This is a genomic window from Mesorhizobium sp. Ca11 (assembly GCF_020165275.1).
Lineage (GTDB): Bacteria > Pseudomonadota > Alphaproteobacteria > Rhizobiales > Rhizobiaceae > Mesorhizobium.
In genome coordinates this window covers 503767-559316 of the sequence record NZ_JAIUHU010000001.1, presented here as the reverse complement: position 1 = coordinate 559316, position 55550 = coordinate 503767, and the positions used below count along the sequence as shown (strand labels likewise).

At 64.8% G+C, this 55550-nt stretch carries 53 protein-coding genes, 1 tRNA gene and 1 riboswitch (1 of these 55 running past the window's edge); of the genes, 29 read left to right on the top strand and 25 right to left on the bottom strand.

Going from position 1 to position 55550, the window contains the following annotated elements:
• Window positions 1–17: 17 nt before the first annotated feature.
• From LB538_RS02710 to LB538_RS02680, 7 genes are all read left to right on the top strand, one after another.
• On the top strand, window positions 18–614 hold the full coding sequence (locus LB538_RS02710; protein WP_224522801.1) for a LysE family translocator: 597 nt from the start codon (window positions 18–20) through the stop codon (window positions 612–614).
• A gap of 213 nt (window positions 615–827) precedes the next feature.
• The gene (locus tag LB538_RS02705; RefSeq protein ID WP_224522800.1) at window positions 828–2132 is read left to right on the top strand and encodes an efflux RND transporter periplasmic adaptor subunit; all 1305 of its coding nucleotides are present in this window, start codon (window positions 828–830) and stop codon (window positions 2130–2132) included.
• A complete protein-coding gene (locus LB538_RS02700; protein ID WP_224522799.1) occupies window positions 2129–5281 on the top strand; it encodes an efflux RND transporter permease subunit in 3153 nt (1050 codons plus the stop codon). Before LB538_RS02705 ends, LB538_RS02700 begins: the two co-directional genes overlap by 4 nt.
• A 64-nt stretch (window positions 5282–5345) precedes the next feature.
• Window positions 5346–5963 (top strand): nitrile hydratase subunit alpha, encoded by a 618-nt coding sequence (gene nthA / locus LB538_RS02695; protein ID WP_224522798.1) that lies wholly within the window; start codon window positions 5346–5348, stop codon window positions 5961–5963.
• A complete protein-coding gene (gene nthB / locus LB538_RS02690; RefSeq protein WP_224522797.1) occupies window positions 5960–6619 on the top strand; it encodes a nitrile hydratase subunit beta in 660 nt (219 codons plus the stop codon). The genes nthA and nthB overlap by 4 nt, the downstream gene beginning before the upstream one ends.
• Complete coding sequence (locus tag LB538_RS02685) at window positions 6606–6956, top strand: nitrile hydratase accessory protein (RefSeq protein ID WP_224522796.1); 351 nt, start codon at window positions 6606–6608, stop codon at window positions 6954–6956. Before nthB ends, LB538_RS02685 begins: the two co-directional genes overlap by 14 nt.
• Window positions 6957–7086: 130 nt before the next feature.
• Complete coding sequence (locus LB538_RS02680; RefSeq protein WP_095764795.1) at window positions 7087–8214, top strand: ATP-dependent RecD-like DNA helicase; 1128 nt, start codon at window positions 7087–7089, stop codon at window positions 8212–8214.
• A 230-nt stretch (window positions 8215–8444) separates the two neighbouring features.
• Here the strand turns inward: LB538_RS02680 and LB538_RS02675 are convergent, their stop codons facing one another.
• Entirely contained in the window at window positions 8445–8843 is a 399-nt protein-coding gene (locus LB538_RS02675; protein ID WP_140626916.1) for an STAS/SEC14 domain-containing protein, read from the bottom strand.
• A gap of 109 nt (window positions 8844–8952) precedes the next feature.
• Between LB538_RS02675 and LB538_RS02670 the strand changes: the two genes are divergently transcribed.
• The 3 genes from LB538_RS02670 (at window position 8953) to LB538_RS02660 (ending at window position 13757) form a co-directional block, all read left to right on the top strand.
• Window positions 8953–9693 (top strand): pyridoxine 5'-phosphate synthase, encoded by a 741-nt coding sequence (locus LB538_RS02670; protein ID WP_224522795.1) that lies wholly within the window; start codon window positions 8953–8955, stop codon window positions 9691–9693.
• 86 nt (window positions 9694–9779) lie between these two features.
• Window positions 9780–11693 carry a potassium transporter Kup gene (locus tag LB538_RS02665; RefSeq protein ID WP_224522794.1) on the top strand — a complete coding sequence of 638 codons (1914 nt, stop codon included), beginning with the start codon at window positions 9780–9782 and terminating at the stop codon, window positions 11691–11693.
• 147 nt (window positions 11694–11840) lie between these two features.
• Window positions 11841–13757, top strand: a complete 1917-nt coding sequence (locus tag LB538_RS02660; protein ID WP_140839874.1) for a potassium transporter Kup — start codon at window positions 11841–11843, stop codon at window positions 13755–13757.
• Between the two features lie 146 nt (window positions 13758–13903).
• On the opposite strand, the gene LB538_RS02655 is transcribed toward LB538_RS02660, so the two are convergent.
• The gene (locus tag LB538_RS02655) at window positions 13904–14797 is read right to left on the bottom strand and encodes an SDR family oxidoreductase (RefSeq protein ID WP_224522793.1); all 894 of its coding nucleotides are present in this window, start codon (window positions 14795–14797) and stop codon (window positions 13904–13906) included.
• 270 nt (window positions 14798–15067) lie between these two features.
• On the opposite strand from LB538_RS02655, the gene LB538_RS02650 reads away from it, so the two are divergent.
• Both LB538_RS02650 and LB538_RS02645 read left to right on the top strand, forming a co-directional pair.
• Entirely contained in the window at window positions 15068–15478 is a 411-nt protein-coding gene (locus LB538_RS02650; RefSeq protein WP_095764800.1) for a winged helix-turn-helix transcriptional regulator, read from the top strand.
• Window positions 15479–15561: 83 nt separating this feature from the next.
• Entirely contained in the window at window positions 15562–16791 is a 1230-nt protein-coding gene (locus LB538_RS02645) for an FAD-dependent oxidoreductase (protein ID WP_224522792.1), read from the top strand.
• Here the strand turns inward: LB538_RS02645 and LB538_RS02640 are convergent.
• Both LB538_RS02640 and LB538_RS02635 read right to left on the bottom strand, forming a co-directional pair.
• The gene (locus LB538_RS02640; protein WP_224522791.1) at window positions 16745–17464 is read right to left on the bottom strand and encodes a glutathione S-transferase family protein; all 720 of its coding nucleotides are present in this window, start codon (window positions 17462–17464) and stop codon (window positions 16745–16747) included. The two genes, LB538_RS02645 and LB538_RS02640, sit on opposite strands and share 47 nt — an antisense overlap.
• Before the next feature lies 1 nt (window position 17465).
• Complete coding sequence (locus LB538_RS02635; protein ID WP_224522790.1) at window positions 17466–17771, bottom strand: Rieske (2Fe-2S) protein; 306 nt, start codon at window positions 17769–17771, stop codon at window positions 17466–17468.
• Between the two features lie 96 nt (window positions 17772–17867).
• Between LB538_RS02635 and LB538_RS02630 the strand changes: the two genes are divergently transcribed.
• The 3 genes from LB538_RS02630 (at window position 17868) to ilvC (ending at window position 20152) form a co-directional block, all read left to right on the top strand.
• Window positions 17868–18323, top strand: a complete 456-nt coding sequence (locus LB538_RS02630; RefSeq protein WP_224522789.1) for a MarR family winged helix-turn-helix transcriptional regulator — start codon at window positions 17868–17870, stop codon at window positions 18321–18323.
• 133 nt (window positions 18324–18456) lie between these two features.
• Entirely contained in the window at window positions 18457–19107 is a 651-nt protein-coding gene (locus LB538_RS02625) for a TetR/AcrR family transcriptional regulator (protein WP_263482313.1), read from the top strand.
• 25 nt (window positions 19108–19132) lie between these two features.
• Complete coding sequence (gene ilvC / locus LB538_RS02620) at window positions 19133–20152, top strand: ketol-acid reductoisomerase (protein WP_224522787.1); 1020 nt, start codon at window positions 19133–19135, stop codon at window positions 20150–20152.
• Window positions 20153–20336: 184 nt separating this feature from the next.
• Here ilvC and LB538_RS02615 read toward each other — a convergent pair whose 3' ends face one another.
• Complete coding sequence (locus LB538_RS02615) at window positions 20337–20621, bottom strand: PilZ domain-containing protein (RefSeq protein WP_095764807.1); 285 nt, start codon at window positions 20619–20621, stop codon at window positions 20337–20339.
• A 170-nt stretch (window positions 20622–20791) separates the two neighbouring features.
• Entirely contained in the window at window positions 20792–21379 is a 588-nt protein-coding gene (locus tag LB538_RS02610; RefSeq protein ID WP_224522786.1) for a BA14K family protein, read from the bottom strand.
• Between the two features lie 167 nt (window positions 21380–21546).
• Between LB538_RS02610 and LB538_RS02605 the strand changes: the two genes are divergently transcribed.
• Window positions 21547–22659, top strand: a complete 1113-nt coding sequence (locus LB538_RS02605) for an endonuclease/exonuclease/phosphatase family protein (protein WP_224522785.1) — start codon at window positions 21547–21549, stop codon at window positions 22657–22659.
• 5 nt (window positions 22660–22664) lie between these two features.
• The gene (locus LB538_RS02600) at window positions 22665–23381 is read left to right on the top strand and encodes a hypothetical protein (protein WP_224522893.1); all 717 of its coding nucleotides are present in this window, start codon (window positions 22665–22667) and stop codon (window positions 23379–23381) included.
• Window positions 23382–23452: 71 nt separating this feature from the next.
• On the opposite strand, the gene LB538_RS02595 is transcribed toward LB538_RS02600, so the two are convergent.
• From LB538_RS02595 to LB538_RS02585, 3 genes are read right to left on the bottom strand one after another with little or no spacing between them, the layout of a single operon-like run.
• Window positions 23453–24670: an ABC transporter permease gene (locus LB538_RS02595; protein WP_224522784.1), complete on the bottom strand. Its 1218-nt coding sequence runs from the start codon at window positions 24668–24670 to the stop codon at window positions 23453–23455.
• Window positions 24667–25371, bottom strand: coding sequence for an ABC transporter ATP-binding protein (locus LB538_RS02590; RefSeq protein WP_224522783.1), 705 nt, complete (start codon window positions 25369–25371; stop codon window positions 24667–24669). Before LB538_RS02590 ends, LB538_RS02595 begins: the two co-directional genes overlap by 4 nt.
• A 4-nt stretch (window positions 25372–25375) precedes the next feature.
• On the bottom strand, window positions 25376–26662 hold the full coding sequence (locus LB538_RS02585; RefSeq protein ID WP_224522782.1) for an efflux RND transporter periplasmic adaptor subunit: 1287 nt from the start codon (window positions 26660–26662) through the stop codon (window positions 25376–25378).
• A 132-nt stretch (window positions 26663–26794) separates the two neighbouring features.
• Between LB538_RS02585 and LB538_RS02580 the strand changes: the two genes are divergently transcribed.
• Window positions 26795–27697, top strand: coding sequence for a PhzF family phenazine biosynthesis protein (locus LB538_RS02580; RefSeq protein WP_224522781.1), 903 nt, complete (start codon window positions 26795–26797; stop codon window positions 27695–27697).
• Window positions 27698–27802: 105 nt separating this feature from the next.
• Window positions 27803–27878, top strand: a tRNA-Lys gene (locus LB538_RS02575).
• Between the two features lie 176 nt (window positions 27879–28054).
• On the opposite strand, the gene LB538_RS02570 is transcribed toward LB538_RS02575, so the two are convergent.
• The 8 genes from LB538_RS02570 to cbiE form a co-directional block, all read right to left on the bottom strand.
• Window positions 28055–28480, bottom strand: coding sequence for a hypothetical protein (locus tag LB538_RS02570; RefSeq protein WP_224522780.1), 426 nt, complete (start codon window positions 28478–28480; stop codon window positions 28055–28057).
• Between the two features lie 136 nt (window positions 28481–28616).
• Window positions 28617–29627, bottom strand: coding sequence for a nicotinate-nucleotide--dimethylbenzimidazole phosphoribosyltransferase (gene cobT / locus LB538_RS02565; RefSeq protein WP_224522779.1), 1011 nt, complete (start codon window positions 29625–29627; stop codon window positions 28617–28619).
• A 24-nt stretch (window positions 29628–29651) separates the two neighbouring features.
• Window positions 29652–30419 (bottom strand): adenosylcobinamide-GDP ribazoletransferase, encoded by a 768-nt coding sequence (gene cobS, locus LB538_RS02560; protein WP_224522778.1) that lies wholly within the window; start codon window positions 30417–30419, stop codon window positions 29652–29654.
• Window positions 30416–31732 (bottom strand): cobyrinate a,c-diamide synthase, encoded by a 1317-nt coding sequence (locus tag LB538_RS02555; RefSeq protein ID WP_224522777.1) that lies wholly within the window; start codon window positions 31730–31732, stop codon window positions 30416–30418. Before LB538_RS02555 ends, cobS begins: the two co-directional genes overlap by 4 nt.
• Window positions 31729–32544, bottom strand: coding sequence for a uroporphyrinogen-III C-methyltransferase (gene cobA, locus LB538_RS02550; protein ID WP_224551481.1), 816 nt, complete (start codon window positions 32542–32544; stop codon window positions 31729–31731). Before cobA ends, LB538_RS02555 begins: the two co-directional genes overlap by 4 nt.
• Complete coding sequence (cobM, locus tag LB538_RS02545) at window positions 32541–33305, bottom strand: precorrin-4 C(11)-methyltransferase (protein WP_224522775.1); 765 nt, start codon at window positions 33303–33305, stop codon at window positions 32541–32543. The genes cobA and cobM overlap by 4 nt, the downstream gene beginning before the upstream one ends.
• Window positions 33302–33688 (bottom strand): cobalamin biosynthesis protein, encoded by a 387-nt coding sequence (locus tag LB538_RS02540; RefSeq protein ID WP_224522774.1) that lies wholly within the window; start codon window positions 33686–33688, stop codon window positions 33302–33304. Before LB538_RS02540 ends, cobM begins: the two co-directional genes overlap by 4 nt.
• Window positions 33685–34926, bottom strand: a complete 1242-nt coding sequence (cbiE, locus tag LB538_RS02535) for a precorrin-6y C5,15-methyltransferase (decarboxylating) subunit CbiE (protein ID WP_224522773.1) — start codon at window positions 34924–34926, stop codon at window positions 33685–33687. The genes LB538_RS02540 and cbiE overlap by 4 nt, the downstream gene beginning before the upstream one ends.
• Before the next feature lies 1 nt (window position 34927).
• Between cbiE and LB538_RS02530 the strand changes: the two genes are divergently transcribed.
• Window positions 34928–35695, top strand: coding sequence for a cobalt-precorrin-6A reductase (locus LB538_RS02530; protein WP_224522772.1), 768 nt, complete (start codon window positions 34928–34930; stop codon window positions 35693–35695).
• Here LB538_RS02530 and LB538_RS02525 read toward each other — a convergent pair.
• The 8 genes from LB538_RS02525 to LB538_RS02490 all read right to left on the bottom strand — a co-directional run bounded on the left by LB538_RS02525 (window position 35659) and on the right by LB538_RS02490 (window position 46244).
• Window positions 35659–36423 carry a precorrin-3B C(17)-methyltransferase gene (locus tag LB538_RS02525; protein WP_224522771.1) on the bottom strand — a complete coding sequence of 255 codons (765 nt, stop codon included), beginning with the start codon at window positions 36421–36423 and terminating at the stop codon, window positions 35659–35661. The genes LB538_RS02530 and LB538_RS02525 overlap by 37 nt on opposite strands.
• Window positions 36420–37157 (bottom strand): precorrin-2 C(20)-methyltransferase, encoded by a 738-nt coding sequence (locus LB538_RS02520; RefSeq protein WP_263482300.1) that lies wholly within the window; start codon window positions 37155–37157, stop codon window positions 36420–36422. Before LB538_RS02520 ends, LB538_RS02525 begins: the two co-directional genes overlap by 4 nt.
• Before the next feature lie 8 nt (window positions 37158–37165).
• A complete protein-coding gene (locus LB538_RS02515) occupies window positions 37166–37798 on the bottom strand; it encodes a precorrin-8X methylmutase (protein WP_224522769.1) in 633 nt (210 codons plus the stop codon).
• Window positions 37799–39274 carry a precorrin-3B synthase gene (gene cobG / locus LB538_RS02510; protein WP_224522768.1) on the bottom strand — a complete coding sequence of 492 codons (1476 nt, stop codon included), beginning with the start codon at window positions 39272–39274 and terminating at the stop codon, window positions 37799–37801.
• The gene (locus tag LB538_RS02505; protein ID WP_224522767.1) at window positions 39271–42810 is read right to left on the bottom strand and encodes a cobaltochelatase subunit CobN; all 3540 of its coding nucleotides are present in this window, start codon (window positions 42808–42810) and stop codon (window positions 39271–39273) included. The genes cobG and LB538_RS02505 overlap by 4 nt, the downstream gene beginning before the upstream one ends.
• 16 nt (window positions 42811–42826) lie before the next feature.
• Window positions 42827–43864, bottom strand: coding sequence for a cobalamin biosynthesis protein CobW (gene cobW / locus LB538_RS02500; protein WP_140839926.1), 1038 nt, complete (start codon window positions 43862–43864; stop codon window positions 42827–42829).
• Window positions 43861–44292 (bottom strand): DUF1636 family protein, encoded by a 432-nt coding sequence (locus tag LB538_RS02495; RefSeq protein WP_224522892.1) that lies wholly within the window; start codon window positions 44290–44292, stop codon window positions 43861–43863. The genes cobW and LB538_RS02495 overlap by 4 nt, the downstream gene beginning before the upstream one ends.
• Before the next feature lie 39 nt (window positions 44293–44331).
• Window positions 44332–44535: riboswitch (cobalamin riboswitch) on the bottom strand.
• Window positions 44536–45044: 509 nt separating this feature from the next.
• The gene (locus LB538_RS02490; RefSeq protein WP_224522766.1) at window positions 45045–46244 is read right to left on the bottom strand and encodes a winged helix-turn-helix domain-containing protein; all 1200 of its coding nucleotides are present in this window, start codon (window positions 46242–46244) and stop codon (window positions 45045–45047) included.
• A gap of 334 nt (window positions 46245–46578) precedes the next feature.
• Here LB538_RS02490 and LB538_RS02485 point away from each other — a divergent pair, with 334 nt between their 5' ends.
• From LB538_RS02485 to nuoH, 9 genes are all read left to right on the top strand, one after another.
• On the top strand, window positions 46579–46944 hold the full coding sequence (locus tag LB538_RS02485; RefSeq protein ID WP_042643187.1) for an NADH-quinone oxidoreductase subunit A: 366 nt from the start codon (window positions 46579–46581) through the stop codon (window positions 46942–46944).
• The gene (locus tag LB538_RS02480; protein WP_224522765.1) at window positions 46935–47516 is read left to right on the top strand and encodes a NuoB/complex I 20 kDa subunit family protein; all 582 of its coding nucleotides are present in this window, start codon (window positions 46935–46937) and stop codon (window positions 47514–47516) included. The genes LB538_RS02485 and LB538_RS02480 overlap by 10 nt, the downstream gene beginning before the upstream one ends.
• Before the next feature lie 4 nt (window positions 47517–47520).
• Entirely contained in the window at window positions 47521–48123 is a 603-nt protein-coding gene (locus tag LB538_RS02475) for an NADH-quinone oxidoreductase subunit C (protein ID WP_095764859.1), read from the top strand.
• Between the two features lie 8 nt (window positions 48124–48131).
• The gene (locus LB538_RS02470) at window positions 48132–49322 is read left to right on the top strand and encodes an NADH-quinone oxidoreductase subunit D (RefSeq protein ID WP_224522764.1); all 1191 of its coding nucleotides are present in this window, start codon (window positions 48132–48134) and stop codon (window positions 49320–49322) included.
• On the top strand, window positions 49323–50645 hold the full coding sequence (locus LB538_RS02465) for an NADH-quinone oxidoreductase subunit E (RefSeq protein ID WP_224522763.1): 1323 nt from the start codon (window positions 49323–49325) through the stop codon (window positions 50643–50645).
• A gap of 10 nt (window positions 50646–50655) precedes the next feature.
• Complete coding sequence (nuoF, locus tag LB538_RS02460) at window positions 50656–51960, top strand: NADH-quinone oxidoreductase subunit NuoF (protein WP_095764862.1); 1305 nt, start codon at window positions 50656–50658, stop codon at window positions 51958–51960.
• A 75-nt stretch (window positions 51961–52035) separates the two neighbouring features.
• A complete protein-coding gene (locus LB538_RS02455; protein WP_095764863.1) occupies window positions 52036–52719 on the top strand; it encodes an NADH-ubiquinone dehydrogenase in 684 nt (227 codons plus the stop codon).
• A 74-nt stretch (window positions 52720–52793) separates the two neighbouring features.
• On the top strand, window positions 52794–54875 hold the full coding sequence (gene nuoG, locus LB538_RS02450; protein ID WP_224522762.1) for an NADH-quinone oxidoreductase subunit NuoG: 2082 nt from the start codon (window positions 52794–52796) through the stop codon (window positions 54873–54875).
• Window positions 54876–54877: 2 nt separating this feature from the next.
• Window positions 54878–55550, top strand: the 5' portion of a protein-coding gene (gene nuoH, locus LB538_RS02445; RefSeq protein WP_095764865.1) for an NADH-quinone oxidoreductase subunit NuoH. It continues 371 nt past the right edge of the window; the window shows 673 of its 1044 coding nt (coding positions 1–673); its start codon is at window positions 54878–54880; the stop codon falls past the right edge of the window.

The following is a 55550-nucleotide window of genomic DNA, read 5'->3' as shown; positions in this document are numbered from 1 at the left end:
ATATCTGGGAGGATAACATGTCGCTCGACACATTCCTTGCCCTGTTGGTCTATGCCTTCGTGACTTCGATCACGCCGGGGCCGAACAACCTCATGCTGCTGGCTTCCGGCGTCAATTTCGGTATCGCCAGGACGGTTCCGCACATGCTGGGCATCAGCATCGGCTTTCTGGTCCTGTTGCTGGCCATCGGCTTCGGGCTCGGCGCGGTGCTGACGGCGGTGCCGGCGCTGCATACGGCGCTGAAGATCGCCGGCGCCGCCTACCTGCTCTACCTCGCCTGGAAGATCGCCATGTCGCGCTCGATAAGCGACGGAAAGGGAGCGCAGGGGCGGCCGATGCGCTTCATCGACGCCGCCGCATTCCAGTGGGTCAACCCCAAGGCATGGGTGATGGCGATCACCGCGATGGCCGTCTACACCAATGCCGATCACCCGTTCGTCTCGGTGGCGCTCATCTCGATCGCCTTCACCATCGTCAACCTGCCCAGCGTTTCGGTATGGGCCGGCTTCGGCACGGCGCTGCGCGGCTTCCTGTCGGATCCGGTGCGGCTGAAATGGTTCAACATCGCCATGGGCGTGCTCTTGGCGGCGACGCTGTGGCCGATGCTCCGCTGAGGCATTTTACGCAGACGGGAGAATCCGCGGCGGCATATTAGCCGGCTGCTTAGCTATTGTGCAGTGCACATTAAATCTTCGTAATGCCCCGTTTTGGCCCTTTTCGGCCAAAGCCTTGTCCTATCTACTCCACGAAAATCGCGGCACGAGGTCGTGAAGCGAGCTAGAATGGACCACCGGGATCGGCGTGTCGGGTAGAAGGCTTATTTGTCGATGCGCGGAAAAATCGCCTTTGCAGTTGTTGCGGTCGCCGGTCTGGCGGGCGCCGGGCTCTATCTTTCGCCCACGACGTCGGCCAAGGTCCAGCAGCTGATTTCGGGCAAGCAGGCCAGCGTGGCCGCCACGGACAAGACGGCGAGCGGCGATAAAGCGGCCGGTGCCCCGGACAATGCGAAAAGCGACAATGCGAAAGGCGGTGGTCCGCGTTCGGCCTCGATCGTCTCCGCCACCGCGACGACAGCCGATTTTCCGATCCGCCGCTATGCCATCGGCTTCGTCTCGTCACCGGAGGTGGTCAATATCAATGCCCGTGTTTCCAGCCAGATCGTCTCGATCGCGGTCAAGGACGGGCAGATGGTCAAGGCCGGTGATCTGCTCATTTCGCTCGATGACCGCGCGCTGAAGGCGCAGCTCGCCAAGGATCAGGCGCAGCTCGCCAAGGACCAGGCGATGCTGGTAAGCGCCCAGGCCGATCTGCAGCGCGCCAAGGACCTCGTGGCCAAGCAGGCCGGCACGCAGCAGACCTACGATCAGGCGCTGGCGGCGCAGAAGGCCGCTGCCGCCACCATCGACGCCGACAAGGCGACCATCGATGCCGACACCGTGCAATTGAGCTATGCAACGATTACGGCGCCGATCTCGGGCCGGCTCGGCGCGATCAACGTGTCGGTCGGCGATCTCGTCACCACCAGCAACGGCAACTCGAGCAGCTCGACGCCGCTGGTCACCATCACGCAGATGGATCCGCTGCAGGTGAACTTCACGCTGCCCGAGAGCAACCTTGCCCTGTTGCACAAGGCGCTCTCCGATCCACAGCAAGGCGACGTGACGCTGACCAAGACCGGCGATCCCACGCCGATCGGCAAGGGCACACTCGATTTCGTCGATTCCAGCGTCGATACGGCCTCCGGCACCATCGCCACGCGGGCGAGCATACCGAATCCGGATCTTTCGCTGTGGCCTGGGCAGTATGTGAACGTCGTGCTCGAGGCCGGCATGATGCCGCAGATGACCTCCGTTCCGACGGTCGCAGTGCAGCCCAGCCAGAAGGGGCCGTTCGTCTATGTCGTCAAGCCGGACAACACCGTCGAGATGCGGCCGGTGCAGGTGGCGCTGACGGAAGGCCAAAACAGCGCCATCAGCGATGGGCTCAAGAGCGGCGAGAAGGTCGTCGTCGAAGGCCAGACACGGTTGAAAAACGGCGCGGCGGTGCATGAAGGCAAAGCCGCCGCGGGATCCGGTGAACAGGCATCGCCCAAGGTCGCGGAGGCCGACAAGGCCGGCGGGGCGAGCCAATGATCTCCGAATTCTGCATCCGCAAGCCTGTCGCCACCCTTCTGATGTCGTTCGCCCTCATTCTGGGCGGTATTTTTGCCTACAAGTTCCTGCCGGTGGCGGCGCTGCCCAGCGCCGAATTTCCGGTGGTCAACGTTTCGGCCAGCCTGCCCGGCGCGTCGCCGGAGACGATGGCGACATCGGTGGCGACGCCGCTGATCAAGCAATTCGCGACGATCGCCGGCATCGATTCGATCTCGACCACCAATTCGCTTGGCCAGACCTCGATCGCCATCCAGTTCGTGCTCAACCGCGACATCGATGCCGCGGCCGCGGACGTCCAGGCGGCGATCGCGCGAACGCAAAGATCGCTGCCGCCGGAAATGACCTCGCCGCCAAGCTATCGCAAGGTCAATCCGGCCGACGCGCCGATCCTCCTGATGTCGCTGGTCAGCGACACGGTCCCGCTGACCGACCTCGACGCCTTCGCGGAAAACGTCATGTCACCGTCGCTGTCGACCATAGACGGCGTGGCCCAGGTCTCGATCTTCGGCCAGCAGAAATACGCCGTGCGCATCCAGATCGATCCGACCGCGCTGGCCGCGCGCGGCATCTCGATCGATCAGCTGCAGGCCGCCATCACCTCGGCCAACAGCAACACTCCGCTCGGCGTGCTGCAGAACAACAAGCAGCAGCTGACGATTACCGCCAACACGCAGCTTACCGACGCCGCAGGCTTCTCCAACCTCATCATCGCCACCAAGAACGGCCGCCCGGTGCGGCTGGGCGACGTGACGCGCGTCGTCGATTCCGTGCAGACTACGACGACGGCGAGCTGGTATGACGGCACGCGCGCGATCATCATGGCCGTGCAGCGCCAGCCCGACGCCAATACCGTCGACGTCGTCGACAAGGTCAAGGCGATGCTGCCGTCCTTCCAGGACCAGATGCCAGGCGCCGCCCAGATCAAGCTGCTCAATGACCGCTCGACATCGATCCGCCAGGCCGTCGACGACGTCCAGTTCACGCTGCTCTTGACCATCGCGCTGGTGGTGCTGGTGATCTTCGTATTCCTGCGCCGGGTGACGGCGACGATCATCCCGGCGGTGGCGGTGCCGATCTCGCTGATCGCCACGCTTGGCGCTATGTTCCTGTTCGGCTTCTCGATCGACAACATCTCGCTGATGGGATTGACTTTGGCCGTCGGTCTTGTCGTCGACGACGCCATCGTCATGCTGGAAAACATCTTCCGCCATATGGAAGAGGACGGGCTGTCCGCCTTCGACGCTTCGTTGAAGGGGGCGCGCGAAATCGGCTTTACCATCATCTCGATCTCGATCTCGCTGGTGGCGGTGTTCATTCCGGTGCTTCTGATGGGCGGGGTCATCGGCCGCATCTTCAACGAATTCGCCGTCGTGGTGACCGTCGCCATCCTGGCCTCGATGTTCGTGTCGCTGACGCTGACGCCGATGCTCTGCTCGCGTCTGTTGTCGGTGACCAAGGCCGATCGCGAAAAGCACGCCCCCGGTCATAAGCCGGACCTCATCACGCGCGGCTATGACCGGATCTTGGGCTTCTGCCTGCGAAACACTTTCCTGGTGTTCCTCGTCTTCATCGCGACCGCCGCGGCGTCGGTGTGGGTGATCCAGGTCTCCCCGAAGGGCTTCTTTCCGCAGGAGGATATCGGCCAGATATCGGTGACCACGATCGCGCGCCAGGACATCTCGTTCGACGCCATGGCGAAGCTGCAAGGGCAGGTGGCCAGCGTGTTTTCGAAGTCGCCCTATGTCGACCATGTGGCTTGGTCGGCGGGCAGCGGCAACAACGCGCTCAACCAGGGCCAGCTCTTCGTCCAGCTCAAGGGCAAGGATCAGCGGCCCAACATCGAGAAGGTGCTTTCGGATCTCAGACGCCAGCTGGCCGGCGTGGCGGGCATCGAGACCTATATGCAGCCCGTGCAGAACCTGCGGCTCGGCTCGCGGTCGTCGGCCAGCGCCTATCAGCTCGTGGTGCAGGGGCTCGACACCGGCCAGACCGACATCTGGGCGCAGAAGCTGAACGACGCGATGGCCGCGGACCATACGAAATTCACCGACGTCACCAGCGACCTGCAAAACAACGCATTGCAGGCCTCGCTGGTAATCGACCGCGACAAGGCCGCCCAACTCGGCATCGACACCGACACGCTGCGTTCCGCCCTCTATGGCGGCTTCGGCACCGACCAGGTTTCGACGATCTTCGGTTCGGCCGACAGCTATGAGGTCATCACCGAGCTTGATCCCAAGATCGAATGGTCGCCCGAGCGGATGCTCGCCATCCAGATGCGGACGGCGAGCGGCAGCCTGGTGCCTCTCGGCGCCTTCGCCCATGTCGACCGCACGGCCGGCGCGCTGACGATCAATCAGCTCGGTCAGCTTCCGGCGGTGACGATCTCCTACAACCTGCCGCAAGGCGTATCGCTCGGCGACACGGTGGCCCGCATCGACCAGCTCAAAGACCAGATCGGCATGCCGAAGGAGATCTCGACGAGCTTTGCCGGCACGGCCAAGACCTTCCAGGATTCGCTGGCCAACCAGGGGCTGCTGATCGGCGGCGCGATCCTGACGATCTATATCGTGCTCGGCATGCTCTATGAGAGCTTCATCCACCCGCTCACCATCCTCACCGGCCTGCCGTCGGCGGTGCTGGGCGCCGTGGTGGCGCTGCGCTTCGCCGGCATGGATCTGTCGGTGATCGCGGTGATCGGCATCCTGATGCTGATCGGCATCGTCAAGAAGAACGGCATCATGATGGTCGACGTCGCGCTGGAGCTCAGGCGGCAGGGCATGTCGGCGAGGGATTCCATCCACAAAGCCTGCCTGATGCGCTTCCGGCCGATCATGATGACGACGCTTGCGGCGTTGATGGGCACGTTCCCGATCGCGCTCGGCACCGGCGCCAGCGCCGAATTGCGCCAGCCGCTCGGCGTTGCCGTGGTCGGCGGCCTGCTCGCCTCGCAGGCGCTGACGCTGTTCGTCACGCCGGTGATCTACGTCTATTTCGAGAATTTCTCGGGCTGGCTGCTCAGCTTCTCGTCGAAGAAGAGCCGGCCGGCGCTGCATGTGGTGGAAAGCGGCGAGCAAGCCTCGCTGTTCGACGGCGAACCCGAGCCGCAGAAGACGGCAGCCGAGTAGATCGCTCCGACTGGCCCAAGCCGTGGCGCTTGCAGCCGGCCGCAGCCGATCCTAGTCTGTGACCATGTCCCATGATCATGACCACGACAACGAGCTCGATCCGTTCGCGGCGCGCGTGCGCGCGCTGGAGACGATCCTGACCCAAAAGGGCCTGATCGACCCTGCGGCCATCGACGTCATCGTCGACACCTATGAGACGAAGATCGGCCCGCGCAACGGCGCGCGGGTGGTGGCGAAGGCCTGGAACGATCCTGACTATGCCGAATGGCTCAAGCGCGACGCGACCGCGGCGATCGCGTCGCTGGGCTACACCGGCCGGCAGGGCGAGCACATGCAGGCCGTGTTCAACACCGAGGAGACGCACAACCTCGTCGTTTGCACGCTCTGCTCCTGCTATCCGTGGTCGGTGCTCGGCCTGCCGCCGGTCTGGTACAAGGCACCGCCTTACCGCTCTCGGGCGGTCATCGATCCGCGAGGCGTGCTGGAGGAGTTCGGATTGATACTGCCGGCGGAGAAGAAAATCCGCGTCTGGGATTCGACGGCAGAGCTTCGCTACCTGGTGGTGCCGATGCGTCCCAAGGGGACCGAGGGCTGGAGCGAAGAGCAGCTCGCCGGACTGGTCAGCCGCGATGCGATGATCGGCACCGCGCTTGCCAAAGAGCCGGAAGGGGAACCGGCATGAACGGGCCGCAGGATCTCGGCGGTCAAATGGGTTTCGGGCCGGTCGCGCCCGAGAAGGACGAGCCCTATTTCCACGCGGCGTGGGAGCGGCGGGCGCTGGGCGTGACGCTCACCGCCGGCGGCATGGGGGCCTGGAATATCGACGAGAGCCGGCATGCGCGGGAATCGCTGCATCCCGCCGACTATTACTCATCGAGCTACTACCAGATCTGGATCAAGGCGCTGGAAACGCTCCTGAAACGCCACGGGTTCATCACCGAGCGCGACCTTGCCGCCGGCAAGGCCGTGGATGCGGCCACGGTGCCGAAAAGAGTGCTGAAGGCGGCGGATGTACCCGCAGTGCTCGCCAAGGGCGGGCCTTGCAACCGGCCGGTCGCTACGCCGGCGCGTTTCCGCGCGGGCGATCGCGTGCGGACGAAGAATTTCAACCCGACCGGCCATACGCGCCTGCCGCGTTATGCGCGCGGCAAGAACGGCAGGATCGAGGCGGTGCGCGACGGCTTCGTCTTCCCCGACAGCAATGCGCATGGCAAGGGCGAGAACCCGCAATGGGTCTACACCGTGGTGTTCGACGGGGCCGAGATCTGGGGCGAGGGCGCCGATCCGACGCTCAGCGTCTCGATCGACGCCTGGGAGAGCTATCTTGAGCCGGCATGAAGGTGCGTTGCCGGCCGGTTTCGACGAGCCGGTCTTTGCCGAGCCGTGGCAGGCGGAAGCTTTCGCCCTGACGGTTGCGCTGCACGACAAGGGCCTGTTCTCGTGGGGCGAATGGGCGGAGGCCCTGTCAGCCGAGGTGAAACAGCCTGGCGCGGCGAGCGACGGGCACGATTACTACGAGCACTGGCTGACGGCGCTGGAGAAGCTTTTGTCCAGGAAGGGTGTCGCCCGCAAGGGCGAGGTCGATGAACTCGCTGCCGCCTGGGAACGCGCCGCGCATGCGACGCCACACGGCAAGCCGATCCTGCTGGAGAACGATCCGGGCGCAGGCCGATAAGTCGTTTGTTCTCTTTACGTTCCGATTGGTGGCTGGTAGCCTGAGTTGTCGAGGCTAGCGCTAGCAGCCGACCACGGTCGATACAGCGGCCAATCTTGTCTTTCGCCTGCGAATCCGGTCTGTCGCACTGATGGAATTTTCTCCCCAGCAGGATGAGGCTCTGAAAGCGGTCGGGCGCTGGCTCAAGGAGGGCCGGCCGCAGGTCTTTCGGCTGTTCGGCTATGCCGGCACCGGCAAGACGACGCTGGCGCGCTATTTCGCCGAGCATGTCGACGGCCAGGTGCAGTTCGCCGCCTTCACCGGCAAGGCGGCGCAGGTGCTGCGCTCGAAGGGGGCGACCAACGCCCGCACCATCCATTCGTTGATCTACAGGCCGAAAGGCGAGGAATCGGTCGAGGACGAGGTGACCGGCAAGACCTCGATGTCGCCGACCTTCTCGCTCAACCGGCAAAGCCCGATTTCGCGCGCCAAGCTTGTCGTCATCGACGAATGCTCGATGGTCGACGAGCAGCTCGGTCGCGACCTGCAGAGTTTCGGCACGCCGATCCTGGTGCTCGGCGACCCGGCGCAGCTGCCGCCGATCTCGGGCGGCGGCTTCTTCACCGAGCATGAGCCGGACGTTCTGTTGACCGAGATCCATCGCCAGGCGCGCGACAATCCGATCATCCGGCTGGCGCTCGACGTGCGCGAGGGCCGCGAATTCATGCATGGCGACTATGGCACGGCCCAGGTGATCGGCAGGGAAGCAGTCAACCAGGAGCTGGTTCTCAAGGCCGATCAGGTGCTGGTCGGCACCAACCGCACGCGCCGGCGCTACAATCAAAGGCTGCGCGAGCTGAAGGGGTTCAACGCCGACTTCCCGCAAGCCGGCGACAAGCTGGTCTGCCTGCGCAACGACCCGGCCAAGGGGCTGCTCAACGGTTCGCTGTGGAAGGTGATGACCTCGTCGCGCGAGACGGTGAAGCCCGGCATCAACCTTTTGGTCTCGCCGGAAGAGGACGACCCCGACCGCGGCGTCGCCAAGATCAAGCTGCTCAAGGCGGCATTCGAGGATCCGGATGCCGAAATCCCCTGGCAGCAGAAGAAGCGCTTCGACGACTTCGATTACGGCTATGCGCTGACCGTGCACAAGGCGCAGGGCTCGCAGTGGAACGACGTGGTGCTGTTCGACGAGAGCTGGGCGTTCAAGGAAACCAGGCAGCGCTGGCTCTACACCGCCATCACCCGCGCCGCCGAGCGGCTGACGGTCGTGCGCTAGGGTTGTTGGGATTCAGGTGAGGCCGGCCTGCAAATGGCGGCTTCCTGCGCTTCCGGTGCTCACATACGTCAAGCACGCTCCGCTCCGGCCTTCGCCGGCCGAAGCTCTCATAAGCGTCTCCGCTCTATGAAGGCTACGGCCGGCGTAGGCCGGTTCCCGGAAACCATCCAGTTTGGTCGCTTCGCGCCCGTCTTCGACTCCGGCTCGGCCTGACCTGAATCTCAACAACCCTAGTCCGTTGGTCTTGCGCCAAGCCATTGCCAGGCGGCTTCCTCGTCGTCGACGCCAAAGCGCCTGAATTCGAAAGGCAGCGTCTTGGGGAAAAGGCCGGCGACGAGGGGGGCCCAACTCGGCTCGCCGATGGCCGCGCAGCGCACGACATGTTGCATCGCGTCGGCCACGCCCTGCTTGAGCGTGTCTTGCTTGATATTGGCCCAGTCGACGCTTTCCTCGTCGGTCAACCTGACCAGCACGTCGATCCTGGGATGCAGCGCGTAGGCGGCCTCCAGCAGGCCGAACAGGTTTTCCGCGTCGGCCGGCGAGACATCGCCGACGACGTCGATGGCGAAAAGCGCATCGCGATTGGTCTCGATGCGGCGGATCGCCGGCACGGCTTCGAGGAAATTCACTGGCAAATCCTTATCTTAGCCTCCATCTATCCCCTGGAACACGCGAAACCCTCTATCTGTTCCCGTCAAAGGCGCTATAGATGCGCGCCGATCCACTGGACCCCAGCTCATGCCCGCCAAGCTTTCGGTCAATCTCAACGCCGTCGCCATGCTGCGCAACCGTCGCGACCTGCCATGGCCGAGCGTGACCGGACTTGGCCGCATAGCGCTTGCCGCCGGCGCGCATGGGCTGACGGTGCATCCGCGCCCTGACGAGCGGCACACCAGGTATTCCGACCTGCCGGAGATCAGGGCGCTGATCGATGATGAGTTTCCGGGCGCGGAGTTCAACATCGAGGGCTATCCGACCGAGGATTTCCTGGCGCTTGTCGAAAAGAACCAGCCCGAGCAAGTGACGCTGGTGCCGGACGACCCTGCGCAGGCGACTTCTGACCATGGCTGGAACTTCGTCGCCCAGGCGGCGTTCCTCACTCCGATCGTCAAGCGGTTGAAGAAGGGCGGGTTTCGCGTGTCTTTGTTTTCCGACGCGGATCCGGACGCGGTCAGTGCGGCTCGCGACACCGGCGCCGACCGCATCGAGCTCTATACCGGGCCATATGGAGGTTACCATTCTGATTCCGCAAAGGCGGCGAAAGAACTGGAAAGGTTGGGAAAAACCGCTGATGCGGCGTTCGCGGCCGGGCTCGGTGTCAATGCCGGCCACGATCTGACCGTCAAGAACCTGCCGCCGCTGGCCAAACGCATTCCGGCATTAGCCGAAGTATCGATCGGACATGGGTTGACAGCGGATGCGCTGGAGTATGGCATGGCCGGCACTGTCGGGCGGTTCTTGAAGGCCTGCGGATGGTAGGGCGCCTTGCGTAACTCCGGCAGTTTCGGTGCGTCCCGCGCGTTGCGGCGACCTCGAAGCGTGGCGAATCTGATGAAATGGGGTTCATGGTGCTAGCCAACGCCAGCGAGACGGAATCCCTCGAACGCTCGGGCCATGCCGAAACCGAGCGGCAGCACAGCACCAAGGTTCTCATGCTTGGCGCGCTGGGCGTCGTCTACGGCGATATCGGCACGAGCCCGATCTACGCCTTCCGCGAGGCGCTGCATGCCTCGTCAAGCTCGGTCGCCCGCCATGACGTGCTCGGCGTGCTGTCGCTGATCGTCTGGGCGCTCACCATCATCGTCACGATCAAATATGTCGCCTTCGTGCTCAGGGCCGACAACAAAGGCGAAGGCGGCACGCTGTCGCTGATGTCGCTGGCGCGCAGCGCCTATCCCCCGGGCTCGCGTTTCATCCTGGTTATCGGCCTTTGCGGCGCGGCATTGTTCTTCGGCGATTCAATCATCACGCCGGCGATCTCGGTGCTTTCGGCGGTTGAGGGCCTGAAAGTCGTCACCCCGGCGCTCGATGCCTACGTGGTCCCGATCACGCTGGTCATCCTGGCCGTGCTTTTCGCCGTACAACGCTTCGGCACGGGCAAGGTGGCGGCGGTGTTCGGACCGGTGACGGCGACATGGTTCGTGGCCATCGGAGCGGCTGGGGTCTATCATATCGTCGACGACCCATCCGTCTTCCTGGCGATCAATCCATATTACGCGATCTATTATCTCGCCACCACGCCGACGGGCGCCTTCGTCACCGTGGGTGCCGTGTTCCTGGCCGTCACCGGCGCCGAGGCGCTCTATGTCGACCTCGGCCATTTCGGCCGCAAGCCGATCGTGATGGCCTGGTTCGCAATCGTCTTCCCTTGCCTGCTCCTGAATTATTTCGGGCAGGGCGCCTTCGTGCTTTCGCATGGCGGCAAGCCCACCAACCCGTTCTTCCAGATGCTGCCCGAATGGGCGCTGATGCCGATGGTGGGCCTGGCGACCGCGGCCACCGTCATCGCCAGCCAGGCCGTCATTTCCGGCGCCTTCTCGCTGACAAGGCAGGCGGTGCAGCTCAACCTTCTGCCCCGTATCGAGGTGCAGCATACTTCCGAGATGCAGAGCGGCCAGATCTATATGCCGAGGGTGAACCTCCTGGTCGCGCTCGGCGTCATGCTTCTGGTCGTCGGTTTCGGCAGCTCGAGCGCGCTCGCCTCGGCCTACGGCATTTCGGTGACCGGCGAGATGCTGATGACGACGATCCTTTTGTTCGTCGTCATGCGCTGGCTCTGGAGATGGCAGGTTGCGGCCGCACTGGCGCTGGCATTGCTGTTCGGCGTCATCGATCTCGGCTTCTTCTCGGCCAATGTCGTCAAGATCGTCGAAGGGGGCTGGGTGTCGATCACCGTCGCCTGCCTCATGGGCCTGATCATGTGGACCTGGATCCGCGGAACGCGCTACCTGTTCGATAAGACGCGACGCAACGAGATCCCGCTCGATTTCCTGGCGGCAAATCTCCTGAAGAAGAAGCCGCAGCTCGTCTCGGGCACCGCCGTGTTCCTGACCAGCGATCCGCTGAGCGCGCCGACGGCGCTGATGCACAGTCTCAAGCACTACAAGGTGCTGCACGAAAAGAACGTCATCCTGTCGGTGGTGACGGCGCCGCAGCCTGTGGTGCCCGACAGCGAGCGCGTCAAGCTGGAGACGGTCAACGAGCTTTTCATGCGCGTGACGCTGACCTTCGGCTACATGGAGCAGCCGAACATTCCGCGTGCGCTGGCCATCTGCCGCAAGCAGGGCTGGAAGTTCGACATCATGACGACGTCCTTCTTCCTGTCGCGGCGTTCGCTTAAGGCCTCGCCCAATTCCGGCATGCCGGTCTGGCAGGACCGGCTGTTCATCGGCCTTGCGCGGACGGCAGCGGATGCGACGGAGTATTTCCAGATTCCCACCGGACGCGTGGTCGAGATCGGCACGCAGGTCGCTATCTGACGAGGCCGTTTCTATCGGATGACGATGCAGGCGCGCTCCGTGCACAGTGAAGCCGTGCGTCGGCGGCATGGGAGCCCTCACGCTAGGGCACTTGATATTGCACTGCAGCAAGCGTAGAGCACCGCGCGTTTTATCGGAGTGTGGTCCATGGCCCTTGCCAATGGTGCTGAGGCAGAACCCGTCGACCAATCGAGCCATCCAGAGATCGAACAGCACAGCGCCAAGGTGTTGATGCTGGGGGCGCTCGGCGTCGTCTATGGCGATATCGGCACGAGCCCGATCTACGCCTTCCGCGAGGCGCTGCACGCCTCGTCGGGCGGCGACGTGGCCAACCGCGCCGACATTCTCGGCGTGCTGTCGCTGATTATCTGGTCGCTCACCATCACGGTCACGGTGAAGTACATCATGTTCGTGCTGCGCGCCGACAACCGCGGCGAGGGCGGCGTGCTGTCGCTAATGGCGCTGGCGCGCGGCACTTTTCCGACACGCTCGGCGATCGTGCTCGGCATCGGCATCGTCGGCGCGTCGCTGTTCTTCGGCGATGCCGTCATCACGCCAGCCATCTCGGTGCTGTCGGCGGTCGAGGGCATGAACGTCGTCACACCCGCCTTCCAGCCCTATGTGGTGCCGCTGACATTGCTCATTCTCGCAGCCGTGTTTGCGGTGCAGCGTTTCGGCACGGGCGGTGTGGGCCTGGTGTTCGGGCCGGTCACCGCCATATGGTTCCTTGCCATCGGTGTTTCCGGGCTGAAGCACATCATCTCGGACCCGGAAATCCTGTGGGCCATAAGCCCGCACTACATCGTGGCCTTCTTCATCAATTCGCCCGACGTGTCCTTCGTCACGGTCGGCGCCGTCTTCCTGGCCGTCACCGGCGCCGAGGCGCTCTATGCCGACCTCGGCCATTTCGGCCGCAAGCCGATCGTGCTGGCCTGGCTTGCGATCGTGTTTCCCTGTCTGCTTTTGAACTATGCCGGGCAGGGCGCCTATGTGCTTGCCAAGGGGGGCACGGTCGGCCACCCTTTTTTCGAGATGAATGAGGGCTGGGCACTCATCCCCATGGTGGTCCTTGCGACCGCAGCGACCGTGATTGCCAGCCAGGCCGTCATCTCCGGCGCCTATTCGCTGACCAGACAGGCGGTGCAGCTCAACATGCTGCCGCGACTCGAAATCCTGCATACGTCGGAGAAGCAGTCCGGCCAGGTTTATATGCCGCGCGTCAACATGCTCCTGGCGCTGGTGGTGATGCTGTTGGTGGTTGGCTTCGGCGAATCCAGCAGGCTCGCCTCGGCCTATGGCATTTCCGTCACAGGCAACATGCTGGTGACGACGACGCTGCTGTTCATCGTCATGACACGCATCTGGAAGTGGAATATCTGGCCGGCGATCGGCCTGACGGCGGTGTTCGCCCTGATCGACATAGGCTTCTTCGCCTCCAACATCGTCAAGGTGTTCGAGGGGGGCTGGGCCTCTCTCGCGGTCGCCTTCGCCATCATCCTGGGCATGTGGACCTGGGTGCGCGGCAGCCGCTACCTCTTCGACAAGACGCGGCGCAACGAGATCCCGCTCGATTTCCTGGCGGGAAACCTGTTGAAGAAGAAGCCGCAGCTCGTCTCGGGCACCGCCGTGTTCCTGACCAGCGACCCGCTGAGCGCCCCCACGGCGCTGATGCACAGCCTGAAGCACTACAAGGTGCTGCACGAAAAGAACGTCATCCTGTCGGTGGTGACGGCGCCGCAGCCTGTGGTGCCCGACAGCGAGCGCGTCAAGCTGGAGACGGTCAACGAGCTTTTCATGCGCGTGACGCTGACCTTCGGCTACATGGAGCAGCCGAACATTCCGCGCGCCTTGGCCATCTGCCGCAAGCAGGGCTGGAAGTTCGACATCATGACGACGTCGTTCTTCCTGTCGCGCCGTTCGCTGAAAGCCTCGCCCAATTCCGGCATGCCGATCTGGCAGGACCGGCTGTTCATCGGCCTGGCGAAGACGGCATCGGACGCGACGGAGTATTTCCAGATTCCCACCGGACGCGTGGTGGAGATTGGCACGCAGGTCGCGATCTGAGAGGCTGGGCCATGCCTTGCCGCGGCTGGACACCGCATCTCGGAAAGGCGCGCTTGTCGCGACCGCTGAGAGCCTGATCCGGCTCGGATGCCTAAGAAATCGAAGTGAAGCGCGCCGGGGGGACGACCTCCCAGGCGCGCCAGACTTCAGCCGAGCAATGCGGCCTTGTTCGCTTCGAGGAACTGTTTCAGCGTCCGCGGCTTGCGGCCTGAGAGCTTCTCGACCGCATCGGTCACCTCGCCTATGCGGCCGGCGCGGGTGTTGGCATCGAAGGAGACGATGATGCGGGCGAAGTCCTCGGGAACGCCCGCCGCTTTCACCCCTTCGGTCAGCGCCTCGTCCGGCAACTGGATGACCTCCAGCGGCTTGCCGGTCACCTCGCTTACGAGCGCCGCGATTTCATTCGTGGTATAGGCCTGCGGGCCGGTCAGCGTGTAGATGTGGCTTTCCTTGGAGCTGGATGCGAGGCCGGCGGCGATGGCGGCCGCCATATCGTCGCGCGCGCCGTGAGCGATGCGGCCGTCGGCGGCCGAGCTGTACCACTTGCCCGACGAAATGGCATGCGGCAGCGACCTGAACAGGTTCTCCTGATACCAGCCGTTGCGGAAGATGGTGTAGGGGATGCCGCTCGCCTTGATCGCCTCTTCGGTGCCGTAATGGTCGCCAGCAAACAGCACCGGCGAGCCGGGCTCCGGATTGGGCATCGAGGTGTAGAGCAGGTGCGAGACCTTGGCCGCCTTGGCGGCGGCCACCGCTGCCTGGTGCTGCTTCAGGCGCCGGTCGCTTTTCAGGTCGAGCTCGCCGGTCGAGATGACAAGCACCCGGTCGGCGCCCGTGAACGCTGCTTCCAGCGAAGCCTTATCGTCGAAGTCGGCAACTCTCACAGCGACGCCCCGCGCAGCCAGATCGGCGAGATTTTCCGGGTTGCGTGTGGTGGCGATGATATTGGCTGGCGCGACTTTCCGTTCGCCAAGCAGATGATTGATGACGGCGCGGCCAAGATGGCCGGAAGCACCGGTTACGAGAAGGGTTTCGGTCATCGGGTTATCCCTTGAAAATGCCAATGGCGGGTCTGACTTGTGGTCTCAAAAAGAGACCAGCGCTAAAATAGGAATTGACTGCAGGCCGTAAAGAAGGCAGTTTTTCGGGAGGTAGGCACTGCCAGGGAACCGCCCCGGCCGGCCTAAAGCGCGTCGCGATCTTTCAGATTCGCTCCATGCGCTTTAGGTTTGATTTTACGCATGTCTTTATCCCGAAACCGGTTCCCACTTTCGGGAGACATGCTTCAGTTTCGATCAGCGGATGTCGCGATGGACAGCAAGATCTTCAATCTGAAAGCCAAGCTCGAGGTCTACAAGGCCATGACGAACGGCGCCAATTTCGCCGATTGTCCGGTCCGCGACGTGATCCAGGGCATCAGCGGCAAATGGAGCTCGCTGCTGGTGATGGCACTGGCCGAGAAGCCCTATCGCTTTGGCGAGCTGCGCCGGCTGGTTCCCGACATCTCGCAGCGCATGCTGACGCAGACGCTCCATGATCTGCAGCGGGACGGCTACGTGCACCGCGAGGTGTTCCCGACCAAGCCGCCGAGCGTCGAGTACAGCCTGACCGATCTTGGGCGTTCGATGTTCCTGCCTCTGCAACAGCTCGTTCAATGGGCCGAACTCAATCATGACGCGGTGCGCGACGCGCGCGCCGCCTTCGACACCGCCCAGGGCTGATCTCTCGACACAAGCGTCAAAGCGCCCGATTGATCCGGCGCGTTCCAAGCGGGATTGTCCCCGCAGGGTCGGGTTGGGGGACGATGGGCAAGTCTTACGAGATCGCGATTGCCGGCGCTGGTCCGGCCGGGCTGGCGGCAGCGCTTTACCTCAAGCGGGCAGGGCACAACGTCACCATTTTCGAGCGTTTCGACGCGCCGAAGCCGGTCGGTTCCGGCCTCATCCTGCAGCCGACCGGGCTGACAGTGCTCGCCGATCTCAGCCTGCTCGATGAGATCCTTTCACTTGGCAGCCGCATCGAGCGGCTGCACGGCACTGACGCCGGCAGCGGGCGCACGGTGCTCGAAGTCCGCTATGACGCGCGGCGCGGCCGCCGCTTCGGCCTCGCCGTGCATCGGGCGGCGCTGTTCGGCGTGCTCTACCGTGCCGCCTTGCGCGAAGCGATTGCCATCGAAACCGATGTCGAGGTCGAAACGCTGGAAGTCGGCGAGCGCGCGACGCTGGTCTGCGGCAACGGCAGGCGGCTAGGACCGTTCGACCTCATTGTCGATGCCAGCGGCGCGCGCTCGAAACTGCGGTCATATCTCGGCGATAACGCCATGCCACGGCCGCTCGCCTATGGCGCATTCTGGGCGTCGCTTGGCTGGCGGGACGGCTTTGACAGAAGCGCGCTGCTGCAGCGCTATGACAAGGCGAGCGTCATGGTCGGCGTGCTGCCGATCGGCCGGCCGGAGCCCGGCGCGCAAGAGATGGCGGCCTTCTTCTGGAGCCTCAAGCCGGCCGATGCCGAACAGATAAAGGCGAAGGGACTCGATGCCTGGAAAGCGAGGGTGGTCTCTGTGTGGCCAGAGTGCGAGGCTTTCACTAGCCAGATCGACAGTTTCGAGCAGCTCTCGCTCGCCCGCTATGGCCACCACACGATGACGCTGCCCGCCAGCCGGCGGCTTGCCGTCATCGGCGATGCCGCGCATTCGACCAGCCCGCAGCTCGGGCAAGGCGCGAACATGGCGCTGCTTGACGCCGCGGCGCTCAGCCATACGCTGGCGCACGCGAACGGCATAGATGAAGCGCTGGCGACCTATGTAAGTGCGCGCCGTTGGCATGTGCGCGTCTTCCAGGCGCTATCGCTGTCGCTGACGCCGTTCTACCAATCGGACTCCGCGGCCTTGCCCTTTGTCCGCGACCGTGTGGTCGCGGCGCTGGCGAGAGTTCCGCCAGGGCCGCAATTCCTTGCCGCGATGGTCGCCGGAACCGTGATTGACCCGTTCAGGCGGATCGGGCTTGCGGAGTTGCAATGGGCTGCAGCCGGATGATCTCGGACAGGTAAGACCCCTTTGCCCGCAGGAAGGCGTGCAGCCGCCACGGATAGTCCGGGCTGACGGCTTCCTTCACCGATTTCCGTTCGCTCAACGCCTCGCGCCAGGCTTGGACGAGCGGCTTGCCGTCCAGAATGCCGAAGTCGCCGATGCGGTCGAACGTGTCGAAATAGCGGAAGACCGGTCCGTAGACGGCGTCGACCAGCGAGAAACGATCCCCGGCGAACCACGGACCGCTTTGCCTTGCTGCGAGTTCTGCTTCCACACGCGCGAACATCCCGGACAAGCCTCTGCTTTCACGGAGGAAAGCGGCTTCATCGGCAGCGGAATAGAAGCGGCCGATGGCATTGAGGATCGCCGAGCCGAATTCGATCCAGGCGCGATGCCTGGCCCGCAGCAGCGGATCGGCAGGGTGCAACGGATTGGCCTCCGTCTCCTCGAGAAATTCGAGGATGACGGCGGATTCGAAAATGACTTCCTGCGCGTCGCCATGCCGGACGCGCAGCAGCGGCACCTTGCCGAGCGGCGAGACCGCCTTGAACCAGTCCGGCTTGTTGGCAAGGTCGACATCGACCCGTTCGAACGGCACGCCTTTCTCGGCAAGCGAGATCGCGGCGCGCTGGACGTAGGGGCAGAGGTGATGGCTGACGAGGGTGAGCCTGACGGTCATCTCATTCCCCCCAGACATAGTTCAGCGCGCCATCTTCGACGCGGGTCGACAGGAACATCAGGCGGGAACCCTTCGGCGCCGGCCCTTCGACACGCTCGCCGTTATCCATGTCGAATTTCGCGCCATGCCATTGGCAGACAAGTGAGCCGCCCTTGCATTCCAGCGGCCCGCCGAAATGCAGGCAGACATTGGCCGCGGCGCGGATGCGCTCGCCGCTGCGCCAGACATGTATCTCGCGGCCGAAGAACGGCGCGATCAGGCTGCCGGTTTGTGGGATATCGGCGATCTTGCAGATTTCATGTTTCATCGGAGAACTCCATATCGATGCGTTTGCATCTATATGAATGCATTTGCATCGATCGTCAAGCTTGATGCATTTGCATCTATCCGCTAGGCTTCGCCGATGACGAAGAAATCCCCATCGCCCGAAGCCGTCACCGCCTGGGCGCGCCTCATGCGCGTCTCGCGCCAACTGGTCGAAAAGACCGAGGACGCGCTGAAGGCCAGCGGGCTGCCGCCGCTAGGCTGGTATGACGTGCTGCACGAGCTGGCGGAAGCGGGCGAGGGAGGGCTGCGGCCGTTCGAGCTGATCGATCGCGTTCTGTTGGCACAGTACGGCGTTTCAAGGCTCCTGGCCCGGCTGGAAGCGAATCGCCTGGTCGAAAAGCTGCCGGTCTCCGATGACGGCCGGGGCCAGACCGTGCGCATCACGCCAAGCGGTCGGGACATGCGCCGCCGCATCTGGGCTGTCTATGGCGCTTCGATCGCGGACCAAATGGGCGACAGGCTTTCAGCCCAGGATCTGAAGACATTGGCTAGCCTTCTCGGACGGCTTCGCGATCCACCGACAAGCGATTAGCTGCCGAGCTTTTCGCTGTTTCCGCCGGTCATTTTTCGCCGCGGCCCCTTGCGTTGGAAGACGGAACGCGCAATAAGCCGAACCGTAACGTACGGTACGCATCCGACCGACCGGAAAAACAGGACAGAACGTGCTGCAGGCAGGCGCCGACATCGACAACAGCGAGACGCTGACGGAGCGCCAGCAGGCCGTTCTGGATGCGGCGCTTCGCCTGCTGGTCGAGGAGGGCGACAACCTGACCATGACCGCGGTGGCGCGGCGGGCAAGCTGCTCCAAGGAAACGCTCTACAAATGGTTCGGCGACCGCGACGGGCTGCTGACGGCGACAGTGCAGTGGCAGGCATCCAAAGTGCGAGTGGCGCCGGTCGATCGCGAAGGGCTCGACCTTGCTTCGCTGACCGCGAGCCTCGAACGCTTCGCATCCGACTGGCTCAAGGTAATTTCCAGCGACACCTCGATCGCGCTCAACCGTGTCGCGATCAGCCATGCCGGCTCGGGCAAGGACGATCTCGGCGGCGTCGTGCTGCAGAACGGCCGCTTTGCCTTGGCGAAGCGCCTGAAGCCTGTGCTTGAAGCCGGACGCCAGGCCGGGCTGCTCGATTTCGAGGACGCCGAGACAGCGTTCCGGACCTTTTTCGGCCTGGTCGGCCGGGACGTGCAGATTCGTCTGCTGCTCGGCGATCGGGTGGAATTGACTGGGGCGACGATCGGTGGCGATGCCCGCCGCGCGACGCAGCAGTTTCTCGCTCTTTTCGGAGCAAAAACCGGGCCGCAGGCCCTCTGATCTTCAAACGGGAAGGAAGACCACAATGCGTGTCTATTACGATCGTGACGCCGATCTGAACCTCATCAAGGGCAAGAAGGTCGCCATCATCGGCTATGGCAGCCAGGGCCGGGCTCACGCGCTCAACCTCAAGGATTCTGGCGTCAAGGAGATCGCCATCGGCCTGAAGGCCGGCTCGGCGACCGCCAAGAAGGTCGAGGCCGACGGGCTCAAGGTGATGAGCGTGGCCGACGCTGCCAAATGGGCCGACCTGATGATGATGGCGACGCCCGACGAATTGCAGGCCGACATCTACAAAAACGAGATCGCTCCGAACATCCGCGATGGCGCCGCGATCGCCTTCGCGCACGGCCTCAACGTGCATTTCGGCCTGATCGAGCCGAAGGCTTCGGTCGACGTCGTCATGATCGCGCCGAAGGGCCCGGGCCACACGGTGCGCGGCGAATACCAGAAGGGCGGCGGCGTGCCGTGCCTGGTGGCCGTCAACCAGGACGCTTCGGGCAACGCGCTCGACCTCGCGCTTTCCTACGCCTGCGGCGTCGGCGGCGGCCGTTCGGGCATCATCGAGACCAATTTCCGCGAGGAATGCGAGACCGACCTGTTCGGCGAGCAGGTGGTGCTGTGCGGCGGCCTGGTCGAGCTGATCCGCGCTGGTTTCGAGACGCTGGTGGAAGCCGGCTACGCGCCGGAAATGGCCTATTTCGAGTGCCTGCACGAGGTGAAGCTGATCGTCGACCTGATCTATGAAGGCGGCATCGCTAACATGAACTACTCGATCTCGAACACCGCCGAATGGGGCGAATATGTCTCGGGTCCGCGCATCATCACCGCCGAGACCAAGGCCGAGATGAAGCGCATCCTGAAGGACATCCAGACCGGCAAGTTTACCTCGGAATGGATGCAGGAATATCGCGCTGGCCTGTCGCGCTTCAAGGGCATCCGCCGTGGCAACGACAGCCACCAGATCGAAGAGGTGGGCTCCAAGCTCCGCGCGATGATGCCGTGGATCGCCAAGAACAAGCTGGTCGACAAGGCGAAGAACTAAGGCGATCCACGTCTTTTTGCCTGCGCGTCCTCGGGCTTCGCCCTGCGGTCGCGCGGGTGATCGCCGAGAACAAGCTGGTCGACAAGCCGAAGAACTGATCGTCGATTTCACCGTTGCATTCCATAGGCCGGCGGAGCGATCCGCCGGCCCTTTCTTTGCCAAGCAAGCTGGTCGGGTCCGGGATCTAGCCGTAGTGCCAGTGCGGCTTGGGCTCGGTGCCGGTGAACTCCACGCCGATGCGGTCCTCGCGGCGCCAACGGACCACCGCCCTATAGCCGATGCCGTCGATCGGCACATAGAGAAGGAATTCGTCCGGCACGCGCGCATCGATCGGCACTTTCAACTCTGCGCCGTTAGCATGCATGTTGCGCACCGTGCATCTGACCTCGGAATTGTTGATGCCGGTCAGGATCGCCGCGCCTTTGAGCACGCGTTGCCTGTGTTGGTTTCTGTGTTCGTTTTCGGCCATGGCGTGCACGTCTCGCACCCCGTTCGCGCGAATCGTCATATTGAGGGACAACGGCATGGATGAATAGCCGCCGCCGATGAATTTAGGGTTATCGGCCGATGGCGGACACAGGTTCGGCAAAATAAAACGGCGCCGCGAAGGGCGCCGTCTCATCCTTCCTGCCGAAGGGCTCAGATATAGGGCGAGATGCACTGCCGGCGCGGGCCGTAATTGGGCTGGAACGTGTTGTCCCAGGCCCGATAGGACCGGTAGCGGTCGTAGCACCATTGGACATGGGCCCTGGAAAGCCGCTCGGTCCGGTAGATGCGCCGTGGCTGAACGTAGCGCGGGTAGGGGTCGTAATAATATGGATCGTAGTAGTTGTTGTAGGCGAGGCTACCCAGGCCCAGGCCTAGCCCAAGCCCCAGAAGGGCGGCGTCACCATTGTCGAAACGCCGATGATGGCGATGATGCCGCCAGCGCCAGTCGCCATCCCCATCCCAGTTGCGGGAGAAATGACGAGAGCGGAAGTCGCCGCCGCGCCATCTGAAATCTCGGCCCCGCCAGTCGCCACCGCGCCGCCAGCGCCAGTCATACATCCCCTGCCGGTCGTTGCCGCCGGCCCAACTGTCGCGGATGGGTATGATGGTTGCCGCCGTGCTGGTTGCGGTCGACAGATCGGGTTGCAGGATTGGGCCGGCCACCGACGGTGCCGTCACGCCGGCAACGAAACCGAGGGCCAGGAGCCCGGATCGAAGGGAAGAGAAAAGCGGTTTCATTTCACTCTCCAAGGAGCAAAGGCCCCACGCCCAGCACACCCCGGGAAGAGGCCCATTGTTGGAACTTTCCGTCTGAACGGAAGATGAACGGAAAGGTTCCATCAACCATAACGAGTATCGCGCCTGGCTCTTGTTTTCGTCCCCGCTTGCGGGCAAAGGTCACGGCCATGTCGCTTCGGCTTGCCACCTTCAACGTCGAGAACCTGATGAGCAGGTTCGATTTCTCGGGCTATCGCAACCAGCTCAATGAAGACCGCACGCTGGCGCTGTTCGATATCCAGAGCGAGGCCGAATACCGGTTTCTCGAGCAGGCCCGTGCCATCGCCCAGTCCGACGACACGCGCCAGCTGACGGCGCTCGCCATAGCAGCCACCCGCGCCGACATCATCTGCATGCAGGAGGTCGACAACATCGAGGCGCTGAAGGCTTTCGAATATGGCTATCTGTTCAAGATGATCGGCCAGGGCTACCGGCAGAAATACACCACCGCCGGCAACGATACGCGCGGCATCGATGTCGCGGTGATGATGCGCAACGAGACCGCGCAAGGGCAGCCGATCGACTTCGTGCGCATGACCAGCCATGCCTATGTCACCTTCGAACAGTTCGGCCTGTTCACGCCGGAGCTCGCCGCGCTCGGCTTTCTCGCCAATGAGCGTGTCTTTCGCCGCGACTGCCTGGAGATCGACCTGAGGGTCGGCGGCGTGCCGTTGACGCTCTATCTGGTGCATTTCAAATCGATGGGGCCGCCGCGCAACGGGCTGGATGGCCGCCAGGCGTCGATGCCGCTGCGCATCGCGGAAGCGCAAGCGGTGCGCCGCATCGTCGAGGAGCGTTTCGGCAAGGACCATGCCGCCGACAAACGCTGGGCTATCTGCGGCGACATGAACGATTACCGGCAACGCGTGAAGATCGATGGCGACGCCATCGACGGCTACCATTTCGAGGTCATAGACGAAGCCCGGTCCTCGATCGATGTGCTCACCGCAGACGGCTTTTGCGAGAATGTTGTCGAGCGGCGTCCGGAGATGGACCGCTGGAGCTTCTACCACACGCGCGGCCCGGAGGAGCGGCACCTTTGCCAGCTCGACTATATCCTGCTGTCGAAGGCGCTGGCCGCGAAGAACGCCACCGCCGTTCCCGACATCATCCGCAATGGCCAGCCCTGGCGCACCATCTTTCCGCCCGGACAGGAGGTCGAACGTTTCCCGCGCGCGGGCTGGGACAGGCCGAAAGCGTCGGACCATTGCCCGGTGGCGATCACACTGGACATGGCGTGACGCTGTTGAGTTTCGACCTGCCACGCAACGTCATCCTTCCGGTCGATGCGGTCGATGTCCGCCTCGATCCCGGCCCGCATCCCTTCGCGCTGAGCAGTGCGGCAGCCATCGCCGAGAACTGGCGGCGGGAGATCGCCGCCAACCCGGCATTGTTCGACGGCGCCGTGGTGCTGCTTGCCGAGCTTGCCTACCGCGACGGCCGCCTCGTCGGCCGCTGCCATGCGGTCAACTATTCGACCTTCATGCTGTGGCGCAAGCGGCGCGAGAATTCCGGCGCCGAGCACGCCTACGCGCATGCCGTGCTGGTCGCCGGCGACAATGCGCTGGTCGCGATCCGTATGGGGCCGCACACGGTCAATGCCGGCCGCGTCTATTTCGCCGCCGGCTCCTTCGAGCCGATCGATTTCCGCGACGGACTGGTCGATGTCGACTTCAATATGATCCGCGAGGTGAGGGAGGAGACCGGCCTCGACCTTTCGACGGCTGAACGCGGACAGCGCTATCACGCGCTATCGACGGCAAGCGGTACGGTCATCTTCCGCCGCTACCGGGTCGCGGAGTCCGCCGACGAGTTGGCGCGCCGTATCAGCGCCTTCGTCGCTACCGAGACAGACCCGGAGATCGAAGGGCCGGTGATCATCCGCCACGCCGGCGATCTGCCCGCCGGCCTGATGCCGCACATGAAGCCGCTGGTCGAGTGGCATTTCGGCGGCGATCGTTAGCAGTACCCCCGCTCTTTCAGCGCCGCCTCACCGCAAGATCAGGGGCACAGGCGCGGAACGTTGTTTTCTGACTATTCGTGCCTCAGCGCGTCGATCGGGTCGAGCCTTGCGCCGCGCAGCGCCGGGAAGAAGCCGAACACCATGCCGATCAGCGCCGAAAAGCCGACGGCGAGCAGGACGACGGCGGGACTTGGCGCGAACGGTATCGTCAGCGCCATCGAGGCGAGGCCGGCCAGCGACAGGCCGATCAGGATGCCGATGATACCGCCAAAGAGCGACAGCACCGTCGCCTCGACCAGGAACTGGATGAGGATGTGTTTTTCATGCGCCCCGATGGCCAGCCTGATGCCGATCTCGCGCGTGCGTTCGGTGACCGAGACCAGCATGATATTCATGATGCCAATGCCGCCGACCAGCAGGCTGACGCCGGCAACGGCGCCCAGCATGCCGGTCATGGTGGTGGTGGCGCTGGTCATCGCATCGGCGATCTGGGTCATGTCGCGGATGGCGAAATCGGGATCGCGGTCGGGCGTGATGCGGCGTGTGTCGCGCAAAATGTCCTCTACGTGCGGCTGCAGCTCGGTGGTCGGGGTGCGGTCGTCGGCGGCGATATAGATGTTGTCGATGTCGCGGTTGCCGGCGATGCGCCGTTGATAGGCGTGCAGCGGCGTCAGCACGACATTGTCCTGGTCCTGGCCGAAGCCGGTATAGCCCTTGGGCTCAAGCAGGCCGATGATCTTGCAGGAGGTGCGGTTGACGCGGATGATCTCGCCCTCCGGATCGCCGGCGCCGAAGAATTGCTGGCGCACGGTTTCGCCGATCAGGCACACACCCGCGCCGGCGCGCGTTTCGGAATCGCTGAACGGGCGGCCTGACACCAGCTTCCAGTCGCGGGCATCGAGATAGGCGCTGTCGGTGCCGGTCACGCCCGAAGTCAGGCTTTCGGTGCCGAAGATGACGCGGACCTGCTTTTGCGAGGCCGGCGAAATCGCGCGGGCGCCGCTCAGATGCGCGACGAGCGCCGCGACATCCTTTTCCGCCAGCGGCCGCACCGCCTGGTCGAGCCCTCCCGGTCCGCCGGGTCCCGCCGGCCGGCCGGCGCGGACGACGAGCAGGTTGCTGCCGAGCTTGGAAATATCGGCCTTGACCTTCTCAGTCGTGCCGGAGCCGATGGTGAGCATGGCGATGACGGCGGCGACGCCGATGACGATGCCAAGCAGCGTCAGGAACGAGCGCAATACGTTGCGGCGGATCGAGCGAAGCGAGAGGCGGACGGTCTCCCAGATCATGCCGCTTGCTCCGCTAAGGTGTCGGAGGCGACATGGCCGTCGAGGAAACGGACGGTGCGGCCGGCATAGTTCGCGACGTCGGCCTCATGCGTGACCATGACGATGGAGAGCCCGAGCTCGGCATTGAGCCTGGTCAGCAGCTCCATGATCTCGTGCGTGCGCGCGGTGTCGAGGTTGCCGGTCGGTTCGTCGGCGACAAGCAGCGTCGGCCTGGTGACGATGGCGCGGGCGATCGCCACGCGCTGTTGCTGGCCGCCGGAAAGCTCGGCCGGCGTGTGGTGCTCGCGCCCGACCAGCCCGACCTCGGCCAGCGCCTGCATGGCGAGATCGCGGCGCTCGCGCGCGGCAACGCCGCGATAGATCAGCGGCAGCTCGACATTTTCCGCGGCGGTGGTGCGCGGCAGCAGATTGTAGCCCTGGAAGACGAAGCCGACATAGAGGTTGCGCAAAAGCGCGCGGCGGTTGCGGTCGAGGCGGCCCGCATCGATGCCCATGAAATAGTAGGTTCCGGCCGTCGGCGTATCGAGGCAGCCGATGATGTTCATCGCCGTCGATTTGCCCGAGCCCGAGGGACCCATGATGGCGACGAATTCGCCGCGCCGGATGGCGAGATCGACGCCGGCCAACGCGTGCACGCGAGCCTCGCCCTCGCCATAGGTTTTCCAGACCTGATCGAAAGTGATGAGCAGGGGAGCCGACATTTCGTCAGCTCCGCTGCTGCGCGCCGGTGATGACTTGCGCGCCTTCGTCGAGGCCGGAGGTGATCTCGGTCAGCTCGCCGTCGGTCGAGCCGATCCTGACGTTGACCGGACGTGGCCGGCCGTTCTCCAGCACATAGAGCGTGCGCGAGCCGTCGGTCGGCGCCTTCGTTGCCTCGCGCTGCCGGTTGGGGCGGCCCATGCGGCCGGTGAAGAGGTCGCTAAGGCTCCAGCCGCGTGCCTGCTGTTGCATCGGGCGATAGCGGAAGGCGGTCGACGGGACGGTAAGCACGCTTTTGGCCTGCCGGGTCACCACCGAGACCGTGGCCGTCATACCGGGCCGCAAGAGAAGCTCGCCATTGTCGACTTCGAGGCGGGCATTGTAGGTGACAACGCCGTCGGTGGTGACCGAGGCGTAGGAGATGTCGCGGATCTCTGCGTCGAAGGGTCGGTCCGCGAACGCGTCGACGGTGAATCGGGCATGCTGGCCTGGCTTGACCTGGCCGATATCGGCCTCGTCGACCGCGGCCTGCAATTTCATGTTGCGAAGGTCGGCGGCGATGACGAAGAGCACCGGCGCCTGCAGGGAGGACGCGACCGTCTGGCCGGGATCGACCGAGCGCGTCAGCACGATGCCGTCGATCGGCGCATAGATGGTGCTCTTGGCGAGATCGGTCTGCTGTGCCTTGAGGTCGGCCTGGGCGATGGCGAGATTGGCTTCGGCGCTGTCGAGCGCCGCCTTCGAGCGGTCGCGCGTCGCAGTCGCCGCTTCGAGCGATTGGTCCGTCGCCATCCCGCGCTTGGTCAGCGCGCTTGCGCGCACAACGGCGTTCTCGTTCTCCTGCAAGGTAACCTTGGCGTCCTCGACGCCGGCTGCCGCCGCCTTGGCGGAGGCGGTGGCGCGTTCGATCTGGACCTCCAGCTTGGCGGTATCGAGCTTCGCCAGCACGTCGCCCTTTTTGACCTGCTGATTCTCATTGACCGCGACCGAGCGGACGATGCCGGAAAGCTCGCTGGAGATGTCGACCTGGGTCAGCGGCTGCAGCGTGCCGGTGGCCGATACCGCGACAGTGAGGTCGGCGACCGCCGCGGGCACGGCGGTGTATTCGATCCTGGGAGGTGCTGCGGCATACGACCGATAGAGGGCAATGCTGGCCGTGATTATCGCTATCGTCAGCAGCGCGTAGAACCAGAAGCGGCGACGCTTGCGGCTCACGCCCTTGCGGTCGAGCCCGAGCGCTGCCTCTATGGAAGTACCGGATTCCGCGTTTGGCGGATTGACAAGCTGGTCCACGCCGGACCCCTATGCTGAAAATGGATGTCCCTATCCGTCCACAAATCAGGCCTTAAGGTTCGAATTTCAAATTAAATTTCCCTCATGTTTGGATTGAGGCAGAAATTCGGGGCGAGGCGAAAGGTTTTCTCCATGGCGCGCAATTACTTGCTTTACGATGTGTTTACCACCGAAAGGCTGGCTGGAAATCCGCTTGCGGTGGTGCTGGACAGCGACGGGCTCGACACTGCCGGCATGCAGGCGATCGCACGTGAATTCAATCTGTCTGAGACAGTGTTCGTGCTGCCTCCCGACAATCCGAAGCATCGCAACCGCATACGCATCTTCACGCCCGACTATGAGATGCCTTTCGCGGGGCATCCGACGGTCGGCTCGGCGATCGCGCTGGCCGAACTCGCCGGCGAGGCCGCCGGCATTTTCGTGCTGGAGGAGAATATCGGGCCGGTGCGTTGCGCGGTGAGCAAGCATGACGGCTCGACATTCGCTGAGTTCGACCTGGCGAAACTGCCGGAACCGCTGGAGCTCAAGGCTGACCCGGACGCGATCGGCGCCGCGCTCGGCCTTGCCCCGCACGAGATCGGCTTCGAGAATCACCGCGTCGCCTTCTGGTCGGCCGGCGTGCCTTATGTGACGATTCCCGTTGCCGGCCTGGAGGAGGCGGCCAAGATCCGGCTCGACAACCAGGCGTGGTCGGAATTGGCGCCGCGCAAGAGCGAATGGGCCTTCGCCAGCCCCTATGTCTATTGCCGCGAGACGGTGCATCACGACAGCGCCTTCCATGCCCGCATGATCGTGCCCGGCACGCCTTCCTATGAGGACCCGGCGACCGGTTCGGCCGCGGCCGCCTTTGCCGGCGCCATCATGCATTTCGACGCCCCGACCGACGGCATCTCGCAGCTCTGGATCGAGCAGGGGCTGGAAATGGGCCGGCCGTCGCGCATCCGGCTCGAGCTCAATGTCGATGGCGGGAAACTGGCCTCCGCGCGCATTGGCGGTCACGCGGTCAAGGTGGCTGAAGGCAAGCTTTTTATCTGACGGGTGCGGCAATTCAGCGATTTGTCGGGAAATGATCCGGCAGGGCTGGACATGACCGAAAGCGGCGGCTATATGCGCCGCCGACGCTGGTTTTCCCGGCGGTGTGGGTGTGTAGCTCAGTTGGTAGAGCAGCTGACTCTTAATCAGCGGGTCCACAGTTCGATCCTGTGCACACCCACCATTTTTTCCGATGGTATTTCTCCTTTTTAGCCCGCCTTCGCGGCGGATTGAGCTGTTAAAGCTCAAGACCTGCAACGATCGCCCGTCAGACAGCTCTCATGACGAGTGATGCCCAACCGGCGATCGCAGGATCAAGCCGCAAGTGCCAATGCCGCACTAGGCCACGGAAGATATCTGCTACGCCTGGAAGAATTCCTCGATGTCATCCAGAACGGTGATGGTTGCAATGATGTCCAACGGGCTGTCCCAGTCCACATGAAGGAGGAATTCAACGCCTCCTGCTTCCCCGCCGGCCACGCCGTGGGGGCCAACATTGGTCACATAAATATTAGCGGAGCCAAGATTTGGGCGCCCAAGCGTCTTCGTTCCGCCCCCAAAGCCACCGAAGGCAGGTATAAATTCCGCTGCTGTTATGATCACCACCGAGTCTAGGTTGATCGGGTCCCAATTGAAGTTCTGACGAATTATACCTTTCATTCCCCGGTAGAGTACTCTAATTGAACGGGCCATGCCTTTCTCCTTTTCTGAAGAAACCTCAATTATCGGGTAATAACGAGGTATGATTTGGCATGGCGTCGTAATTTGATCTGTGATGATGATCACAATTCATCTGCAATTGTTGGTAAGAGGATCTTTAAATGATCCGGCGTCAGATCAGTGCAGCCGTCAAATCCGCTAAGTTTAGATAATATTAAGCCGATTTGCAGAAACAGAAATTGCGCAAGGGCGACCAATCCCGTCACTTTTCAGAAACGCCGGCCTCGGCAAAGCTCGCCATCCTGGCATGGCACTCCAAAGCGGAGCGGACGATGTTGACGGCAAGGCAGGCGCCGGAGCCTTCGCCGAGCCGCATGCCGAGATCGAGCAGCGGGGGCAGGCCGAGGGCCTCGAGCAGGCGGCGGTGGCCGGCTTCGGCCGAGACATGGGCGGCGATGGTGTGGGCCAGCCCGGTCGGATGCAGCCTCGCCAGAGGTGCTGCGGCTGCGGTGCAGACGAAGCCGTCAAGCAGCACCGGCACGTTGTTCTTGCGCGCGGCGAGTGTGGCGCCGAGGATTGCAGCCAGCTCGCGCCCGCCAAGGGCGGCAGCGATCTTCAGCGGGTCGGAGAGCGCATCGGCATGGCGCTTGAGGCCGGCCTCGATGGCCACGACCTTGCGCAGCAGCCCGGCATCGTCGACGCCGGTGCCGCGGCCGGTCCATTTTTCCGCGCCGCCGCCGAAAAGCGCCGTCGAGATCGCCGCCGCAGGCGTCGTGTTGCCGATGCCCATCTCGCCGAAGCAGATGAGGTCGAGATCCTTGGTCACCGTGTCGTAGCCTGCCGAGACGGCGGCGAGGAACGCCTTTTCGTCCATTGCCGGCACTATCGTGAAATCGCCGGTCGGATGGTCGAGATCGAGCGGGATGACGTCGAGCTTGGCACCGGCAATGCGGGCAAGCTGGTTGATGGCCGCGCCGCCGCCGGCGAAATTCGCCACCATCTGTACCGTGACTTCCGAAGGATAGGCCGACACGCCCTGCGCGGTGACGCCGTGATTGCCGGCGAAGACGACAACCTTCACATGGTCGAGCTTCGGCATGTCGCGCGCCTGCCAGCGGCCGAGCCAGGCGGCGATCGCTTCCAGCCGGCCGAGACTGCCCTGCGGCTTGGTCAGCGTGTCCTGGCGCCTCGCGACGGCGCTGGCGGCCGCATCGCTGCCGGACGGGAGGTCGAGGCAGGCGGCGCGAAGGTCTTCGAGGGATTTGAAGCTCATGGGGGCAAGGTCTCCGAAAGTGAATCAGGAAAGGCAGATGGAAGCGACGAGCAGCACGGCGATCTCGCCGAGCTGCTGCAGCGCGCCGATCGTGTCGCCGGTCTGGCCGCCGATCTGGCTTAGGCAAAGCGCGCGGAACGCCATGAAGACCAGGCCGAGCAGAATGAGCGCCGCTATCGCGCCGCCAAGGCCGAGCGCCAGCAGCGCCACCGCGCCGAGCGCGGCGCCGATGATGGCGGTCTCGGCTGTTACGGTCCCGGCGTTGGCAGACAGGCCGTCGCTGCGGGCCGGCGGCAGAAGATGCATGAAGGCGCCGAACAGGCCACGCGAGCCGGCATGCGCGGCGAGCAGCGCCAGGAAGACGTGGCCTGGACCGGCGAGTTCGGAAAGCGCGCTCCAGCGGATGAGCAGCGACAGCCCAAGCGCTGCAGCACCATAGGCGCCGATGCGGCTGTCGCGCATGATTTCCAGTTTCCTGTCGCGCGTCCTGCCGCCCCAAAAGCCGTCGGCGATATCGGAAAGCCCGTCCTCGTGCAGGCAGCCGGTGACGAGCATCGTCGCGGCGAGGGTGAGCGCCGCGGCCGGGCCGCTGGCAAGACCCAAACTATAGGCGATGGCGTAGATGAGCGCGCCGATGATCGCCACCGCGAGGCCGGCGAAGGGCGCCGCCCAGATCGCATCCGCCAGGCTGCGGCCGCCGAAATCGCTCGAAGGCAATCTCAGCCGGGTGAAAAAGACGAGGCTGAGGCCGATATCGTCAAGCACTTGCCGGGGTGCGGAGGGACCGCTCATGCGCCTCTCGCAATGGCATGGAAGAAGGTGCCGCTGACATGGCCGCGCCGGTAGCCTGAGGCGCCGAGCGGATTGCCCCGGCCATCGGCAAGATCGGCCAAGGGCTCGTCATTGCCGGCAGCAAGCATCTGCGCATAATGGAACTCGTGACCGCGGATCAGCGTCCCCTCCGGCCCCAATGGGCAGGTGGCACGCAGCCGCGCCTCGCGGTAGCCGAGATTCATCTTGCGTTTGGCGAAGCTGGTCGAATGGCCGAGCAGGCCAAGCATGTTGTGGCTCTCGCCGTCTGCGTCTTCCAGCATTTCGCCCAGCACCATGAAGCCCCCGCACTCGCCGTGAACCGGCTTCGTCGCCGCAAACCGCGCCATTCCGGCCTGGAAGTTGGTCGCGGCCGCGAGCCTGCCGGCATGCAGTTCGGGATAGCCGCCAGGCAGCCAGCAAACATCGCAGTCCTGCGAGGGCGCCTCGTCGGCCAGTGGCGAGAAAGGCACGATCTCGGCGCCGGCCTTGCGCCAATGCGTGGCGACATGCGGATAGAGGAAGGTGAAGGCGGCGTCCTCCGCCAGCGCGATGCGCTGCCCGGGCGACTGCAAGGCATCGCCGAAGTCGCCAGCCGCTGGTTGCAGCGGGGATGCCAGCGCCAGGATGGCGTCGATGTCGAGCGACTTCTCGACCATGTCGGCCAGCCGGTCGAGATGCGCCATCAGGTTTTCGTATTCGCCGGCCTGGACGAGGCCGAGATGCCGTTCCGGCAGGTTGAGCGTCGGATCGCGCAGGATGGCGCCGACCACGGGCAAGCCGATCGCCTCGATGGCGTCGCCGGACAGGCGGCGATGGCGTTCGCTGCCTAGCCGATTGAGCACGACGCCGGCCATGCGCACAGCCGGGTCGTAGGTGGCGAAACCCTTGGCCACCGCCGCCGCCGTGGTCGACTGGCCGGAAACGTCGAGCACCAGAAGCACCGGGAGGCCATAGAGCCGCGCCAGATCGGCGGCCGAGCCTGAGCGGCCTTGCGGGGCGGGGATGCCGTCGAACAGGCCCATCGCGCTTTCAAGGATAATGTATTCGGCGTCGTCCGCAGCCTCCGCGGCCAGCGCGTTGAGCAGGGAAGGCGACATCGCCCAGCTGTCGAGGTTGACGCCCGAGAGTCCGGTCGCGGCGGCGTGGAAGCCCGGGTCGATATAGTCCGGTCCGGACTTTGCGCCGCGCACTTTCAGGCCGCGCCTGGCAAGCGCGCGCAACAGGCCTATGGTGACGCTGGTCTTGCCCGATCCGGAGCGCGGCGCGCCGATGATGATCGCGCGCGCCGTCATGCGCCGCCAGCCAATGCCGCGCGCATGGCGACGATGCCGCCGACCACGATCAGCGCCGGCGAAGCGAGCCCGGCGGCCGCGGCCTCGTCAGCGATGGTGGCGAGCGTGGCGACGACGATGCGCTCCTGCGGCGTGGTCGCCGCGACGATCACGGCGGCCGGGGTCGAAGGCACGAGGCCGCCCTTGAGCAGCTTTGCCGCGATCGCCGGCAAATTGGCCATGCCCATATAGACGACGACCGGCTGTCCGGTGCGGGCGATCGCGGCCCAGTCGGTGTCGTCATCGGTGCCTGCTGCATGGCCGGTGGCGAGGATGACCGCCTTGTTGATGCCGCGCATGGTGGCGGGAATGCCGGTGGCGGCCAGCGCGCTGAGGCCCGAGGTCAGGCCGGAGAGCACCCGGAACGGAATTTCTTCGCCGGCGAGCGCCAGAGCCTCTTCGCCACCGCGTCCGAAAATATAGGGGTCGCCGCCCTTCAGGCGCACGACACGGCGGCCCTCGCGCGCCAGCCGCACGAGAAGGGCGTTGATGTCGGCCTGCTTCATCGAGGGCTGGCCGCCGCGTTTTCCGGCGTAGAAAAGCTCTGCACTCTGAGCGACAGCCACGACGTCGGGCGAGACCAGCGCGTCATAGACCAGCGCATCGCATTGCCCGAGTGCCGCCAGCACTTCCAGGGTCAGGCAGCCGGGGTCCCCGGGACCGGCGCCGGCCAGCCAGACATGACCAGGCTCCAGTTCGCGCGGTTTGAAGTTCAGCCGCGCCAGCGCCTGCTCCACATTAGCCCGTCCGTTCGTATTGGTGCTGCCGTTCACAATCCATCCCGTCCGCGAAAACGCCGCTGGTAGTGGGCGTCGTACAATGAGCTTTCGCCGAAATCCTGCGCGGCGAGCGCGCTGCCGACGAAGATGATCGCGGTGCGTTCCATCGGGCTCTCCGCCAGTTGCGCTTCGATGGTGCCCAGCGTGCCGGTCAGGATGCGCTCGTCCGGCCAGGAGGCGCGGAAGACGACCGCGACCGGACATTCGGCGCCGTAAAGCGGCGTCAGATCCGCGACGATGCGGTCGATGGCATGGATGGCGAGATGAATGGCAAGCGTGGCGCCGGTGCGGCCGAAGCCGGCCAGCGTCTCGCCCGGCGGCATTTTCGAGGCGCGGCCCGAGACGCGGGTCAGCACCAGGCTTTGCGCGAGCTCGGGAATGGTGAGCTCGCGGCGAAGTGCTGCCGCCGCTGCCGCGAAAGAGGGCACGCCTGGGGTCAGCGAGTAGGGGATGCCGTGCTTTTCCAGGCGCCTGATCTGTTCGGCCACCGCGCTCCACACCGAAAGATCGCCGGAATGCAGGCGCGAGACGTCGTGGCCGGCCTTGTGCGCGGCGACATATTCGGCCTCGATCTCGTCAAGCGACATCGGCGCGGTGTCGATCAATTTGGTGCCTGGCGCGCAATGCTCGAGCAGTTCCGGAGCCACGATCGAGCCGGCATAGAGGCAGACCGGGCAACTGGCCAGCAGCCGGGCGCCGCGCAAGGTGATGAGATCGGCGGCGCCCGGGCCGGCGCCGATGAAATGGACGGTCATGGCGCATCTCCGCTGATGGCGATGGCGCAGGTGACCGGACCGAGCACGATGCGCGGTCCAAGCAGTTTCGCACCTTTTCCGGCCGCGGCCAGGGCCGAGTCTTCCGAGACCGAAGGCGTGCCGGCCTGGGCCTGCGACGGGTCGGAGCGACTGACCGTTCCGGACGAGACGGATTGCAGTGCGGCGTCGGAGATGACGAGCACGGGGAGGTCGAGGTCTCGGCCGGCAAGGAAGATCGCCGGCTCATCGCGCTTGATTTCACCCGTCGCCAATGCAGAAAGCGCCGTCATCGTAAGCCCATGCGCCTCAAGCGCGGTCTCGATCGCGGCGCGAACGTCGCCCGCCGTCACACCTTTGCGGCTGCCGATACCTGCGACCATCATGGCTTGACCCAGCTCCACTGCGTGATCGGCATGGCCGGTCGCCACGCCTGCATCGAGCCGACAGGCGCCGCGCGCGACAGGGCGATGCGGGTCAGGTCGCCGCCACGCCTGTTGTGCTGGTCGAGCAGCAGCGCCTCCATCTCCAGCGTCACCGCATTGGCGACGAGCCGGCCGCCGGGACGCAGCGCCTTGATCGCCTGCTCCAGCACCCCGGCATCGCTGCCGCCGCCGCCGATGAAGATGGCATCGGGCGTCTCCAATTTTGCCAGCGCCTTAGGCGCGGCGCCCTCGATCACGACGAGGCCGGGCACGCCGCAATGCGCGGCGTTGCGAGCGATGCGGGCGGCGCGTTCTGCGTTAGCCTCGATGGCGATGGCGCGCAGCGAGGAATGAGCCAGCATCCACTCGATGCCGATCGAGCCGGAACCGGCGCCGATGTCCCACAGCAGTTCGCCGCGCCGGGGCGCCAGCGCCGACAGCGTGATGGCGCGGATCTCGCGCTTGGTGATCTGACCGTCATGCTCGAACAGATGATCGGCGAGGCCGACGGTCAAGGGCAGGATGCGCGCATCCGGCGTCGATTCAATTTCGAGCGCCAGCACGTTGAGCGAATTGATGTTTTTGAGATCGAAGGCATCGGCTCGAGCGGCGCGGCGCATCTCATCGGGGCCGCCCAGCGCTTCGAGGACCGTGAATCGCGACGGGCCGAAACCGAGTTCGTCGAGCAGCGCGGCGATAGCAGCCGGAGCGTCGCCATCCGATGTCAGGGCAAGGATGCGCGCGCCGGGGTGGAGCAGGGGCCGGATCAGGTCGATCGAATGGCCGTGCAGCGAGATGGTCTCGACGTCCTGCAAGGCCCAGCCGAGGCGCGATGCCGCGAGCGACAGAGATGAGGGCGCCGGCAGGACGAGCATCTGTTCCGGTTCTACCTTGCGCGCGAGCGTGACGCCGACGCCGTGAAAGAACGGGTCGCCGGACGCGAGCACGCAGACGTCCTTGCCCGCGAGCGCCAGCACGTCGCGCATTTCCGCGTCGAAGGGTGTCGGCCATGAGCGGGTTTCGCCGTTGGCGAGGGAAGAGACGAGCGCAAGATGCCGCCTTCCGCCGAACACGACGTCCGCCTGCGCAATCCGCTGCTTGGCCTCGTCGCCGAGACCCGCTACACCGTCCTCGCCGATGCCGACGATGGTGAGCCATTTTGAGGCTGGCTTGGCGGCGCGCGGACCCTTAGCAGGCATGATGACCCACCATATCCTGATCCTCGGCGGAACGACGGAAGCCCGGCAATTGGCCGGGAAGCTCGCCCGTCGCGACGATTTTTCGGTCACGCTGTCGCTGGCCGGCCGCACTGAAAGCCCGGTCGCGCAAGGCGTGCCGGTGCGTGCCGGCGGCTTTGGCGGCGCAGATGGGCTGGCTGCCTATCTTCGGGAAGAACACGTCGATCTGCTGATCGACGCCACGCATCCATACGCCGCGCGTATTTCGGCCAATGCCGCCGAAGCGGCAAGGCAGACGGACGTGCCGATCCTGGCGCTGCGCCGTCCCGGCTGGGAACCCGTGACGGGTGATCGCTGGACGCTGGTTGACAATGTCACCGAGGCGGCACGTGCGCTCGGCACGGCGCCGCGTCGCGTCTTCCTGGCGATCGGCCGGCAGGAGGCGGGCGCGTTCGAGGCCGCTCCGCAGCACCGTTATCTGATCCGCAGTGTCGATCCGGTCGAGCCGAAGCTTGGCGTGCCCGATGCGCTTTACCTCCTGGCGCGTGGACCGTTTCCGGAAGCGGACGAAAGGGCGTTGCTCGAAAAATACGGTATCGATGCCGTCGTTTCCAAGAACAGCGGCGGCGAGGCGACCTATGGCAAGATCGCCGCTGCGCGGGCGCTCGGCATCGAAGTGATCATGATCCGCCGACCGCCTTTGCCGGACGTTCCTTCGACTGAGACCGTCGATGCGCTGGCGGCAAAAGTCGATCATCTTTTCGACGCCGTTGCAGAACGCGGCGTGTAGACCAGCGCTGGTTTTTCGCCGCGCTTGATGATGCGGGTCTCCGGCGAGCCGATGATGATGCAGGTCGCCATGTCGGCCTTTTCGGCGTCGGCGTCCGCCAGCAGAGAGACTTCGATGCGCTCGTCGGGCCGGCCGGCAGCCCGGCCGAAGATCACTGGCGTGGTGCCGGGCAGGATCGCCTTCAGGCATTCGAAGGCGCGGCCAAGCTGCCAGGGGCGAGCCTTGCTGATGGGATTGTAGAGCGCGACGACGAAGCCGGCGCCGGCCGCTGCCAGCAGGCGCAATTCGATCAGGTCCCACGGCTTCAAATTGTCGGAGAGCGAGATGGCGCAGAAATCATGGCCGAGCGGTGCGCCGATGCGGGCGGCGACGGCAAGCATCGCAGTCACGCCCGGGACAACCGAGATGTCGATGGCACGCCATTCTTCAGGGCCGGCTTCGATCGCCTCGCAAACGGCGGCGGCCATGGCGAAAACGCCGGGATCGCCGCCGGAAACGACGGCGACATTGTGGCCTTCTGCGGCCTTGGCCAGCGCTTCGTTGGAGCGGGCGAGTTCCTCGCGGTTGTCGGAGGCGATGCGGGTCTGGTCCGGCCGCAGCTCCAGCCGGTCGAGATAGGGCTTGTAGCCATAGAAGAAGGAAGCCTCGGCCACGGCATTGGCAGCCTGCGGCGTGACCTGGTCGGCATTGCCGGGTCCGAGACCGATGACGGTAAGGCGGCCGCTCATGCCTTGGCACCCGGGCGAGCCGACCAGCCGGCAACCAGCACGATGGCGAAATAGGGCGCCTTGTCGTCCGATTTTTCGGCCAGCCGCATCGAGACGCTGCCCGGCATGGTGCCGCGCTCGACATAGACGGCCTTCGCCAGCTTGCCGGTCGCTTCCAGCGCGCGGCGGATTTTTGGCAGGTTGCGGCCGACCTTCATGATGACGGCGGCATCTGTGTCGGCGAGGCGGCGGGTCAGCTCGAACTCGCTCATCGTGCCGGGCAGCACACTCAGCACGTCGTCGCCCTGGACGATCGGCAAGCCGGTGGCGGACCAGCAGCCGGACATGGCGGTGACGCCGGGGATGACCTCGGTCGGGAAGCGGTGCGCCAGCCGCACATGCAGATGCATGTAGGAGCCGTAGAAGAGCGGATCGCCCTCCGACAGCACCGCCACGATCCTGCCGGCGCCGAGATGCTCGGCCACCTGTTCGGCCGATTGCTCGTAGAAATCGGCGATCTGCGCGCGGTAGTCGTCGTGATCCTTATCGATCTCCGTCGTCACCGGATAGAGCAGCGGCAGCTCGATCATGTCCGGCCGGAAGCGCGCCTCGACGATGGCACGCGCATTGCTGTTGTTGCCGCGCTTGGCGAAATAGGCGACGACGTCCGCCTCTGCCAACGCGCGCGCCGCCTTCAGTGTCAGAAGCTCCGGATCTCCGGGGCCGGTGCCGACGCCGACCAGACGGCCTTTCATGATCGCGTTCACAGGCCAGGCCTCGCCAACGAATTGAGCGCGGCGGCGGTCATGGCGCTGCCGCCCAGCCTGCCGCGCACGATAGCGTAGGGCACGCCGTAGGAATTTTCGGCCAGCGCATCCTTGGATTCGGCAGCACCCACGAAGCCCACGGGCATGCCGATGATCGCGGCCGGCCTCGGCGCGCCGTCGCGCAGCTTCTCAAGCAGATAGAAGAGCGCGGTCGGCGCGTTGCCGATGGCGACGACAGAGCCGGCCATGCGCTCGCCCCAGAGGTCGATCGCGGCGGCCGAGCGGGTGTTGCCGATTTGCCTGGCGATGTCGTGCGTGCGCGGGTCGCGCAGCGTGCATATCACCTCGTTGCCGGCCGGCAGACGGGCGCGGGTGACGCCGTGCGCCACCATCTCGGCATCGCAGAAGATCGGCGCGCCGGCGGCGAGCGCGGTCCGGGCGGCGGTAACGAAATTATTCGAGAAGACGAAATGGCTGGCGGCTTCGACCTGGCCGCAGGCATGGATCATTCGAATCGCGACATCGGCTTCCGCCTCCGAGAAGCGCGACAGATCCGCCTCGGCGCGGATGATGGCGAAAGACCGCTCGTAGATCGCCGTTCCGTCATGGATATAGTCGTAGGCGGCCATTCACTGGTTCCGTCGATAGAGTTCGGCGATGCCGGCCGCGCCAAATCTTTTCAGGCAGGCGGCGGCGGTTTCGCCCTGATGTCTTCCGTCGCGGATCGCGGCAAGGATGCCGGCGACCCCGAGCGCGGCGTCATAGCCCGGCCTGTACGCGGCAGGAAGAGCATTCGCAGTCCCGTCCACGACAAGTCCGGCTCCGTTTTCGTCGCCGACCAGGGTGAGCGCAGCGGTGCCGGGATGCGCGCAGCCCTTGGCGCAGCCGGAGATGTGGAGAGACAGCGAGGCGTCGAGAAGGTCCGCGCTTTCTTTTGCGATCGTTTCGGCGATGGCACGGGTGGCGATGCGGCCGGACGCGCAGGCCGGCGTGCCGGGGCAGGCGGCGATGCGGGTGCGCGGATCGGCGGGGTCGGTGACAAAGCCGAGCGCGGCGGCGGAGGATTGGAGCGTGGAGAGGGCGGAGAGACCGAGGAAGAGCAGGGCTCGGCCTGGGGCGAGGCGGATTTCGGAGGCGCCGAGGTTCGCGGCTTGGGTGACGAGATCGATGAGGTTTTGCGCCGGCATGCTGCCGTAGGGCAGGGCGATGCCTAGGGCGGTGTTGTTGCCTAGATTGAATAGGCCAATGGGGCTTCTCGCGGGCTGGCGTTCCTGCGCCCCCCTCTCTGTCCTGCCGGACATCTCCCCCTCAAGGGGGGAGATTGCCTTGTCACCGCGGCTTTCGCCAATCTCCAACGCTGAAAGTGGAGAGCCGGTGCGGGAACCGCCAATCTCCCCCCTTGTGGGGGAGATGTCCGGCAGGACAGAGGGGGGCGCGAAGGAATGCCAGCCTGCGAGAGAAGCCAACTGTCTCTCCGAAAGATCCCGGGTATGCGCCTCGCGATCTTTTTCGGCGACCATCCGAAGAGCCGCGACTGCAATGTCGCGCGCGCCATCAGCATCGACCGTCGCGAGCGGCTTCGCACTCCGCCCGTCGCCGGCAATCGACACGCTCCACCAGATGCCCGCCACAGCCTGCACCGCCTTCAGCCTTACATCGGCCGTCACGGCATCCATCGTAAGCTGTCCGCCGCCATCGAAAACCACGGACACCTTCGGCCCCAGCCTTGCCGTCAGCCCGGCTTCCCCGATCGCCGCCCTGATCTGCTCAGCCAGCGGGCGCGGATCGGCGATCTCTTCCGGATCGATCCCCGCCAGCGGCCCCGTCTCGACCGGCACTCCGGTGCGCACCGCGATGCCCAGCGCATCCACTTCGTCCGCCAGCAACCGGGCGCTTTCGGCCGTCAGTCCGCGGATCTGCAGGCTGCCGCGCGCCGTCACCTCCATGATGCCGTTGCCGTGGCGCAAGGCGGATTCGCCGAGTCCGATCAGCGACTTGGGCGAAATTCCTCCAGCGACTGGGTTGAGCCGCACCAGCAGCCCGTCGCCGGTCTGCATCGGCGCGCTTAGAGCAGGGCAAGCGCCACGGCGCGAAAACGCGTTCATGCCGCCACTCCACCTGCCTGGGCCTCGGCAATCAAGGCCGCGAGGTCGTCGTCGATGGAGTTGCGCAGCGGGTGCCACAGGCCGCGCCGACGGGCGGCGAGGAACCGTTCGGCGATGACCTTGGCAGCCGCCGGATTCTCGCGCAGCAGGAAGGCACGGACGTCCGGATCGCCAACATAGGCGTCGTGAACGGCCTCGATCAGCGCGCCCGAAATGGCATGGGTAGTCTCCGCGAAGCCGACCAGACGGTCGACCGTCTCGGCGAATTCAGAGGCGCCGCGCGGGCCGTGGCGCATCTGGCCGGCGATGAAGCGCGGGTTGACCGCGCGGGCGCGAACCACGCGCGATACCGCTTCGCCGACCGAACGCGGCTTCGGCTTCTTCGGATCAGTCGTGTCAAGCACGATGACGTCGGCATTCCTGCCAAGTGCTGCAAGGGCGGCCGAAAAGCCGCCGATGAAGGCGACGTCGGCCGAGCCTTCAAGGATGTCGCGGCCCGGATCGTCGCCGGTGTGGACGAGGAGATCAGCTTCGGCGATCCGGCCTTCGAAAGCGCCGGGCGCCGAGATCGCTTCGCCTTCGGCGCCGCCATAGGCGTGCGAGGTGGCGTCGAGATAGGCACGGCCGATCTCTTCGCGCGCGCCCCATTCGCCGCGCGACAGCAAGTCCTCGACGCCGGCGCCATAAGTTCCCGGTGAGGTGCCGAAAATGCGCGGGCTGATCTTCCCCTGAGCGCGCGTCGCTGCGGCGAGCGGGTTCTCGGTATCGTCCTCGTCGCGGCTGGCGACGGCATTGGCAGCGGCGTCGATCAACGCGATCTGGGTCGGGAACATGTCGCGGAACAGGCCGGAGATGCGCCAGGTGACGTCGACGCGCGGGCGGCCGAGCGTGGCCGGCGGCAGCACCTCGATGCCGGTGACGCGGCCGGTGGCGGCATCCCATTGCGGCCGGCAGCCCATCAGCGCCAGACCTTGCGCGATCTCCTCGCCGCCGGTGCGCAACGAGGCGGAACCCCAGAGGTCGATGACCAGCGAGCGCGGCCAGTCGCCATGGCTTTGCATATAGCTGCGCACCACTTCCTCTGCCGCCGCCTGGCCGAGGTCATAGGCGGTTGGCGTCGGCATGGTGCGCGGATCGGAGGTGAACAGGTTGCGGCCGGTGGGGAGCACATCGGAGCGACCGCGCGCCGGGGCGCCGGCAGGGCCGGCCTTGATGTGGCGGCCATCGAGCGCGGCGAGCAGGTTGGATTTTTCGGCCGCCGCGCTTTGCCGGCGCAGCGGGTCGGCTTCGTCTTCCGGCGCGCGGCCATAGACATGCAGCCCGTCCTTGACGGCGAAATCCTTGAGGTCGCAGAGCCAGGCGTCGATGCGGCGCAGCGCTTCGTCGGGTTGATCAGCCTTGGCCACGCCCGCTTCAGAAGCGAGGCCAGTCTTCTGCGCGGTCTCGACGATCAGCTTTGCAAGTTGGTCACGGCGGCGGCGGTCGAGGCCGTCGGCCTGCGCGTATTCGTCGACCAACCGCTCGAGTTTCTGTTGCGCCTCGTCTAGGCCGGCGCCGCTCAGCGGCGGCGGCAGATGGCCGAGGGTGACGGCCGAAATGCGGCGCTTGGCCTGCGCCGCCTCGCCCGGATTGGAGACGATGAATGGATAGATGACCGGCAGCGATCCGGTGACGATCTCCGGGAAGCAGGTTCCGGAGAGGGCCACCGTCTTGCCCGGCAGCCATTCGAGCGTGCCATGCGCGCCGACATGGATGATGGCATGCACGCCGAGCGATTTTTGCAGCCACAGGCCGAAGGCGATCAGCTCGTGGCGCGGGGGCAGCGTCGGGTCGTGATAGTGGGCGCGGCGGTCGGCCGAGCGGCCGCGGTCGGGGGCCAGCGCCACGGTGACGTTGCCGAAGGTCGCGGCGCGGAAGGGGAAGGTTGCCGAGATCGGCGCTTGAACACCCCCCTCTGTCCTGCCGGACATCTCCCCCGCAAGGGGGGAGATCGGCAGTTCCGCCGAAGGCGCCATTCTTGCAACTCCGACAATTGGCGAAAGCGGTGGCGACAGATCAATCTCCCCCCCTGCGGGGGAGATGTCCGGCAGGACAGAGGGGGGTGCCTCGCGCGAACCTATCCCCTTTGCCTTGCCCCATGTCGCCTCAACTGAAGCTCGCGCTTCCCTCGGCAGTTCCGCTGAAAAGGCAACGTAATCCGTCAACGTAAGGCCGTGCCCACCTACCTCCAGCGCATCCAGCAACGCGCGCGGCGATTGCGGAATCCCTTCAACCGCGTAGCCTTGTTCCTTCAGGTCCTGCAGCATGACGAGCACGCTCGACGGCACATCAAGCCCAACGGCGTAACCGGTTCGCCCTGGCGCGCTCGGATAATCCGGGATCAGGATCGCCAGCTTGCGCTCGGCCCGCTCCATCCGCTGCAGGCGGATGAACGCCGCGATCCGCTTGGCAACTTGCGCCACGCGGTCCGCCTCGGGCCGGTTGGCGAAGGCTCGGAAGGCCAGCGCCGGATCGGTCTCGACCTCGCCCTTGAAGGAGATGGCGCCGGCCAGGATGCGGCCGTCGAGCTCGGGCAGGACGACATGCATGGCAAGGTCGGCAGGCGCCAGGCCGCGCTGGTTCTTTTCCCAGACCTCGCGCCTGGTGGTGGCGACGATGACCTGGAACACCGGTACGCCCGCGCGGTCGAACAGGGTTTCGGCGCCGGGTTCCGCGCCGGAGGCGAAGGCGGTGGCGGTGACGATGGCGGCGGGGTTCAGGGAGGTGAGGGCGGTTTCGACGAAGGCCAGGGATGCCGCGTCTTTGAGGCTGGACACGAAGATCGGCACGGGGGTGAGCCCTTGCAGCTTCAACGCCTCCACGAGAACGTCGATCGGTGCCACGTCGGCGGCAAGCAGCATCGAGCGGTAGAAGAGGATGGGGATGACGGCGAAATTGTAGGCGTCGAGTTCCGCCTTTAAAAGGTTCGGCTTCTCGACGACACCAACTCCCGGCTGATAATATCCCGCCTTCGGCACGCTGACCGGTTCGGCCACGGCCGCATCCGACCCGGCGAGCCTTGCCAGCCTTTGCACCAGCGCGCGCATATTGGCCGGGCCGCCTTCGCGGAAATAGCCGAGCAGGGCGTTGAGCTCGGCGCGCGGCAGGGTCGAGCCTTCGACCAGCCGCAGGTCCTCGTCATGGCTTTCGCCGGGCAGCAATGCCAGCTTGATGCCGCGTTCGCGCGCCACTGCGGCGAGCTGGTCACAGCCATAGCGCCACCAGTCATAGCCGCCGAGGATGCGGACGAGGATGACCCTGGCGTGGCGGGCGACGCTGTCGATCCACAGGTCCACCGACATCGGGTGGCGAAGGTCACGCAGCGCCGCAAGCCGCATTGAGGGCAGCCGCGCCGCATCCGCCTTCCAGGCGGTGGCCAGGCCGGCGAGGTCGCTGTCGGTGAAGGACAGCGCCACCACATCCGCAGGCGTCTGCCTGAGGTCGATCGGCTCGGCGAGATCGTCGAGCGATGCGGATGTGGTGGCGAGGATGTGCATCGCGGTCCGGATTGCCTCAGCCGGCGAGGATACGCTCGATCGCCGGGCGGTTCAGCCCCTTGAGGCCGATGACAACGAGCCGCGAGCGGCGGTCGTCCTCAGCCGTCCAGGCGCGGTCGTAATAGTGGTTGACGCGCGGGCCGACGGCCTGCAGCAGGAGCCGCATCGGCTTGCCGCCGACCTCGACGAAGCCTTTGACGCGCAGCACGTTTTCCTGCTCGGCGGCAAGGGCGACGCGCTTGGCCAGCTCGTCGGGATTGGCGATCGACGGGATGTCGATGACGAAGGAATCGAAATCGTCGTGCTCGTGGTCGAGCTCGTCGTCGTGATGGGTCTTGCGGTTCTCGATGTCGTCCTCGACGGCGAGACCGAGGCCGAGCAGCACCGAGGGATCGACCTTGCCCTGCGACGTCGGCACGACTTTCACGGCGCGCGCCACATGCTCGCCGATGACGGCGTTGGCGCGCTCAGAGCCCGCCGCATCCATCAAATCGCTCTTCGACAGGATGATCAGGTCGGCGCAGGCGATCTGGTCCTCGAACACCTCCTCGACCGGATCGTCATGGTCGAGCGAATCGTCCGCGGCACGCTGCGCCTTCAGCGCGTCCATGTCGGAAGCGACGCGGCCGTCGGCCAGCGCCGGGCCGTCGACCACGGCGATGACGCCGTCGACGGTGACGCGGCTCTTCACGGTCGGCCACTGGAAGGCTTGCACCAAGGGCTTCGGCAGAGCGAGACCGGAGGTCTCGATCAGGATGTGGTCGACCTTCGGCGTGCGGGACAGGATCTGGTCGAGCGCCGGCACGAAATCGTCGGCGACGGTGCAGCAGATGCAGCCATTGGCGAGCTCGACGATGTTTTCCTCCGGGCAGGTGTCGACGCCGCAGCCCTTCAGGATCTCGCCATCGATGCCGACATCGCCGAACTCGTTGACGATGATCGCCAGCCGCTTGCCCTTGGCGTTTTCGAGCAGGTTGCGGATCAGCGTCGTCTTGCCGGCGCCGAGAAAGCCGGTGACGACGGTGCAGGGCACGCGGGAAACGGATGCGTTCATGGTCGGTCCTTCAGCATGTCGAGGGGAGGGATGCGGGCAACCAGGCCGCGCTTGAGAGAATCGGGCCGGCCGCGCCAGGGGATGAGGCCATCGGTCGAGGTGGCGAAGAGCTTTGCGCCGGCGACGAGATCGGCGCCGCTGGTCGTGTTCAGATCGCCGAAGACGTAGCTCCAGCAGCCGTCGCGCAGCAGCGCGGCGCTTAGCCGGCGCTTGCAGTTGCCGAGGCATTCGACGGTACGGATGTCGATCTTTTCGCCGCAAGCAGCCCGACGCGTGTCTTCGGCAAGCAGCGCGCCGGCGCGCGGATGCGCATCCGACCCGGTCTCGTCGCGGCAGGATGAGCAGACGATGACGGTGACGCCAGCCAAAGCATCGGGCTCGGACGGAATGTCCGCACTGTTTGCCGGGAAACTGCCGTTGCGATCCAAAACCATGCTCCTTGCCCGGAAAACCCGCCGGGCATTCGGATACTTAAAGTCTCAGACGGCAGGTCTCCTGGCTCGCGGGTCGTCACCCTGAATGCCGCCTTCCCGGGAACATCCCAGTGGTTTTCGGCAGAGGCTCGTCGCTTACAGTTGCGGGGACAGCCGCGGATTTGGGTGTTGGCCCGCACCGCATTCCCTCTTGGCTCCTCCCTTTGCCGGGAGAAGACCGTCTGGGTCAGGATTTAGAGGGTTCAGGGGGCTGGAGTCAACGACTGGCTTAGTACCAGCCTTTTGGCGGCTTTATGGGTTTGAGGTATGGACCCACAAGTTTGCGAGGCGGTGAGGCCACGGGCGCCATACTTAACGAACAGCCGTGCTGGCAAACCGGTTCCCACATCAAGACGAAGCGATTGGCGTCGAACTTCGGCTCATGAACTATTATATAGCGCTGCCCTACCGGCAATAAGCCACAGGCGCCTGCGATCTGCTTGTCGATCGTTCCAAACTCCAACCACCGCAGAAGAAGCGCCGTCACTTCTTTTGGCTGCATACCGGGTGCAATGTGGCCGCCACAGAAAATGACTGGACGCGTGACCTCTACCCATTCCTCTCGGTAAGCACCTGTCGCATATGATGGCGACGCTAAGGTCAGGTAGGCCAAGACCAGACATATCGAGCGCCTGAAAACCATCGCAACCGATCCTAACCACAGTTGGGATGTTCTATTTTTGTTCACTCTCCCTGTCAACGCGCAGCTACGACACCGCGATGTCGGCCAGCGCCGGCCCGAGGTCGCCGGCCGGCGTCACTTCGATCGCCTCCAGGCCGAGCCAGCCCTGCATCTGCTTCAACTCGTCGAAGAGCTGGGCGGCCGTTTCGGGCGGGGCGCCGGCCTCGGCGTAGGCGGCGTGGACGCGCAAGATGCTGGCCGGGCGGTCAGCTTTCAGATCGACGCGGGCGACGATCCGGTCGCCGAGCAGGAAGGGCAGCACGTAGTAGCCATATTGGCGTTTCTCGGCCGGCGTGTAGATCTCGATGCGGTAGCGGAAATCGAAGAGTTTCTCCGTCCTGGTGCGTTCGAAGACGACGGGATCGAAAGGGGCGAGCAGGGCGCGCGCTTCTATCCGGCGCGGGAAACGGGCGTCCTTGTGGAGATAGGCGGTCTTGTCCCAACCTTCGACCTTCACCGGCAGCAATTCGCCGGCTTCGACCAGTTCCTCGATGCGATCCTTCGTGTCGCCCGGCGCGAGACGAAAATAGTCGCGCAGGTCGCCATAGGTGGCGATGCCATGGGCGCGGGCGGAAATGCGCAGCAACTCGCGATGCGCGTCCTCGACCGAGGGAATGGGAAGGTCGAGCACCGCCTGCGGCAAAACGCGCTCGGGCAGGTCGTAATAGCGTTCGAAGCCGCGGCGGTAGGCCGTGGTGATGCGCCCGGCCCAGAACAGCCATTCGAAAGCGTGCTTGGCCTCGCTCCAGCCCCACCAGCCGCCATTGCCCTTGTGGCCTTCGATGTCGGACGCGGCGATCGGACCGCGATCGGCGACCTCTCTATATATCTCGTCGATCATTTCCTTGCGTTCACGACCCCATTTCGCCAGGCCGAGATACATCTCGTCGCCCTGCTCGGCGCGCTGCATGCGCCAGCGCATCAAAGGATAGGTCTCGACGGGCAGGAACGATGCCTCATGCGCCCAGTATTCGAAAACGGCGCGCTTGCGGGTGACCGCGGCATTGTCGAGCAGCGTAAGCGGGTAGGGGCCGAGGCGCGAATAGAGCGGCATGTAATGCGCGCGCACCACCGCGCTCACGGAATCGATCTGCAGAAGGCCGGTTCGCGAAAGTACCCGCGCAAGGTGGCGGCGATCCGGAACACCACTGGGCCTAGGGTCGTTGAACCCTTGCGCGCCGAGCGCGACGCGCCTCGCCATGGCCAGCGAAATCTTGTCCTTCATCAGGTGTCCTTGCCCCGATCGTCCGTTGGATTTTTAGCCGGTGATTCCTGTCATGCTAGCAGGCAAATGGCGGTAGATATGTCAGGAGAGAAAACTGGAGTAAAAACTGAAGGAAATCAAACAGGAGCGGATCGGACCAGTTTCTTCCGATAAGGCGTCCAGAGCCGCGATTTGAACAACGTTTGACTTGCGTCACCGAAACCGCTGCGCTAACCCTCGCCGCGTTGCAGCATGGGCCCCTTAAAACGGTTCAGCGGTTAATCTGTCACGCTTCCGCATTAGAGTTCGTTGCTGTAATCAAAATGAACTGCCCCCGCCGAAGGAAAGTCGCCGCATGAGCGCACTCCTAAGTTCGTACCTGCCTATCGTGCTGTTCATCGCCGTGGCGATGATCGTCGGTCTGGCGCTCATCATCGCTCCGTTCCTTGTGGCCTACCGCAATCCCGACCCGGAAAAGCTTTCCGCCTATGAATGCGGGTTCAACTCGTTCGACGACGCCCGCATGAAGTTCGACATCCGCTTCTACCTGGTGTCGATCCTGTTCATCATCTTCGATCTCGAGGTCGCCTTCCTGTTCCCGTGGGCGGTGTCCTTCTCGAAGCTTGGCATGCTCGGCTTCTGGTCGATGATGGTGTTCCTGGCGGTGTTGACCATCGGCTTTGCCTATGAATGGAAAAAAGGAGCGCTGGAATGGGATTGAACGACAGTTCAGGCACCCTCGTCGCGCCGAAGTCCAAGGGCATCATCGACCCCAACACCGGCAGGCCGGTGGGGGAGGACGATCCCTTCTTCCTCGAAATCAACAATGAGCTGGCCGACAAGGGTTTTCTCGTCACCTCGACCGAGGCGCTGATCACCTGGGCGCGCAGCGGCTCGCTGATGTTCATGACCTTCGGCCTCGCCTGCTGCGCGGTCGAGATGATCCACACCTCGATGCCGCGCTATGACTCGGAGCGTTTCGGCGTCGCGCCGCGCGCGTCGCCGCGCCAGTCCGACATTATGATCGTCGCCGGCACGCTGACCAACAAGATGGCGCCGGCGCTGCGCAAGGTCTACGACCAGATGCCGGAGCCGCGCTACGTCATCTCGATGGGCTCCTGCGCCAATGGCGGCGGCTACTACCACTATTCCTATTCGGTGGTGCGCGGCTGCGACCGCGTCGTGCCGGTCGACATTTATGTGCCCGGCTGCCCGCCGAGCGCGGAGGCGCTGCTCTACGGCATTCTCCTTCTGCAGAAGAAGATCCGCCGCACCGGCACGATCGAACGGTGAGCCGATGACCCTGGCGTTGAACGAACTCTCCACCTATCTCGGCGAGAAGCTCTCCGGCCGCATCGGCGAAGCCGTGCTTGCCTATGGTGAGCTCACGGTTTCGGTTGAACCGGGCAACCTGATCGAGGTCGCGACCTTCCTGCGCGACGATCCGCGCTGCCAGTTCATCTCGATCATCGATGTCTGCGGAGCGGACTACCCGTCGCGCGCCAGGCGCTTCGACGTCGTCTATCACCTATTGTCGCCGAAGCAGAATGTCCGCATCAGGCTCAAGGTCCAGGCCGACGAGGAGACGCTGGTGCCGTCGCTGACCGGCGTCTATCCGGGTGCCGACTGGTTCGAGCGCGAGACCTACGACCTTTACGGCGTGCTGTTCTCGGGCCATCCGGACCTGCGCCGCATTCTCACCGACTATGGTTTCGAGGGGCATCCGCTGCGCAAGGATTTCCCGCTGACCGGTTTCGTCGAGGTGCGCTACGACGACGAGGCCAAGCGGGTGATCTACGAGCCGGTGGAATTGAAGCAGGAATTCAGAAATTTCGACTTCTTGAGCCCGTGGGAAGGAACGGATTACGTGCTTCCCGGGGATGAGAAGGCGAAGCAGTAGGGCGACCCATGGCTGAAACCTCCGTCCGCAACTTCAACATCAACTTCGGTCCGCAGCATCCTGCGGCGCATGGCGTTTTGCGCCTGGTGCTGGAGCTGGACGGCGAGGTGGTCGACCGCGTCGATCCGCATATCGGTCTGCTGCATCGCGGCACCGAGAAGCTGATCGAGGCCAAGACTTATCTGCAGGCCGTGCCCTATCTCGACCGGCTCGACTATTGCGCGCCGATGAACCAGGAGCATGCCTTCGCGCTCGCGGCCGAGCGCCTGCTCGGCATCGAGGTGCCGAAGCGCGGCCAACTGATCCGGGTGCTCTATTCCGAGATGGGCCGCATCATGTCGCACATCTTGAATGTGACGACGCAGGCCATGGACGTCGGTGCGCTGACGCCGCCGCTGTGGGGCTTCGTCGAACGCGAAAAGCTAATGGTGTTTTACGAGCGCGCCTCGGGCTCGCGCATGCATGCGGCCTATTTCCGGCCGGGCGGCGTGCACCAGGACCTGCCGCAGAAGTTGGTCGAGGACATCGGCAAGTGGATCGACCCGTTCCTGAAGTCGATCGACGATCTCGACGCGCTCTTGACCGGCAATCGCATCTTCAAGCAGCGCAATGTCGATATCGGCACGGTGTCGCTGGCCGACGCCTGGGCGTGGGGCTTTTCGGGCGTGATGGTGCGCGGCTCGGGCGCCGCCTGGGACCTGCGCAAATCGCAGCCCTATGAATGCTATTCCGAGATGGATTTCGACATTCCGATCGGCAAGAACGGCGACTGCTACGACCGTTACCTTGTGCGCATGGAAGAGATGCGCCAGTCGGCCAGGATCATGCGCCAATGCGTCGATCTCTTGCTCGGCAAGGAAAGCGCCGGCCCGGTGTCGAACCTCGACGGCAAGGTTGTGCCGCCGAAGCGCGCCGCAATGAAGCGCTCGATGGAAGCGCTGATCCATCACTTCAAGCTCTATACCGAGGGCTACCGCGTGCCGGCCGGCGAGGTCTATGCGGCCGTCGAGGCGCCGAAGGGCGAATTCGGCGTCTACCTGGTCTCCGACGGCACCAACAAGCCCTATCGCTGCAAGCTGCGCGCGCCCGGTTTCGCGCATCTGCAAGCCATGGATTTCCTGTGCCGCGGCCACATGCTGGCCGACGTCACTGCCGTGCTTGGCTCCCTCGACATCGTGTTTGGTGAGGTCGATCGCTAAATGTCAGTCCGCCGTCTTGCAGAAGCCAGCCTCCAGCCAGCCACCTTCGCCTTCAACGAGGCGAACGCGGCAGCCGCCCAGCAGTGGATCGCCAAATACCCAAAGGGTCGCGAGCAGTCGGCCATCATCCCGCTGCTGATGATCGCGCAGGAGCAGGAAGGCTGGGTCACCAAGGCGGCGATCGAGACGATCTCCGACATGCTCGGCATGCCGCGCATCCGTGGCCTCGAAGTCGCGACTTTCTATACGCAGTACCAGCTCAATCCGGTCGGCACGCGCGCTCATATCCAGGTCTGCGGCACCACGCCCTGCATGCTGCGCGGCTCGGAAGCGCTGATGGATGTATGCAGGTCGAAAATCCATCACGACCAGTTCCACACCAACGACAAGGGCACGCTGTCGTGGGAGGAAGTCGAATGCCTCGGCGCCTGCGTCAACGCACCGATGGTCATGATCTTCAAGGACACTTTCGAGGACCTGACGCCTGAGCGGCTGGCTGAGATCATCGATTTCTACGACGCCGGCAAGGGCGCCGAGGTGAAGCCTGGTCCGCAGAACGGCCGCCACGGGTCCGAGCCGGCTACCGGGCTGACGACGCTGACCAGCGAAAAGGCGATCCTGAAGTCGACGCGCGACAAGGAAGCCAGGGCGGCGGCGAAAGCGGCCAAGGAAGCTCTCGCGTCGGCGCCGGCTGCAGCTCCCGCCGCAGCCCCGGCACCCGCTGCGCCGGCAAGTTCGGCGCCGGCTCCGGCCGCCTCGGGCCCGGTTGGGCCGTCAAAATCCAGCAAGCCGAAGACTCATGCGGCTGAAACCAGCCCGGCGCTCAACACGCCGTCGCCGGTCAAGGTCGCCCCGGCCACCGAGAATGGCGCCAGCGTCAGGGCGCCGCGCCATTCGGCCGCCAACGCCAATCAGGCTTCTCCGGAAGTCGAGGCGGTTTCAAAGCCGCGCAGCGGGCCGAAGACCAAGGCCGAGCCGGCCACCGCTTTCAAGGCGCCGGAAACCAAGCAGCCTGTCGCCAAGACGACGAAACCTTCGCTCGATGACAAGAACCGGCCGGCCGGCATCGAGCGCCCGGCAACGGTCGACGATCTCAAGCTGATCTCAGGCGTCGGCCCGAAGATCGAAGGCACCCTGCATTCGCTGGGCATCTACACCTTCGCGCAGGTCGCCGCCTGGAAGAAAGCCGAGCGCGAATGGGTCGACGGCTATCTCAATTTCCGCGGCCGCATCGAGCGCGACGACTGGGTGAAGCAGGCCAAGGCGCTCGCCAAGGGCGGCGTCGCCGAATACATCCGCGTCTTCGGCAAGAAGCCGGTCTGAGGGACGAAAAATGCTTCAGGACAAAGACCGCATCTTCACCAACATCTACGGCCTGTTCGACAAGTCGCTGGCCGGCGCGCAGTCGCGCGGCATCTGGGACGACACGCCAGGCCTCGTCGCCAAAGGCCGCGACTGGATCATCAACGAGATGAAGGCGTCGGGCCTGCGCGGGCGCGGCGGCGCCGGCTTCCCGACCGGATTGAAATGGTCGTTCATGCCCAAGCAGAGCGACGGACGGCCGAGCTATCTCGTCATCAATGCCGACGAATCCGAGCCCGGCACCTGCAAGGACCGCGATATCCTGCGCAACGATCCGCACACGCTGGTCGAAGGCGCGCTGGTCGCCGGCTTCGCGATGGGCGCGATCGCCGCCTACATCTATGTGCGCGGCGAGTTCATCCGCGAGCGTGAGGCGCTGCAGCGCGCCATCGACGAGGCTTACGCGGCCAAGCTGATCGGCAAGAACAACACATCCGGCTACGACTTCGATATCTACATGCATCATGGCGCCGGCGCCTATATCTGCGGCGAGGAGACGGCGCTGCTCGAAAGCCTGGAAGGCAAGAAGGGCCAGCCGCGGCTGAAGCCGCCATTCCCGGCCAATGTCGGCCTCTATGGCTGCCCGACCACCGTCAACAACGTCGAATCGATCGCGGTGGCGCCGACCATCCTGCGCCGGGGCGCCGCCTGGTTCTCGTCCTTCGGTCGCCCGAACAATGCCGGCACCAAGCTGTTCTGCGTGTCCGGCCACGTCAACAATCCGTGCACTTTCGAAGAAGCGATGTCGATCCCGTTCCGCGAGCTGATCGAGACGCATTGCGGCGGCATCCGCGGCGGCTGGGACAATCTGCTCGCGGTCATTCCGGGCGGCGCTTCAGTGCCGCTGGTGCCGGCCGAGCAGATCATCGATGCGCCGATGGATTTCGACGCGCTGCGCGACCTGAAATCCGGCCTCGGCACGGCCGCCGTCATCGTCATGGACAAGTCGACGGATATCGTGAAGGCGATCGCCAGGCTTTCCTACTTCTACAAGCATGAGAGCTGCGGCCAGTGCACGCCGTGCCGCGAAGGCACCGGCTGGATGTGGCGGGTGATGGAGCGGCTGGTGCGCGGCGAGGCGCAGAAGCGCGAGATCGACATGCTGCTCGACGTCACCAAGCAGGTTGAGGGCCACACGATCTGCGCGCTGGGCGACGCGGCTGCCTGGCCGATCCAGGGCCTGATGCGGCATTTCCGCGGCGAGGTGGAACGCCGCATCGACGAGTTTTCGCGCAACGCGCACCGGGTCGAGCCGGTGATGGTGGCGGCGGAATAAGACTACGAAATACGGGCTTGGCCCGAAGACTGAAAAACTGGGGCGGGCATACGAAGAAACGACCAGGAGATCTCTATGGCGCCGTATTCGATACCCTATCCGTTCGTGCCTGATTTGGACCAACTCGAGAAGATGAACCAGGACCTGACCAAGATGATGCCGAAGGAGATGGCCAGCGCCGTCAACCTTCTGGCGCATCCAGTCGCGGGTGCCGCCGCGATGTCGGCGCTCAGCATCGGTCTGGCCAACCACGCCGTCGGCATGTGGATGGGCGCGTTCACCGGCGCGCTGGAGGCTTCGCAGCGCATGTTCCAGCCTTTCCTCGACGATCTCGAGGCGCAGCACGAAGCGGCCGCCAACGCCTCCAAGGCGCGCAAGGCGACCGAGACGTTGATCGCCAGGGCTCAGACCTTCGCCCAGGATGTGACCGATATAGCGGCGAACGCGACCGAGAAGGCGCTCGACGCGACCGGGGCCGATATTGTCGCCCAACCGGCCGCAACGGGGCTGATGCCCGAGGATTTCAGGCAGCCTAAGGCCGTCGATAAGCCGGCGAAGCCGTCGGACCTGAAGGCGATTTCGGGTATCGGACCGAAGCTGGAAAAGGTGCTCAACGGTCTCGGCATCTGGACCTATGGCCAGATCGCCGCCTGGACGTCGGAAGAGATCGCCTGGGTGGAAGATTACCTGTCGCTCGCCGGCCGCATCGGCCGCGACAACTGGACTGCCCAGGCCGCGGCGCTCGCCGCGAAGAAGTGAATTGAAATGCCGGGCGCGGCTTCAGTCGCGCCCGGAAGGATAGATTGCGGGACATCCGCAGAGGTTTGAGGCGAATGGCAAAGCTAAAGGTCGACGGGAAAGAGATCACGGTACCCGACCATTACACGCTGCTGCAGGCGGCCGAGGACGCCGGCGCGGAAGTGCCGCGCTTCTGCTTCCACGAGCGGCTGTCGATCGCCGGCAATTGCCGCATGTGCCTGATCGAGGTAAAGGGCGGTCCGCCCAAGCCGCAGGCCTCCTGCGCCATGGGCGTGCGCGACCTGCGTCCCGGCCCCAATGGCGAGCCGCCGGAAATCTTCACCAACACGCCGATGGTCAAGAAGGCCCGCGAAGGCGTGATGGAGTTCCTGCTGATCAACCATCCGCTCGATTGCCCGATCTGCGACCAGGGCGGCGAATGCGATCTGCAGGACCAGGCGATGGCCTTCGGCGTCGATTCCTCGCGCTATCATGAGAACAAGCGCGCGGTCGAGGACAAGTATATCGGCCCGCTGGTCAAGACGGTGATGAACCGCTGCATCCATTGCACGCGCTGCGTCCGCTTCACCACCGAGGTCGCCGGCATTTCCGAGCTCGGCCTGATCGGCCGCGGCGAGGATGCCGAGATCACCACCTATCTCGAACAGGCGATGACGTCGGAGCTGCAGGGCAACGTCATCGATTTGTGCCCGGTCGGCGCCCTGACCTCCAAGCCCTTCGCCTTCCAGGCGCGGCCGTGGGAACTGACCAAGACGGAATCGATCGACGTGATGGACGCCGTCGGCTCGGCGATCCGCGTCGACTCCAGAGGCCGTGAAGTGATGCGCATCCTGCCGCGCGTCAACGAGGCGGTGAACGAGGAGTGGATCTCCGACAAGACCCGCTTCATCTGGGACGGCCTGCGCACGCAGCGCCTAGACCGCCCTTACGTGCGCAAGAACGGCAGGCTCGTTTCGGCAAGCTGGGCGGAAGCCTTCGCGGCGATCAAGGACGAGGTTGCAAAGACCGCGCCCGAGCGGATCGGCGCCATCGCCGGCGATCTCGCCGCGGTCGAGGAAATCTACGCGCTCAAGCTGCTGATGGCCGCGCTCGGCTCGAAGAACATCGACTGCCGCCAGGATGGAGCAGCGCTCGACCCGTCGCTCGGCCGCGCCAGCTACATCTTCAACCCGACCATCGAAGGCATCGAGCAGGCCGATGCGGTGCTGATCATCGGCGCCAATCCGCGCTTCGAGGCCTCGGTGCTCAACGCTCGCATCCGCAAGCGCTGGCGCGTCGGCAATCTGCCGGTCGGCGTCATCGGCGAGATCGGCGACACACGCTACGACTATGAGCTGATCGGCGCCGGCCCGGAATCGCTCAAGGACCTTGCCGACGGCAACGGCAGGTTCTTCGAGGTGCTGAGCAAGGCCACGCATCCGCTGATCATCGTGGGCCAGGGCGCGCTGGCGCGCACCGACGGCGCAGCGGTGCTCGGCCAGGCAGCCAGGCTCGCGGCCGCCGTCAACGCGGTCACGGCCGAGTGGAACGGCTTTGCGGTGCTGCACAACGCAGCGGCAAGAGTCGGCGGCCTCGATGTCGGCTTCGTACCGGGCGAGGGCGGCAAGAACGTCGCCGGCATGCTGGGCGACACCGATGTGCTCTTCCTGCTCGGCGCCGACGAGATCGACATGGCCAAGACCGGCGGCGCCTTCGTCGTCTATATCGGCACGCATGGCGATGCCGGCGCGCACCGCGCCAATGTCATCCTGCCGGCCGCGGCCTATACCGAGAAGTCGGGCACCTATGTCAACACGGAAGGCCGCGTGCAGCAGACCAACCGCGCCGGCTTCGCCCCTGGCGAGGCGCGCGAGGACTGGGCGATCCTGCGGGCGCTCTCCGACGTGCTCGGCAAGAAGCTGCCCTTCGATTCGCTGGCGCAGCTGCGTGCCAAGCTCTATGGCGAATTCCCGCACCTCGCCCGCATCGACCAGGTGCAAGCGGGCAGCGGCGACGACATCGCCAAGGTGGCGAAGCTCGGCGGCCGGCTTAACAAGGGCACGTTCACCTCGCCGGTGAAGGATTTTTATCTCACCAACCCGATCGCGCGGGCGTCGGCCGTGATGGCCGAATGCTCGGCGCTGGCCAAGAGCGGCTTCAAGCAGGCGGCGGAATAAGCATGGACACCTTCTTCTCCTTCTATGTGCTGCCGACGCTGCTGATCCTGTTGAAGTCGGTCGTGCTGATCGTCGTGCTTCTGATCGGCGTCGCCTATCTGCTTTATGCCGACCGCAAGATCTGGGCGGCGGTGCAATTGCGGCGTGGGCCGAACGTCGTTGGTCCATGGGGAACGCTGCAGGCCTTTGCCGACCTTCTGAAATTCGTCTTCAAGGAGCCGGTGATCCCGTCGGGCGCCAACAAGGGCGTGTTCCTTCTGGCGCCGCTGGTGTCGGCGGTGCTGGCGATTTCGGCCTGGGCTGTCATTCCGGTCAATGAGGGCTGGGCGATCGCCAACATCAATGTCGGCATCCTTTATGTCTTCGCCATCTCCTCGCTCGAGGTCTATGGCGTGATCATGGGCGGCTGGGCGTCCAACTCGAAATATCCGTTCCTCGGCGCGTTGCGCTCGGCCGCGCAGATGGTGTCCTACGAAGTCTCGATCGGCTTCGTCATCGTCACCGTGCTGCTCACCGTCGGCTCGCTCAACCTCTCCGACATCGTCATGTCGCAGCAGGACGGTCTCGGCACGCGGCTCGGCCTGCCCAACACCTTCCTCGACTGGCACTGGCTGTCGCTGTTGCCGATGTTCGTGGTGTTCTTCATTTCCGCGCTTGCCGAGACGAACCGTCCGC

What these genes read in the sequence shown, in the direction of transcription:
- LB538_RS02705 (WP_224522800.1), top strand. Translation starts at nt 828, where the DNA reads ATGCGCGGAAAAATCGCCTTTGCAGTTGTTGCGGTCGCCGGTCTGGCG.
- nuoF (WP_095764862.1), top strand. Translation starts at nt 50,656, where the DNA reads ATGCTTCAGGACAAAGACCGCATCTTCACCAACATCTACGGCCTGTTC.
- LB538_RS02490 (WP_224522766.1), bottom strand. Translation starts at nt 46,244, where the DNA reads ATGAAGGACAAGATTTCGCTGGCCATGGCGAGGCGCGTCGCGCTCGGC.
- LB538_RS02470 (WP_224522764.1), top strand. Translation starts at nt 48,132, where the DNA reads ATGGCTGAAACCTCCGTCCGCAACTTCAACATCAACTTCGGTCCGCAG.
- cobW (WP_140839926.1), bottom strand. Translation starts at nt 43,864, where the DNA reads ATGAACGCATCCGTTTCCCGCGTGCCCTGCACCGTCGTCACCGGCTTT.
- LB538_RS02660 (WP_140839874.1), top strand. Translation starts at nt 11,841, where the DNA reads ATGGCCCTTGCCAATGGTGCTGAGGCAGAACCCGTCGACCAATCGAGC.
- LB538_RS02515 (WP_224522769.1), bottom strand. Translation starts at nt 37,798, where the DNA reads ATGGCCGCCTACGACTATATCCATGACGGAACGGCGATCTACGAGCGG.
- cobM (WP_224522775.1), bottom strand. Translation starts at nt 33,305, where the DNA reads ATGACCGTCCATTTCATCGGCGCCGGCCCGGGCGCCGCCGATCTCATC.
- LB538_RS02610 (WP_224522786.1), bottom strand. Translation starts at nt 21,379, where the DNA reads ATGAAACCGCTTTTCTCTTCCCTTCGATCCGGGCTCCTGGCCCTCGGT.
- nthA (WP_224522798.1), top strand. Translation starts at nt 5,346, where the DNA reads ATGTCCCATGATCATGACCACGACAACGAGCTCGATCCGTTCGCGGCG.
- cbiE (WP_224522773.1), bottom strand. Translation starts at nt 34,926, where the DNA reads ATGCCTGCTAAGGGTCCGCGCGCCGCCAAGCCAGCCTCAAAATGGCTC.
- LB538_RS02710 (WP_224522801.1), top strand. Translation starts at nt 18, where the DNA reads ATGTCGCTCGACACATTCCTTGCCCTGTTGGTCTATGCCTTCGTGACT.
- LB538_RS02635 (WP_224522790.1), bottom strand. Translation starts at nt 17,771, where the DNA reads ATGAAACATGAAATCTGCAAGATCGCCGATATCCCACAAACCGGCAGC.
- LB538_RS02520 (WP_263482300.1), bottom strand. Translation starts at nt 37,157, where the DNA reads ATGAAAGGCCGTCTGGTCGGCGTCGGCACCGGCCCCGGAGATCCGGAG.
- LB538_RS02485 (WP_042643187.1), top strand. Translation starts at nt 46,579, where the DNA reads ATGAGCGCACTCCTAAGTTCGTACCTGCCTATCGTGCTGTTCATCGCC.
- LB538_RS02680 (WP_095764795.1), top strand. Translation starts at nt 7,087, where the DNA reads ATGGAATTTTCTCCCCAGCAGGATGAGGCTCTGAAAGCGGTCGGGCGC.
- cobG (WP_224522768.1), bottom strand. Translation starts at nt 39,274, where the DNA reads ATGAACGCGTTTTCGCGCCGTGGCGCTTGCCCTGCTCTAAGCGCGCCG.
- LB538_RS02455 (WP_095764863.1), top strand. Translation starts at nt 52,036, where the DNA reads ATGGCGCCGTATTCGATACCCTATCCGTTCGTGCCTGATTTGGACCAA.
- cobS (WP_224522778.1), bottom strand. Translation starts at nt 30,419, where the DNA reads ATGAGCGGTCCCTCCGCACCCCGGCAAGTGCTTGACGATATCGGCCTC.
- LB538_RS02615 (WP_095764807.1), bottom strand. Translation starts at nt 20,621, where the DNA reads ATGGCCGAAAACGAACACAGAAACCAACACAGGCAACGCGTGCTCAAA.
- LB538_RS02645 (WP_224522792.1), top strand. Translation starts at nt 15,562, where the DNA reads ATGGGCAAGTCTTACGAGATCGCGATTGCCGGCGCTGGTCCGGCCGGG.
- LB538_RS02555 (WP_224522777.1), bottom strand. Translation starts at nt 31,732, where the DNA reads ATGACGGCGCGCGCGATCATCATCGGCGCGCCGCGCTCCGGATCGGGC.
- LB538_RS02655 (WP_224522793.1), bottom strand. Translation starts at nt 14,797, where the DNA reads ATGACCGAAACCCTTCTCGTAACCGGTGCTTCCGGCCATCTTGGCCGC.
- LB538_RS02580 (WP_224522781.1), top strand. Translation starts at nt 26,795, where the DNA reads ATGGCGCGCAATTACTTGCTTTACGATGTGTTTACCACCGAAAGGCTG.
- LB538_RS02530 (WP_224522772.1), top strand. Translation starts at nt 34,928, where the DNA reads ATGACCCACCATATCCTGATCCTCGGCGGAACGACGGAAGCCCGGCAA.
- LB538_RS02465 (WP_224522763.1), top strand. Translation starts at nt 49,323, where the DNA reads ATGTCAGTCCGCCGTCTTGCAGAAGCCAGCCTCCAGCCAGCCACCTTC.
- LB538_RS02475 (WP_095764859.1), top strand. Translation starts at nt 47,521, where the DNA reads ATGACCCTGGCGTTGAACGAACTCTCCACCTATCTCGGCGAGAAGCTC.
- LB538_RS02505 (WP_224522767.1), bottom strand. Translation starts at nt 42,810, where the DNA reads ATGCACATCCTCGCCACCACATCCGCATCGCTCGACGATCTCGCCGAG.
- LB538_RS02665 (WP_224522794.1), top strand. Translation starts at nt 9,780, where the DNA reads ATGGTGCTAGCCAACGCCAGCGAGACGGAATCCCTCGAACGCTCGGGC.
- LB538_RS02670 (WP_224522795.1), top strand. Translation starts at nt 8,953, where the DNA reads ATGCCCGCCAAGCTTTCGGTCAATCTCAACGCCGTCGCCATGCTGCGC.
- LB538_RS02590 (WP_224522783.1), bottom strand. Translation starts at nt 25,371, where the DNA reads ATGTCGGCTCCCCTGCTCATCACTTTCGATCAGGTCTGGAAAACCTAT.
- LB538_RS02640 (WP_224522791.1), bottom strand. Translation starts at nt 17,464, where the DNA reads ATGACCGTCAGGCTCACCCTCGTCAGCCATCACCTCTGCCCCTACGTC.
- LB538_RS02605 (WP_224522785.1), top strand. Translation starts at nt 21,547, where the DNA reads ATGTCGCTTCGGCTTGCCACCTTCAACGTCGAGAACCTGATGAGCAGG.
- LB538_RS02595 (WP_224522784.1), bottom strand. Translation starts at nt 24,670, where the DNA reads ATGATCTGGGAGACCGTCCGCCTCTCGCTTCGCTCGATCCGCCGCAAC.
- LB538_RS02650 (WP_095764800.1), top strand. Translation starts at nt 15,068, where the DNA reads ATGGACAGCAAGATCTTCAATCTGAAAGCCAAGCTCGAGGTCTACAAG.
- LB538_RS02480 (WP_224522765.1), top strand. Translation starts at nt 46,935, where the DNA reads ATGGGATTGAACGACAGTTCAGGCACCCTCGTCGCGCCGAAGTCCAAG.
- LB538_RS02630 (WP_224522789.1), top strand. Translation starts at nt 17,868, where the DNA reads ATGACGAAGAAATCCCCATCGCCCGAAGCCGTCACCGCCTGGGCGCGC.
- LB538_RS02525 (WP_224522771.1), bottom strand. Translation starts at nt 36,423, where the DNA reads ATGAGCGGCCGCCTTACCGTCATCGGTCTCGGACCCGGCAATGCCGAC.
- ilvC (WP_224522787.1), top strand. Translation starts at nt 19,133, where the DNA reads ATGCGTGTCTATTACGATCGTGACGCCGATCTGAACCTCATCAAGGGC.
- nthB (WP_224522797.1), top strand. Translation starts at nt 5,960, where the DNA reads ATGAACGGGCCGCAGGATCTCGGCGGTCAAATGGGTTTCGGGCCGGTC.
- nuoG (WP_224522762.1), top strand. Translation starts at nt 52,794, where the DNA reads ATGGCAAAGCTAAAGGTCGACGGGAAAGAGATCACGGTACCCGACCAT.
- LB538_RS02540 (WP_224522774.1), bottom strand. Translation starts at nt 33,688, where the DNA reads ATGATGGTCGCAGGTATCGGCAGCCGCAAAGGTGTGACGGCGGGCGAC.
- cobT (WP_224522779.1), bottom strand. Translation starts at nt 29,627, where the DNA reads ATGAGCTTCAAATCCCTCGAAGACCTTCGCGCCGCCTGCCTCGACCTC.
- LB538_RS02700 (WP_224522799.1), top strand. Translation starts at nt 2,129, where the DNA reads ATGATCTCCGAATTCTGCATCCGCAAGCCTGTCGCCACCCTTCTGATG.